Raw genomic sequence first — 57,671 nt, 5'->3', positions numbered from 1 at the left:
CAAGTGATATCGGTCCAGGTACAGCAGCTCACCCTGATCGGTGTCGACCAGTTTCAGCGGCCGCAACGGTCCATTCGGGCTGCCGACCACCAGTGGACTCACCCTCAGTGCTCGCAGCACGTCGTCGAGCTCCGGCCACGGAAGCGCGCTCGGATCGACGTCCGAGTCCTCGTCGACGGTGACGTCCCGCAGTCGTCGCAGATCCAGGCACACAGAGCCCGATCGCACCGAACGCACGGTCAGAGCAGTGGCGAGCAGTACGTTCTCCGACGGCTCTCCGGCCAGGGCACCGAGGCGCAGCGCCACGTGCACGTCGGATGCCGACAGCACACCCACATCGTTGAAGGTGCGCAGGATTCCACTGCCGCGCAGCGCAATCGAGACGCCGGTCATCGAGTCACCTTCCCAGCGAGCAGGTCCGACAGCTCGATCACCAGTGCGGCCGGCGGATCCCAGTCGAACACCCCACACCCGGCGGGGGTCTGCGGTCCGACCATGCCTCGCACGAACAGGTATCGGATTCCGCCGAGGTGCAGTTGCGGGTCGTAATTCGATTGACGCCAGCGCAGATATCGATGCAGCGCAACGGCATACAAAATGGCCTGCAGCGGATAGTGCGATCGGATCATTTCCTCGGCCATCTTCTCGCGCGTGAAGTTGCCGGTGGTCAGATCGCCTCTGGCGATTCGATTCGTCTTGTAGTCCACCACGACGTACCGCGGTCCTGCCACGCGCAGAACCGAGTCGATACTTCCGGTGAGAAAGCCGCGAAGTGGTGTCGACTCGAGACCGTCGAGCAGATCCGCGTAGGACGCCAGCACGTCCGTCGGATCGAGGTGATGACGCAACAGGCGCGCCACGGACTTCAACGTGACTGTGTTCGCCACCGGATCGTCTCCGCCGGCCAAAGGCAGCTCGAAGTCGAGCTCGGCCAGATGGTCGGACGGCGCTACCTCGGCCAGCGTCCCGAATCCCAACGGTGTCTGCATCACCGGTAGCAGGGCTTGGGCCAACGCCGCCGGATCGACCTCCGCCATCCGCGACGCCACCGCCGCAGCGCAGCGACGTTCGAGTTCCGCAAGCAGATCGGGTGCGGACGTGTCGACGTGTTCGAGTGCCTCGTGGACGAGCGTTCCGAACGCCGCGCCGGCAGGCATGCCGTTCATCGGTGACGCGATTCCGTCCAGCTGTTCGTCGAGATGCTCACTTACCGGGTATTCGCTGCCCACGGCCGTGTCGGCGGGCTCGTCCGTCTTCTCGGGATGCTCGGTCTCGCTGGTCACCCCCACCTCGGGCTGGGCGGGCGCAGCGTCGTGAGCGTGAGCTGTCAACGCGGAGTACGACGTTCGACGCCACAGCAGGTCGAGGGTTCGATCGAATCGTGCGGCAGCGACGTCGAGTTGCGGTTGCTCGGGACGAATCCAGTGTGCGGTGGACGGCTCGCCGGGCCCCACCGGTTCGACCGAGATGAGGTCGGCTGCCGACCCGACCCAGGATTGGAGCCGGTTCGCCGTCGTCGCGTCGTCGAGAACCTTGTACGACGGCTCCGGCAGAGCAATTCCGGGGATGCGTCCGAACAGCATGCGGTGCAGCGAGGACGTCGCGGTGTTTCGGCCCGGGGCCCACCACAGCACGATCCGACTCTCGGCGCGGGTGAGACCGACGTAGAGCAGTCGCAGTTCCTCGCCTGCTTCCTCCTGGTCGTTGAGGATCTTCCTGGCCGCGTAGCCCGTTCCGGACGGTCCGCCGACGTCTCGGATTCGCGTGCCGTTCTCGTGCAGCAACAGCGTCGACGGCTTGCTGAAGTACAACGTGTCCCACGCGTAGGGCAGGTAGACGACCGGGAATTCGAGCCCTTTGCTGCCGTGTGTCGTCATGATCTGCACTGCGGCGGAATCACTGTCGAGTCGACGACTGCGGTCGGTCGACCCGCCCGCTGCCGGTTCCTTGATTCGGTCGGTCAGCCAGCGAGTGAGGGCGGTGATTCCGTAGGACTCGGATACCGCGGCGCGATTGAGCAATTGGGCGATGTGCCGCAGGTCGGTCATCGTGCGTTCACCGGCTTCGACCGCGAGCAACCGGGCGTCGAGTCCGGACTGGGCCGACACCCGCTCGAAGACTGCAGCGAACCCGGCCTCGTCGAACAGCACCGAATACTCACGCAGCCGGCTGCTGACCTGGGACAGCGCATCCTCGGCCCCGGAGTCGAGTTGTGCAGCGGTCCACCCGAGCAGCGGAGTCAGGGCGGCCAGACGTACGCGATCGGTGCGATGGGGTTGCTCGATCGCCTGCAGCAACCACAGCCAGTGTCGGGCACTCTCGGTACCGAACACACTGGTGCTGCTCGACACGACGGAAGGCACCCCGACCGCGTCGAGTGCGTCCCGAATCAACGCCACCTGCTTGGTCGTTCGGGTCAACACCGCAATGTCACGCGGTTCGATCGCCCGGTGGCCGTCGGGTCGCTCGAGCTCGGCATGTCCGGACAACAGCTCGACGATGTCCGCCGCAACGTCTGCCGCAACCCTGGATCGGAGTCGGTCGACTGCCGGAAAGCCCTGCCGCAGTGGACCAGCGCCGGTTCGCGGTAGGAAACGCAGCCGCAGGGGAGGATGTCCGACCATGCGCGAGAGAGGGTTTCGCGCTTCGACTGGGTGCACCACGATGTCGTCGTGACCGAGGGCTGCGCCGCCGTACAGATGGTGCAGGGCGTCGAGCAGCCCCGAATCACTACGCCAGTTGGCGGTGAGCTCGTAGAGGTGGTCCGCGGTCTGCACGGCGTCGAGGTAACTCAGTACCTCGGCTCCGCGAAACGCGTAGATGGCCTGCTTCGGATCGCCGACGAGGATGAGCGTCGTGGAGCCGTGAAACGCCCGCCGCAGAATGTCCCACTGCATGGGGTCGGTGTCCTGGAACTCGTCGATCAACACGACGCGGAATCGATCTCGCACTCGCGCACAGGCAGCCTCACCGTGGACGGGGTCCGACAACACCGAATGCAGAAGTCCCAGAAGATCGTTGTAATCGCGCACACCGAGTAGGCGTTTGCGACGTTCGATCTCCCGGCGCGCTTCCCGGGCGAACCGCACACGCAGTGCCGGCTCGCGATTGTCGTCGTCCGAGTCCTCGGTGTCGGGATACAGAATCGACTGCTGGTCACCCACGGCCGACAACGCCAACTGCTGGGCATCCCGCCTGCTGAATGCCGGTGCCTCGTCGTCACCGCTGAACATCTGCAGATACAGATCGTCCACGACCTGTTCGAGTAGGTCCGAGACGGATTCGACGAACGTCGATTCCGGTTCGCGCTCGCCTGCGATGCCGAGTCCGTCGAGCATGCGCTGACAGAAACTGTGAGTGGTGACGATGGTTCCGGCGTCGAAGTCCGACAAGGCCCTACGCAACCGTCGACGCCGCCGGTCGACTTCTGCGTCGTCGACTGCGGCCAGAAATGCCACGAGTGGATCCCGAGATGCGCGAGCGGTGTCCGGGTCGGCCAGGTCCCGGGCGATCGACGCAAACCTGCTTCGGGTGCGATCACGGAGTTCCTGGGTCGCGGCTCGACTGAACGTCACCAGAAGCAGGTCCGAGATCTCGGCGATCCCTTCGGCGATGTAGCGCGCGGCCAACCCCACGATCGCGTACGTCTTGCCGGTCCCGGCGCTGGCTTCGAGGACGGTCGTTCCGGTCGGCATCGGACCGAGCAGGTCGAATCCGCGGGCGGCGGTCATGCGTTCCCCATGTTCTCGGCGATCAGCAACGGATCCCACAGCTTTCGAGCGAGAATCCCGAAGCGGCTCTTCTCGTTCGAGGGCTCGGTCTCGTCGGCGAGCGGGGCTGCAGCGAGCAATGCCTGGAACGACAAGGCCGAACCGTGGACGTACCGTAACGATCGATCGGTGCCGTCGCCGAAGTCGCCCCGCCAAGCCCACGTGGCCGAGTCGTAGCCGTCCTCGATGGACCCGCCACCGAACCGCTTCTCTGCGTATGCCGATGCGGTACCGGTCGATATCGGCAGCGGCGACGTCATTCCACGATCACGCAAGTCCACCAGATCTTTCAGTACGGCAACGGGATCCCGCGGGGCGCTCAGCCGAGAGCGACGAGGCGGGCGCATTCCGCTCGCGCGGCCGATGGTGACGGCGCTCCAGTCCCCTGCCTCCGATGCCGCTACCGCCAGCAACCGCACCCACGCGGCCAGCCGGTGCTTGGCGGCCAGCCGCGAGTACGACGAACGTGCCAGCGTGCGGCCGTGGATTCCGGTGACGGTGCCGGTCAGGCGGCGGCCGTCGCCGAGATCGACCGCGACGTCGATCGTCTCGGCCGGACCCTCGTGGAAGGGAGCGGCCGCGTCGGCGATGATTCCGACGATCTGCCGGATGTCGGACATCTCACGGCGACCCTGATGAAACGGCGGGAGGGTGCCGCGCCGCCACTCGGCGTCGGCGAATTCTCCGATGTCCCCACCTGCGAGCACTGCAGCGAGCATCCGATCACCGATGTTCCACCGGGACAACGGATCCAGCTCGATGTCCAGGCTGTCCGCCAGGTCGTCCTCTAGCTCGGGAACGCGAAAGCCGAGTCGTTGCCGCAAGAAGGCCTGCACCGGGTTCTCGACGAAGGCGATGAGTTCGGCGAGTTCGACGTCCCCGCGATCGGCCGGAGGAAGCGCGTCGGGCAGAAACGGTGGTACTGGATCGGGCGTCCGCTGCTGGGAGACGGCTCCGGCCAGGGCCACCGTGTCGAAGCTGAACGGGTGCTCGGCTTCGAAATTGTGTGGATCGAAGGGCTGCAGCGGATGCCGATGTTCGACGCTTCCGCCCGCGGTCACCTCGAGCACGTCCATCAACTCACGCAGCGGGATCGCGGGCGGCTTGGCCGACCCGTCGACGGGGTCTGCTCCGGTGTAGAACAACAGCAGTTTCTCCTCGGCCGACATCACCGCGTCCAGGAGCAGTTGCCGATCCTCGCTGCGAGTGTCTCGTTCGCCGACGGCCGGATCGCGGGCGAGGATGTCGTCTCCGTCGATACTGCCCACTCGGGGGAACACCTCGTCGTCGAGCCCGAGCAGCACCACCACTCGGTGCGGCACCGAGCGCATCGGCACCATGGTGCACACGGTCAGCTCGCCGGTTCGAAAGTTCGCTCGGGTGGGTCGGCCGGCCAGTCTTCCGGCCAGCATGGCACGCACGTCCGCGAGCCGTAGCTCGGCGGTGCCGCCGTGTTCGGTGGCGTCGGAGATCTCGCGATGTGCTTGTGCCAGTTGCCATTCGTCGGCCGTTGGCACGTCGGCGAGGAGATCGAGGGCGCGCCCCAGCTGCCGCGTCCACTCGGTCACCGATGCCGGACCGGAAAGTGCCCGGAGCACCGAGGCGAGCCGGTCCACCAGCTCGGCGAAGCGGCCGGCGAGGGTGATGTCGTTGCTGTCGACATCGTCGAGAGGCAGCGCCAGGTCGAGGTACTCGTTCCGAGTCTCGTCCGCGGCCACTCCCAGCAAGATCCGATCGAGCGCCGACTTGAAGGTGTTCTGGCGAAAACCGTTCAGGCCATACGCTTCTCGCTGCCGAACTGTCAAACCCCAGCGGGCACCTGAGCTCGTCACCCACTCGCGCAGTCGCTCCAGATCGTCGTCGGTGAACGAGAACTTCTCCCGCACCGGACCACTGGCGGCGAAGTCCAACAGCTCGCTCGCCGTCACCCGCCCCTCCGAGAAATCCAGCACCGTGGCGATGACGTCGAGGACGGGGTTGGTACGACGCAGGCCCCGATCGGCCAGCCGCACCCGTAGCCGGTGCCCCGGATGAACCAGCGCCGTCTGCCCGAAGTTCGCGCGGATCAGCGGCGCGTAGGTCTCGACATCCGGGCACATCACCAGCACGTCGCGTGGTTCGAGCGTCGGGTCGGAAGTGAACAGATGCAGCAACGATTCGCGCAGAACTTCCACCTGGCGAGCCGGTCCATGACACGCGTGAATCTGCACCGATCCGTCGGCGAACGTAGTGCCGTCCTCGAATTCGGGAGTAGGAGACGAATCCGCGGTGATGTCCGACTGAATTCGACCGAGCAGAGTGTTCGCTGCTTGCGGCCCCTCGTGATGCACGGTGTGCGTCGCCACCGACGCGATGGTGGCCTGGAGTTCTCGCACGTCTCGCGACAGGCCGGCCAGCAGCGGGTGCTCGACGGCCAGAGCTGTCGTGTCGTCTCGTCGGCGCGTCACCGCCGGGATCTCGGCGAGGGTGTGCCACATCGACGGGCTGGGATGCGGAACCCAGATGTGCACGTCGCGAGCCTGCGACAGCGCACTCAATATCTCGAGCTGATCGGTTGTCAGCCGGGTCGGACCGAACACCGACAACCTGCTCGGTAGGTCCACCGACTCCGGTGCATCTCGGAGTCGTGCGCAGGTCTGCGGCAGGCGCTCGGCTGGGCTCGGGCTGCCGATTCGCTCGCGCAGCGCGGCCCACACTCGCGGTTGCCACAGCAGGTCCTCGTCGAGATCGCCACCGTGGCCGTCGGTGAAGCGCCCGTCGAACCAGTCGCGCAGCATCTGGGGACGCTGAGACCCGTACGTGCGGAACAGTTCTGCCACATGCGACGCCGTCGACCAGCGGCGTCCCACCCGATGATCCTCGGAATCTGCACCGAGATGCTTGAACAGCACCGACGCCCAGGCTTCCGTGCGACAGTCGTCGATCACCTCCAGCGCGGTCCAGAGAACCCGGCCCGGAGCCCAGGGATCGTCGTCGGGGTCGATGTCGTCGACCGCAGCAATGGCGCGCGAGACCAACCGCGTCGGGCTCGGGAAGTCGATGTTGGCTGCGATGCCGTCGCCATCCGAACCGCCCAGTGTGCTCGACAGTCGCTGTGTGAGCCACCGCTCGACGCCCTTCGCCGGGACCGACACGATCTCGGGCACGAACGGATCGTCCAACGGCACGGACAGGATGTCGGCCAGTGCAGCCGCGAGCGTTCCAGCGCGTTCGGCGCGATGAAGCGTCAACACCGTCGCTGTCCCCTGCCTGCTCGTATCGGTACCCGATTTCGGGCTCGTGACGACCCTACTCGAGCCACCGACAGATTCTGTGCGACGAGTCGAGCCGTCGATGCCGCTCGTATCGGTCTCCGATCCCGACGGCAGTTCTATTACTTTGATAGGCGGTTTTCACGAGCACTACCGATCGAGCGGTTGCCGTTCTCGCACGGGATGTAACGACGTACCCCGTCGGTACGACATGGTGAACGGAAATGCGACCGACCGGTTCGAATAGAACGAGACGGTTGCTTCCGGTCTCGCGGGTGACATCTCGGCCGCGACATCGACACCTCTCGCGATCCGAACGGACCCCTCGACATGACCAGCGCCTACCCGCCGCCCTTTCAGCGACCGGCACCCGAGGCTCGAGCGCCTCGCCGCCCCCTGTTCGGGAAGGTATTCGCTTGGGCCGCGATTGTTTTCGGTGCTTTCTTTCTGATCGGGGCAGTGGTCTCGTTCGAGTTCGGCGCGCTGCTCGTCGGCGCCTTGCTGGTCGGCAGCGGAGTCGTGTACCTGCGCTCGTCACCCGCGCGGGGCCGCAAGGTCTGGGCGGTACCTGCCATCGCCGTCCTCCCCGCCCTGTTCGTGATGGGACTGACCACCACGACCGAACCCGAGACCACGACCGCCATCGCACCGGTCGCGGCCGTGCCCGCGTTGCCGACGGTCACGAAGACCACCGCGCCGCCGTCGACAACCACACCGGTCCCGACCACCACCACCGCAGCCCCGACGACCGAAGCAGTCGCCGCCGTCGTCGAGATACCGACGACAACGGAATACATCCCGCTGCCCGAGCCCGCGTACATCCCCGAGCCCGTCTACACGCCGGAGCCGGTGTACACACCCGAGCCCGTCTACACCGCTCCCGCGCCGTTGGCCGCAGTGCCTTCTGCCGTCTCGTACGCCAATTGCGATGCGGTCCGTGCAGCGGGTGCAGCCCCGATCTACGCCGGGGATCCGGGATACAGCACCAAGCTGGACCGCGACGAAGATGGCGTCGGCTGCGAGAACTGACCGCAGTCAACCCACCAACCGCCGCGTCAGGTTCGCGGCTTCGCGGGAGTAGGCGATCAGCATGACGAGGTCGACCGACGGCCGGGCAGCTTTCACTGCCACGACCTGTTGGGTGACTGCGTCGTGCATCGGCCATCCGTAGGACCCGCCGGAGATCAAGGGAAAAGCGATGGACTTCAGGTTCATCGACGCTGCCAGAGCAAGACTTCGGGCATAGCAGAGTCGCAGCAGCTCAGATCTGTCCTCGTGCGGGGAGAAGCGCGGGCCGACGGTGTGAATGACGCAGCCGGCGCGGAGTCTGCCCGCGGTGGTGGCGACGGCTGCGCCGACGTCGAGGCCGTGCGGCAGGGTGGTGGCCCGCAGCGCCTTGCACTCCGCGAGGATCGTCGGCCCACCGGCTCGATGGATCGCACCGTCCACTCCCCCGCCGCCGAGCAATCGTGCGTTGGCGGCATTGACGATCGCATCTGCGGCAACGTCGGTGATGTCGCCCTGGACGACGTCGATGATTGTCATGAAATCTCCTTCGCTGCAATGATGTTCGTGGTGATTCGATCGAGGTCGTCGGCGCGCAGCCCTGGGTAACCGTGGACGATGTCGCGCCATTCGCGCGGCACCGCCGATGCGCCCCAACGCGCTCCGAGGAGTCCTCCCGCTATGGCTGCCGTGGTGTCGGTGTCGCCGCCGGCGCGGACGCACAGTTCGAGAGCGGCAGGCAGAGGCCGGTCCGAGTCGGCGGACCGATGGATCGCCCACCACGCCGTCTGCAGAGCGTGGACGACCCAGCCGTTGTTCGGGAAATCGGACGGCTGCCCCTCCTGCGCCTGATCGAGCAGGGGCTGCCAGAACTCGCGGACGGCGGCGGCGGCGGCGGCCAGAAATTCACGCACCCCGCCGTATGTACCGCGAAGAACCGCGTATCGAATTGCGTACGTCCACAATTGGCATGCCTCACCGGCATGCGGGTCGGAATGGGTGAGGGCACTGATCCGCGCAGCAGCAGCTCGACATCCGGCCGCATCGTCGAGGTAGGCCAAGGCGACGGGTGCGGTACGCATGAGCGATCCGTTGCCGCCGGTTCTACCCGACAGTGACGCTGCCGCCGCGGTCATCTCGGCACCGCTGAGTGTGGTCTGCGCGAGCACGGAGCGCGTTTGATTTCCTACGTCCGGAGGGTTCTGGGCAAACCACGCGCGAAAATTCTCAGCGATGTCGTCGATGTCTCCGCCCTGTTCGAGAGCACGCGCGACGCAGAGCGCCATCGAGGTGTCGTCGGTCCATTCCCCCGGGGCCCAATCGAATGCGCCGCCGCCGACCATGGCGATCGTCGTCTCGGGTGAGGGGTATCCGAACTCGTAGCCCGCGCCCAAGGCGTCACCCACTGCCGTTCCGAGGAGAACGCCCCGCGCTCGGTCGTGCTGAATGTCCGACAACTGCATACCTACCCCTTAGATCGATGTTGATCTAAATATAGATCATTACTGCGCTAAGCTGCAACGCATGACCTGGCGAGACCGAGACGGCAACGCGCTGACCGACTACCCGCGCCCCTCCGTGGCAGTCGACGTGGCGGTACTGACCGTCCGCGAACAGCAGTTACACGTCGTCGTGGTGCCGTCGGAGCGCGGCCCCGCGCTACCGGGCACCTTTCTGCGACCGTCGGAGACTCTCGCCGACGCGGCAGACCGCGCGTTGAGGACGAAGGCCGACTTGATCGATCTCACTTTTCACCAGCTGAGGATGTTCGACGATCCCGACCGCGACGACCGCGGCTGGGTCCTGTCGATGGCGCACGGCGCAGCAATCTCGGCTCGATCATTGGCTCCCACAACCGAATCGATGCCGATAGACGACTCCGCACCGGTGGAGACACTGGCCTTCGACCACGGCACCATGGTGACCGAGGCAGTCCTCGACCTCCGTGATCGCTACGCGCGTGAGGTCGATCCCGCACTGTTGACGGACGCGGAGTTCACCCTTCTCGAACTCCGCGAGCTGTACGAGATCGTGTTCGATCGCGCTCTGCCGAAAGACACGTTCCGACGTCACGTCATAGGGTCACTCGAAGGGACAGGCACAACCTCGACCGCAGGCGGCGGCCGCCCCGCAGAGCTGTATCGTCGCGCCTCGAATCCAGCTCTTCCTGCATCTGTGGGCTCGTTCCTACTTCGCTGAGGGCACGGATCGACGAAACCGGACATGCCTACCGATAAGCTGGCAGTCATGGGATCGAAGCGGCCTGCCAACCGCGGACAGAAACGTGCAGAAAAGACCAAGGCCCGGCAACGGCGTCACCAGCAATCCCGACCGGCCCCCACCGGTGCCGTCACCGAACGCATCGCCGATCTGATCGACGGTTTCGTCGAATGGCTCGACGAGAGCGAGATGTCGGAACAATCGGAGGCGATCTCTCGACTCGTGTCGTCGACACTGACCCAACTGGCCGGAGCCCGTAACGGCTTCTCTCCCAGTGCCTGGCTGCCCGCCGATGCACACCTGCTGGTGGACGCCGCGGAACGCATCCTGCAGGACGAGTCCGACACGGCCGAGGACACCGCGGTCAATCTGGTACTCACGTCACTGCAGTACTTGACCTTCCTCGACGAGACCGATCTCTGGGACGGCACTCCCGAGGACTACTCGCACTGCATGGAAGATCTCTCGGACTTCCTCCAAGGCGACGAGCCGGACATGCTCGACGCCGACGACATCGATCTGCCCGACGTCTCGCTGGCCCAGGAACTCGCCGCGATCTCCGCGTTGCCGCTGCTACCCGCCCTCGACGACATCGTCGCGCGCGTGGCCGACGGGTTGGCGGTGGGCGAGGACGCCGACCTGCAGCGCGCGGTCGGCTCCACCCCGCTCGATCCCGCCCGGCTCGAGGTGGGTGCCGCGGTCGACTACTGGTCGACGGCCATCGCGACCGAATTGATTCGCATCGACGGTGACACCGCCAGGCCGGGCGACAATGCGCATTCGCTGGCCGGCCGAGGCGCGGAGACGGTGCACGAGCTGGTCGCCGAACACGTTCGCGTCCAGCTGTCGGGAGATGCCGACGACCCCGATGTGTCACGTTCGCTGGCGAACACTTTCGCGGTACAGACGCTGCTCGCCGCCATGACGGACGAGCTCCCCATCAACAACGAGGGCGAGGACTACGCCGAACTCGAAGGTGAGGATCTGCGCACGGCGCAGTTGATCGACCACCGCGTCCGATCCCTCATCGAGCAGGGCATCCTTGTCAAGATCGAAGAAGTACTCGCCGTTCCGCACGCGTTGCGTCCGGCAGTGCTCGACGGTGTCGCCGAGGCCCTGCCGTTCGGTGTGATCGACGAGGAGTCTCAGCACGACCCGCTCCACAGCTCGGTCGAGGATTCAGCGTCGTCGTGACGGCCCCCGCGAACACCGAGACCGTGTCGGTGGTCGCCGCTAGCGTCACCGACTGTGCGTTACGCCAACGCGATCTGGGTAAGGAGCCGACATGAGCGATTCACTCGAGTTCGACTTCGACGTCGACGCTGCCTGGATGCAGTTCCAGCGCAGACTCGGCGACTACGTCAGCGCGATGCGCGACGGCGATGCGCTGGTGATCGAGTCGCGATACGACAGCACCGACGGCGTGCCCGACACCGCAGCCTGCGTGCAGTTCTACGCCTGGGATCTCGATATGGTCCGCTGCGAGATCCCGGCGAACGAGCACCTGCATCACAGCCGTGCCATCACCGAAGAGCAGCGGGAAGCGCTCAGCGCGTTGGGGTTTCGCATGTCGGTCGATTCCGAACCGACCGCACCGCACGTGGACCGGAATCGATCCTGGTCCGACGATCTGGCCAAGACGACCGTTGCGGTGTTCCGTGACATCTGGGGTCTCCCGCATCCGTCGTTCCTGAGCTCGCGCGCCACCGGCCGATACGACGTACCGAGTTTCGACGTCGCCACCCCCGAGCCCGGCATCACTGTCGTTCCGATGTGCGTACAGCCCAAGGGCAAGGAACACCTGCAGCAACTGGTCGATCGAGCGCTCGAGCCGTGGTTCGGTTTCCCGCCGGATCACGACCCCGACGGCGACATCCCCCTGCGGTTCGTCAACGGCACCGCATACGTGTCGGTCAAGCCCACCGAACCTGTGGTCGAGATCAATTCGACGCTGGTGCACGCCGTGTCGGGACGAACCCGCGCAGCCGAGTTGTTGGTCGATCTCAATTTGCAGCTGCCCGATGTGATGCTGCACCTGGTCCAGGACTGCATCGTCGCCCAGGTGCGGGTGAGCGGCTCCCCCTTCGTCGCCGATCACTTGCTGTGGGCAGTGCGGATGCTCAGTCACGTATGGGAGCAGGTCGACGAGAAATTCGCCGAGGATTTCGGTGGAGCGCTCGGCGAACCGACGCCGCCCCCGATCGAGGCCGAGGACTTTCCGGACGGTCTGCTCGAATTGGTCGATCTGATAGCCGAATCCACGGAGCCACTCGATCTCGACACCGTCCTCGAACGTTGTGACTCCGATCGCGATGTCGTCGCCTCCTACCTGCGCATCAGCGCCGAGCAGGAGGCGTCGTGGCGTGGCATGGCGGTCGCTGCCGATCTCGGGGACGAGCACTGCGACGTCGGCGAGGCAGACCGCGAAGCCGGCAAATGGGGTCGCGCCGTGGCTGCGCTGCGCGAGGTACTGCGCAGCACACCCGAACAGGTCACGCCGGTGGTCGATCCGTCGGCGATCCAGTTGCAACTGTTCGAGACCGACGAGGTGGCCGAGGTATCCGACGAACGTTCGGACGAACAGTAGAGGGAAAACGAGCACGGTTTTCCAGCGCGCTTCCCTTTCGTGTTAACTGGGGTTACATTAACTCCATGTTCGCACCTCGTTTGGAGAAGCCATGACACTGACGACAGGCACCGTGTCCGTTTCGGTCGATACCGACACCGCGGACGAGCAGCAGTACATCGAGACACTCACCCTGTTGTCCGAGGGTTCTGTTCACAAGCACTTCGACCCGTACGTGGATATCGACTGGGAGTCCGAGAAGTTCGCGGTGCCCGCGAACGATGTTCGCTGGGTACTGCCCGCGAAGACGGACCCGATCGGTGGCCACGCCTGGTACCGAGCACTGCCGCTCGAGAAGCAGATCGAGATCGGCATGTGGCGTCAGGCCAATGTCGCCAAGGTCGGTCTTCAGTTCGAGAACATTCTGATCCGCGGCATGATGCAGTACGTGTTCTCGCTGCCCAACGGCTCGGCCGAGGCACGCTACTGCACCCACGAATCCATCGAAGAGTGCAACCACACCCTGATGTTCCAGGAGATGGTCAACCGCGTCGATTCCGATGCTCCCGGCATGAGTCGCCCGATGAAGATGCTGTCGCCGTTCATCCCCCTGTTCGCCACTTTGTTGCCCGAGTTGTTCTTCGTCGGCGTTCTCGCGGGAGAGGAGCCCATCGACCACATTCAGAAGTCGGTCCTGCGGTCCGGTGAAGAGATCCATCCGATCATGCAGAGTGTCATGGCAATTCACGTCGCCGAGGAAGCGCGGCACATCTCGTTCGCACACCAGTTGCTGCGTCGCCGCGTCCCCAAGATGTCCAAGTCCGGACGGTTCTTGCTCTCGCTGGCCTTCCCGATCACGATGCGCATTCTGTGCGATGTCATCGTCATTCCGCCGAAGAAGTTCTGGACGAAGTTCGACATCCCGAAGCAGGTGAAGAAGGACCTGTTCTGGGGCACTCCGGAGTCGCAGCACGCACTGCAGGACTACTTCGGAGACGTCCGCATGCTGGCCAACGACACCGGAATGATGAATCGCGCCGCTCGCCTGATGTGGAAGCTGTGCGGAATCGACGGCAAAGCGTCCCGTTTCCGCAGCGAACCCGACCGCAGTTCCAGCCAGTTCGCCGCATAGCGCCAGCCCCAGCCGTCAGGAAACCTCATGCCCCACGTCGTCACCCAGTCATGTTGCAGCGACGCATCGTGCGTCTACGCGTGTCCTGTCAACTGCATCCATCCCACTCCCGACGAGCCGGACTTCCTGACGGCGGAGATGTTGCACATCGACCCGCAGTCGTGTGTCGACTGCGGCGCATGCGTCTCGGCCTGCCCGGTCGATGCCATTGTGCCGCAGGCGAAACTGACAGAGGCACAACTGCCGTTCCTGACGATCAATGCGGATTTCTACAAACAGGAGCGCCCGCCTCGGCCCATCCTGGCACCGGTCACGCCTGCTGCGTCGGTCTCGCGGGATCGTCAGCCGCTGCGAGTCGCGATCGTCGGATCGGGCCCATCGGCGATGTACGCCGCGGACGAGCTGCTCACGCAGCCGGGGGTGAGCGTCGACGTCTACGACCGACTCCCACAACCACACGGCCTCGCTCGACTCGGCGTCGCACCCGATCATCAGAAGACGCGTCAGGTATCTCGCCTGTTCGAAACCATCTCTGCACAAGAGGGATTCACGTACCACCTCGGCGTGGAGGTCGGCAAGGACGTCACGCACGACGAGTTGATGGACACCCACCACGCCGTCATCTACGCGGTCGGGGCTTCATCGGATCGTGAGCTCCGTATTCCCGGTGCCGAATTGCCCGGGCGCAGTTCGGCAACCGACTTCGTCGCCTGGTACAACGGCCACCCCGACCACGCACATCGCACATTCGATCTCTCGCACGAGCGCGCGGTGGTCGTCGGCAACGGCAACGTTGCCCTCGACGTCGCCCGCATTCTGACGATGAATCCGGATGCCCTCGCTCGGACCGACATCGCTCCGCACGCGTTGGACGCATTGCGCCACAGCTCCATTCGCGAGGTGGTCGTCGTCGGTCGCCGCGGCGTGGCGCAGTCCGCCTTCACCGTTCCCGAGTTTGCCGGGCTGCTGACCGTCCCCGATATCGACCTGGCCATCGACCGCAGCGAACTCGCGCTCGATCCAGTCACCGTCCGACTCGCAAGCACCGACGACCTTCCCCACGCCGTGGCGCAGAAGCTGCAGTTGCTTCGCCACGTCGACGAATCCCCCGAACACAGCGACGGCCGCAGGCGAATCACCCTGCGCTATCTTCTCTCCCCCACCCGCATCCTCGGCACCGATCGAGTGACGGGCGTCGAGTTCGAGCGGATGGGCCTGTCCGCCGACAGCGAGGACGTGGTTCGCAGCGTCCCGACCGGCGACGTGGACGTCGTCGAGGCCGGGCTTGTCCTCACCTCCATCGGCTACCGCGGCGTCGCGCTCCCCGGAGTTCCGTTCGACGATCGTGCCGGCATCATTCCCAACAACGGCGGGCGCGTCCTGGAGGAAGTAGGTGGGTCGACGGCGATCGGCACGTACGTCACCGGCTGGATCAAGCGTGGCCCCTCGGGATTCATCGGCACCAACAAATCTTGCGCGCAGGAAACCGTCGGACACCTGGTCGACGACTTCAACGCCGGTCGCCTGACGGACCCGATCGAGTTGCCCAGCACGTGGCCGGCCGACTCGAGTCGAAGCCCACTGCGACGCTCCAAAGCACTGCTCTCGACGCTGCGCCGCTCCTGACCGATCGCTCTTCCCGGTTGGGATCAATGTGCCTTTCGGTCACTCCGAGTGCAACAACGTCGCATTCATCCGGACGGCCTCGAGGTTGAAGCGTCTACTATCGGGGTAACTACAGTCATCGGTCACCGACTCACGGCGGGCCAACACCTCGAGGAGCACGAGATGCCGGCCCTGCGACGCATCTTCACCAGAACCGCTGTCCCAATTGTCGGTATTGCCATGGCGTTGGTATGCGCGGCACCGGCCCAGGCTTTGCCGACACCCGGCGACCTCTCCGATGTCTCGGCACGGACGTCGTTGTCGTACGAACATCTCCCGACAGGGACCTATGTGGGCAGCGCTGAGGACAATTCGGCGCGCCCGGGACTGTCGACGGTCAAGCTCTACATGGCCGATTACGTCGTCCGCTTCGGCGATGGTTCGCCGAGAGACCTCGACCTCGCCGCGCGGATGATCCAGGTCAGCGACGACAGTGCCGCATCGACGCTCGACAACAAGTACCCCCAGGCCATATCGGCGACCGCCGCGGAGTACGGACTCACCTCTACCTCGCGGGGAGGTTTCTGGGGCAGCTCGTCCACGAGCACAGCCGACACCGTGCGATTCTTGGCGGCGAAGAAGCGCACCGATCCCGCAAGCCCGGTCCTCTCCTGGATGAACACCGCGGCTCCTGTGGCACGCGACGGAATGGTTCAGGACTGGGGCACCCAGCAGTTGGCCGGCGTGACGGGGAGCAAGTGGGGATGGGCCGACGACCGGTCGAGTGTTGTCGCGTCAGCGTCGATCGGCGATGATTTCGTCGTCGCCTCCAACACGTACGGACCGAGCAGCACCAACACCGACGACGTCTTGGGCGCGCTCGGCGGAATCGAATTGACGGCACCGCCCGCCGCCGTCTCTGTTCCGAACCTTCCCGTGATCCCCGGTCTGCCGTCGGTCGAGGAACTGCTGCAGATGCTTGCCCCTCGCTGACACGTTCGAAAAGTTTGTCGGACCCCTCCCCTACTCTGCGTCTCACCGAACAGTTCGGTGACCACACCGGGGGACGTGGAGGGGACGACGATGAGTCGTATCGATTTGGACAGCTTTTTCAAGTACACGCGGGCGACCAGCGCGTGGCAGGATGCCGATCCGAGCGAATTGCTCGACAGCGGAATCGGATTCGCCCAACTCGGATCAGTGGGGAAAGACAGGGTCCGGCTGGTAGCGGAACGCTTGGCCGCTCTGGATGCGCAACAGAGTCGTTCGGTGCACGATCGCGCGGCGCGAACACTCGACGATGCTCTCGACACGGCGTTCGAGAACGGTTGGCAGCCCGCCGAACTCGTCCATGTCACGCTTCAGTGCGCCGGAGGCGATGGCACAGTGGTCATGGTCGAGGCCATCGGAGCACACACGGCGCGAAGCTCGGCCGAGCGCCTCGCTCCGGATTCATGGCGTGATCAGCTCTCCGAGCTGCACGTCGACTCCGCCGGGGGCGCGACCGCAGAGAGACTTCAGCGGTGGCGTTCGTACAACCGACGATCGTCGGCGCAGTCCTGGTACACCCTTTTGCTCGTACTCGGTTGTTCGACATGGCTGTTGCCCCTCGAGAAGCTCCTTCCCCCTCCGGCCCGGTGGACCTCACAGTCGGCAGCGACCGGCCCCCGGCGAGCCACGGACTCGAAGATGCTCGGCAGAATCCGAGGGCTGCTGGCCAAGGCCGAGTCGACGCAATTTCCCGCTGAGGCCGAGGCGTTATCGGCCAAAGCCCAGGATTTGATGACGCGCTACGCGATCGACAGCGCGCTTCTCGATGTGGGAAACCCTCGCAGCCTGATCGACGATGTCGTCACGCGACGCATCATGGTGAGCAATCCGTACTCCAAAGCCAAACTGCTTCTGCTGCACTGCGTATGCCATGCAAATGGTGCCAGGACACTGTGGAAGAAGAAGTACTTGTTGGCCAGCATCATCGGCATGCCTGTCGATCTCGATCTGTGCGAGCTCCTCTACACCTCGCTACTCGTGCAATCGACGCGCGCACTCGACGAGGTGGCCGATTCGCCGGCAGCGCGGACCCGAAGTTTCCGCAACGCTTTCTTGATCGCCTACGCCCACCGTATCGGGGAACGACTGACCGAAGCACGGGACCGCGCCACCGCGGCCGCCACTCGACAACACGGCTCTGCGCTGGTGCCCATCATGGCGGAACGAACCGACGCAGTCGACCGAGCATTCGCGGCCCGGCATCCGAAGACGAGAACGATCAGGTTCAGCAGCGACAATGCAGCGGGATCGCATGCCGGCCGTGCCGCCGCCGAACGCGCGGACCTTACCGGTGGGCGCGAACGTATCGACAAATCCGATCTGGCCTCCTAGTGCGCGCTACATTGGCTGGCATGACAGGTCTGGATACTCCGCTGACGCCCCTTCGCTTTCTCGAACGCGCAGCGGAGGTCCACCCTCACAAGACCGCCGTGGTGGACGGGCCGAGGACTTTCACCTACGAGCAGTTCGCTGCCGGCGTCACCCGGCTCGCGCACGCACTGCGCGCGTCGGGTGTCGGCCACGGAGATCGGGTGGCCTACATCGCGTCCAACTCTGCGGAGCTGTTGTTCGCGCACTACGCGGTTCCACTGGCCGGTGCCGTTCTGGTCGCAATCAACACCAGACTGTCGCCCGCCGAGGTTCGCTTCATCTGCGATCACTCCGGTTCGGTTCTGCTGGTGGGTGATTCGGAGCTGCTGTCCGGGCTCGGAACAGATCCGATCGCCGATTCGGTCCGTGAGATCGTCGAGACACCCGCCCCCGACGGCACGTACGCAACGCTGCCGCACGCCACTCGATACGATGCCTTCCTCGAGCGAGGCTCCGACGATCCACTGGAGTGGGAGGTCGACGACGAGACGTCGACCATCACGATCAACTACACCTCGGGCACCACCGGTCGACCCAAGGGCGTGATGTACACCCACCGCGGTGCCTATCTCAATTCGCTCGGAGAACTGCACCACCAGGGATTCGGCATCAACACCCGATACCTGTGGACACTGCCGATGTTCCACTGCAACGGATGGTGCACCACCTGGGCGGTCACGGCCGCGTCGGGCACGCACGTGTGCCTCCGCGGAGTGCGCGGAGACGCTATCTGGTCGGCCATCGACAACGGTGTCGACCACCTTGCCGGCGCGCCTACGGTGCTGACCACTCTTGCCACTGCCGCAGAGGCGCATTCGCTCGACAGACCCCTGACCATCGTCACGGCGGGCGCTCCACCGAGTCCGACGATCATCAGCAAGATCCGAGCGCTGGGAGCGACGCTCGTACACGTGTACGGCCTCACCGAGACGTACGGTCCGTACTCGGTGTGCGAGGCGAAACAGGAATGGCTCGAATTGGACGCCGACGACCAGGCTCAGCGCTTGGCTCGACAGGGAGTCGGCATGCTCACTGCCGACCGTTTGCGCGTGGTGCGAGACAAGCCGGATGCAGGCGGAACGTTGATCGACGTCGAACCCGACGGCGTCGAAATGGGTGAGATCGTCATGCGCGGCAACAACGTCATGAAGGGGTACTACGACGACGCAGCCGGTACGACGCAGGCCTTCGCGGGCGGCTGGTTCCATTCCGGAGACCTCGGGGTGATGCATCCCGACGGCTACGTTCAGCTGCTCGATCGCGCCAAGGACGTCGTCATTTCCGGCGGCGAGAACATCTCGACGATCGAGGTCGAACAGGCACTTGCCAGCCACCCAGCCGTCGCCGATGTGGCGGTCATCGGAGTGCCGGACGACAAATGGGGAGAGCGACCGAAGGCATTCGTGGTGCTGGTGCCGGGTGCGGACGCCTCCGAGGCAGACCTCGTGTCGCACGTGAAATCGGCTATCGCGTCGTACAAAGCCCCGCGCGCAGTCGAATTCATCGTCGAGTTGCCGAAGACATCGACCGGCAAGATCCGAAAGAAGGAGCTGCGCGACGCCGAGTGGGGCACGTCCACGTCGAAGATCAACGGGTAGCCCGGAAGGTCAGGCCATCTGCACACCGGCGATTTCGGTGACGCCGCCCTTGCCATCGAACGACAACTGCCGAAAGGCCACCTTCTCGACGAAGAACCTGTCGTGACTCACCAGAATCACTGCACCGGGAAACGCCATCAACGCGCGTTCGAGGACCTGAGTGCTCTGCAGGTCGAGGTGGTTGGTGGGCTCGTCGAGCACGATGACGCCTGCGCCGAACAGTAGACACTGAGCCAGGGCAACGCGCGCCTTCTGGCCGCCGGACAGAACTCCGATCTTCGACTTGAGATCCAGCTCGGAGAACTGCAGCAGCGTCAGGAAGCGGTGCACTTCCTTCTTCGTTGCCGTGAGTGCGAGACTGCCCGGCATTGCGTTGACCGAATGCGACACGGTGTCGTCGAGATCGAGATCGGCCAGCACCTGGTTGTAGTAGATGAACGACGGAGCCTTGGTCTTCCATTTGATCTTGCCGTCGTCCGGTTGCTCGGCACCGACGAGGATATCCACCAGAGTGGTCTTTCCACATCCGTTGGGTCCGGTGATGGCAATGCGGTCGCCGCGGTGCACGGTGAACGAGATGTTCTCGAAAAGTCGTTGCTCGCCATAGCTTTTGGAGATTCCACTGATCTCGGCCAGGTTGTCGTGCACGTGCAGTCCGCCGTAGATCGCAGTGACCACCGTGTCGACGGGGCGCGGACTCTTGCTCTTCTTGATGTTCGCCAGCCGACGCTTGAGCACCCCGCTGGGGTTCTTCACGGCTTCCTTGCGATCGCTGATCGCTTCCTGCTCGTAGGCCAGCAATTGTTGTTCGTTGCTGAACTCACGTTCGAGGTTCTTGAGCCTGAACTGCTTCTGCTGAACGTATTCCGAATAGCTTCCGTCGTACGTCTGCAGGTGATGGTTCTCGATTTCGACGATGCTGGTGACGACCTGCTCGAGAAACGCGCGGTCGTGCGAGACGACGAGGAGCGCACCGCGGAAGTCGCGTAGCCACCGTTCGAGCCAGGCGATTCCGGCAACGTCGAGGAAGTTGGTCGGCTCGTCGAGCAGCAGAACGTCCGGGGCCTCGATCAGAATCTTGGCCAGCGCTGCGCGGTTGCGCCAACCACCGGACAGGCGATCGACGGGGAGCTCACGTCGTTCGGCGTTGAATCCGAGCATCGACAGCACAGTGTCGATCTGCTGGTGGTAGGTCCAACCGCCGCTGTTCTCCATGGCGTCGAGCAGTTCGGCTTGCCGATCGACGAGCTTGTACATCTGCTTCTCGTCGAGATCACCGCCGAGTGCTGCCTCGACTTCGGCCAACTCGACCTCGATCGCGTGGACAGCGACGAACAGCGATTCGAGCTCCGCTTGGATGCTGCGATCGCCGTCGAGTTCCGAGAATTGCGAGAAGTACCCGATTCGTGCACCCTCGGTGACATCGACGGTTCCGGAATCGGGCGTCTCACGCCCGAGAAGAAGCTGCAGCAGGGTGGTCTTGCCTGTGCCGTTGCGGCCGATCAGACCGATGCGATCGCCGTCAGCGAGACGAAAGAACACCTCTCGCAACATCACCTTCTGGTCGTATCCCTTGGCGACGTCGTTCAAGCGGATCCAGCTCAAGCGTTCACTTCTCCTGAAAAAACGGGTCCGCTGAGTCGTCGAACCGGGCCAGCTCACTGTAGCCGGGCTGGAGCCGTCGCCGTCCCTGTCGTCCGCCTGATCGGCTCCTCTGCTTCGAATGACCGACGCCGATCGGAGGCACATATCCAGAACCGAGGGGCTGATCCACACCTCGCCGTCGGGCACACTCATCGGTCGGTGATGCTCGCGAGCGAATCGACAGGCGGGGAGACCACCACGGGATCGCGGCCGGACCACAAATCCAGCACGGCCTTGGGACGCGCCAACAACTCTCGCGCGTAATTCCGCACCACCGCAAGGGTATTGCAGTCGATGCACTCCGCCGTGACCCCATCGACGTCGAGGTCCATGTCCTCGCACAACGCTACTGCTCGCGATACATGAAGGGGTTGACTGATGATCAGTCCGCGTTCGACCCCGAAGGTCTCTTTCGCCCGTGCGCAGGTGTCGTAGGTGTCGATGCCGTGATCGTCTCCGATGATCACCGCAGGATCGATTCCGTGCTCGATCAGATAGTCGGTCATCGCTTGAATCTCGTTCCCCGAGTTACCGTCTGCATCACCGGAAACCAGAATTGCCTTGATCTTCCCGGCCGCCATCAACGCAATCGCAGTGTCGAGACGTCCGGAGAGAAATCGCATCGGCTTGCCGTCGCGCACCTGCGCACCGAGGACGATGGCCACCGGTGCGTCCGGCGCATCCTCGACGTCGTAGACCTTCCCCGCCGTCGCGTATGCCACCCAACCGGCCGATGCCAGAACGACGGCAACCAGAGCTGCGACCAATGCGCAGAAGGCACGAACGAGTCGCCCGGCCAATCCTCGGGGCTTCGATACGGTACTCATGATCTCGTTTCGTCGGTGGGAAGAAACCTCAAGCTAACCCACGAATACGAAGTCCGAGCGTCGCCGAGGCGCACCCATACCGATTCCACAGTGATCCCTCAGAGCCCGCCCCTGCTTGATTGCACTGTTCGGACACGGAGTACCGTTCGATCAGTGAATCCGCTGCTGACCTCTCGACGCTATGTCGACTTGCGTCTGCAAGCCAGCGCTACCTGTTGACGGTTCTCTAGACCGCATCCCCTCCGCTCGGCCGATCGGCCGGCGAGCATTTCTGTCGTCCATCCTCGGCGACCCCTCTCCTTTTCGAAAGGCATATCCATGTCTGCGCCCAGCGCTACCCGAACGCGCCGTGTCCCTACCTGGGCAACCGCGTTCGGTCCACAGATCGTTGCCGGTCTCGTCCTCGGTGTCGTATTGGGACTCATCGCCCGGTCTATGCCCGATGCTGCAGACGGCAACGAGAACTGGTTGGTCGGCACTCTGTCGACGATCGGTTCGAGCTACGTCAAGCTGCTCACCGTCGCGGTGATCCCGCTGGTGTTCACCGCAATCGTCAGTTCGATCGCCAACCTGCGCGAGGTCACCAACGCTGCCCGTCTGGCGATTCAGACGCTGTGGTGGTTCGCCATCACGGCATTCATCGCCGTCATCATCGGCATCGTGATCGGATTGGTCGCGCAGCCCGGTTCGCGTACCAGCGCAGGTGCCGATTCGGCGGGCGATCCGTCGAGTGTCGGGTCGTGGTGGTCGTTCCTCACCGGACTGGTACCGAACAACTTTCTCGCACTCGGCGCGAAGACCACTGTCGCCGAGAGCGGCACCGCAACCACATCATTGAGCTTCAACATCTTGCAGTTGCTGGTGATTGCCGCTGCCATCGGTATCGCAGCGCTCAAGGTCGGCAAGAAGGCCGAGCCGTTCCTCGCGTTCAACGCGTCGCTGTTGGCCATCGTGCAGAAGGTTCTGTGGTGGATCATTCGCCTCGCGCCGATCGGCACCGCCGCACTCATCGGCAACGCGGTGGCGACCTACGGCTGGGATGCCATCGGCTCGCTCGGCGTCTTCACCGTGTCGACCTACGTCGGTCTGGCTGTGGTGTTCTTCGTGGTGTACCCGGTGATCGTTCGCGCACATGGACTTTCGGTGCGCAACTTCTACTCGGGAGTGTGGCCTGCCACCCAGCTGGGCTTCGTCTCGCGTTCGTCGATCGGAACCCTGCCACTCACCGAACGCGTCACCGAACGCAACCTCGGAGTCCCGCGGGAGTACGCGTCGTTCGCTGTTCCCCTCGGGGCAACCACCAAGATGGACGGTTGCGCGGCAATCTATCCCGCGATTGCGGCACTGTTCGTCGCTCAGTTCTACGGCATCGATCTCACCATCACCGACTACCTGCTGATCATCGTGGTCTCCGTGATCGGTTCGGCCGCAACGGCAGGAACAACAGGTGCGACGGTGATGCTCACCCTCACGTTGTCGACACTCGGATTGCCGTTGGCCGGCGTGGGTCTGCTGCTCGCGGTAGAGCCGATCGTGGACATGGGTCGCACCGCAGTCAACGTCACCGGTCAGGCATTGGTGCCGACCATCGTCGCCAAGCGCGAGGGAATTCTCGACCTCGAGCGCTACAACGCTCCGCGGAACGGCGATCCCTTCGTCGACGAGGAAGCGGGAGTGGAACTGGCCCGCTAGCAGCGTGTTTCGAACGATCGATCCCGACGACCGTGCAACTGGGTCGTCGGGATTTTTCGTCTATCTCGGCGGGGACAGCGCCTCTACGGTGGCGGCAGTCGCGGTATCCGTGGCCTCGACACTGGCGAAATAGTGTTGAAAGAACTCCCGCATAGTCTTGATGATCTCGATCTGCCGTGTAATCGCGAAGCGGGCGGAGCCCTCCTCCCCAACTGCCAAACGATGAAACTTTGCCCCGAGCATCTGGGCTGACGGCAGCTCACCGAATGCTTCGGGCGACGACAGCCCGACGGTCATCTCGAACATTTTGTCCAGTTCTTCGAGATAGTCAGAGCACGCCTTATCGCAGGCCACCGCCACATCGACTTCGACGCGAAGTTCGCCAGCGCTGGCCTGATCGCGCAACGATCGCCAATACGCGAGGTTGTCTGTCAGACCGAAAGTCGAATCAGTCACTGCGGCACGCCTTTCATTTCGGCAAGTAAGACTGAAGGTCCTCGGCATGCTTGGCGAGTTCGGAACAGGGGTCGCCCAGCAAGTCTTTCGAACCAATTTTGTGGAGGATGAAAATGATCAGATTGCCGCCTGCGTCGAGTGCGACACTGCAGCCCTCCGGTGGCATGCCGTCCCCAGGGATGTTGTGCTGCACGGCCGCGCGAGGTCCCACTTGGACTGGAACCTGTCCTACGTTCTGAGGACTGCTCAAGTACTGATCGAGCGAGTTGATCGAGGACTGAACAAGGAAGAAGTACCAAGGGTTATCGGAGGGCCCATCCCACGCACAGTTCTTCCAGCCGGGGTACGTCGTGATGCCCGCGAAGTCCGGTCGCTCGGTGCTGACGTCCAATCCACTTGCGGTCACGGCAGATTTGGGGATGGTGCAGGGGTCGAATGGCTCCGGGCCGGCTGCCACCGTCGTCGATTCCGGCGAAGAGGATTCACTGGCGGCGGGTGTTCCCTGCGTCGATCCCGTGCAACCCGCCAACACCAGGGCCGAAGCACACACCGCCGCGAACCGCCGCCCACCCATTACCCGCATTCGTTCAACCTCTCGACACAGACGTCACTGAGAGGTTGGACGCGAGGGGCACCCGATCGGTTCCCTATACGCGCTGCGAGGCCTTGATCTTCTGCGACTCGACCGCGTGAACACTCCTACGCTCCGCCGCCCACACCCACAGGGCCAGCGATATCAGCGCGACCACTTCGGCGACGACGAGCACTCGCTCCACGTAACCGAGGGTGACCACCCGGTACCAGGGTCGCGGGCCGGTGGCACCGGCGACCAGTGCGTAAACGATGGGCAGCAACGTCACGACCGACAGCATGCTCAGTCCCAGAGTGATCCGGGCCCGAGCCGCCCACACGGCGTCACGAATCCAAGGACAGGAGAAGAGAAAGACGGCTACCGGGATGCTGACGAACGCCACAGCCGCACCGAGTCGGTGAATCGTCCCGCCGACGCTCAGCGACGCGTCGTTGGACCAATCCTGTTTCGGCACCGCGACGACGGCCACGAGTCCCACGGTCCACAGAGTCAGGCAGATCGACGCGGCCGATGTGGGCCGAGTGAGTCGATGCCGAAGTGCGGCCGCAAGAGTGAGTGCCGAACCGAAGGCGAGCAGGACGACCCCGATCGAGAACACCCATTGCTGCGCACCGAGTCCGTATTCGCTGATCGTGCGGCGCAAGTGCGAGGGCGTCTGCAAAGCGGTGTACAGATCGAGAACCAGCACCACCAGCGCACCCAACACGATCAACAGAGCGCCGATCCTGGCCGGTCGAATCTGCACGTTGTCTCCACCCTCCGGGACGACGTCGATCGCCGTCCACACTCCATGTTGCCCGAAGAACCGATCTACATCCCTTGACCGAGGCTGTAGCGTCGAATAACGTACAACCACATGGTTGTAGATCAGCTGGATGACGCCGGCATCGATCGCCTTTTCCAGGCATTCGCCGACACGACGCGTCGCGACATCGTCGCGAAGGTCACTGTCGGCGAGCAGTCGGTCTCGGAGTTGGCTTCTCACTACGCCATGAGTTTCGCCGCCGTACAGAAACACGTCGCAGTTCTCGAACGCGCTGCGGTGATCACGAAACACAGGCGCGGCAGGGAGCAGATCGTGCGAGTTCGATTGGACACCATCGCCCGAGCCCGAGCCTTGCTCGACGGATACGAAGAGATCTGGCGAGATCGCGTCGGGCGGATCGACGAACTTCTTTCCCAGGACGAGAAAGGCTGAATCATGCCGTTCATCAGCTCACACAAGGATGCAGAGAATTTGACCATGACCGTGGTCGCGGAGTTCGATGCGAAAGTCGAACGCGTCTGGCAGATCTGGGAGGATCCACGCAAGCTCGAACGGTGGTGGGGTCCGCCGACATGGCCTGCGAAATTCGTCTCCCACGACTTCGTTTCGGGCGGCAAGGCGTCGTACTACATGTCCGGGCCCGACGGCGAAAAGGCCGCCGGCTGGTGGCTTTTCAACGATATTTCAGCTCCGACCACGTTGTCCTTCGACGACGGGTTCGCCGATGACTCCGGCAACCCGTCGTCGACGCTGCCCGTCACGCACGCCGTGGTAACTCTCGAGGACGTCGACGGCAGAACGCGCATGACCATCCGGTCTCGATTCGACAGCCTGAGCCAGCTCGAAGAACTCGTCGCGATGGGCATGGAGGAGGGCATGGCGTCGGCGATCGGTCAGATCGACGCCATCGTCGCGGAGTGATCGTTGTGCGTGGAACCTCGACCCCTGCTACGAGTTTCCGCGCACCTGCGGCGCAGCCGCTCTACTCGGGAACGGAGCTGACGGTGAACGGCTCGACGGGCTCTCCCCCACGCTTGTCGAACTGACTGTTGACCACGAGCAGTCGATCGTCCACTGCCGCAACGGTTGTCGGGTAGGCGAACGATGCGTCGGTGATTTCGCCGGTGACCGCGCCGGTTCTGCCGTCGTCATCGAGGTCGACCTTGGCGATGAGCCCGTCACGATTGCGGACGACGTACAAGGTGTCGTCGTCCATTTCGAGGCCGTCGCCGTTGGTCAGGGTCGCGCCGCCGAGGTCCACCTGCGTGACCTCTTTCGAGGTCTTGTCGATCCGATAGAGGTTGCCGGTACTGGACTGCACGACGATCAACGCCGATTCGTCGTCGTTCTCGACGATGCCGTTCGCGTTGAAGCCCTCCCCGTACGCGAACGGAGTGCCGTCGAAGCTCACGAACGTCTCCAACGGAGCGTCCTGCGTTCCGGCCGTCATCTGCTCGACGGGAATGCGGTACAACGCCGGGCTGCGTGAGTCCGTGATGTAGGCATCACCGTTGTCGGCTATGGCGACGTCGTTGAGGAATGTCGCATCGGTGCCGAGACCGTTGGTGAACGTGCCGATCAGATCGCCGGAATCGGCGTCGTACACCCATACCTTGCCGGTGGCCCCACCGGCGATCACCAAGTAGTCGGGGCGATCGTCGTCGTCGGTCACGTCGAGTCCGGCAGCCGCGGTGCGTCCGTCCGCGCCGCCGGGCAGGAACACCGAGACATCCGGGGAGCCGACGGTTCCGCGGAACACCGCGCCATCGGATGTCGACGTCACATAGAACGTGTCGTCCGCGGCCGTGATGCCCTCGGGGAACACTCCACTGCCGGGCAGGTTGTAGACCGTCGCCGAGCTCGAACTCGGTGATGTCGACGCCGGCGCGGACGAATTGCTCGTCGTGGCCGGTGCCGGATCGGGCGAGTCCGAGGACCCGCAGGCACTCAGAAACAGTGTGGCGACGGCAACAGCGGGGGCTACTCGGGAGACTCGGTTCACACCATCGAGTGTTCCATATGTCTCAATCTCCGAGCATTTCGCCTGGTGAGCAGATTTCAGGCCCATCAGTTTCGTACTGTCGTAGTCATGAGTGCCTCCTCCTCCCTTGCCGCAGCCGACAGCGACCTCGGAGGGATCGCCGGATGGGCAGTGAGTCTGATGGAGGCCATCGGTGGCCCCGGCGCAGGAATTGCGGTGGCCGCCGAGAACTTCTTCCCGCCGCTGCCGAGCGAGATCATCCTGCCGCTGGCGGGGTTCACCGCATCCCAGGGCGGTATGACTCTGCTGAGTGCGCTGTTCTGGACGACGGCCGGATCGGTACTCGGCGCACTGGTTCTGTACTGGCTCGGCGTCAAACTCGGGCGCGACCGGATGTACGCCATCGTCGATCGGATGCCGTTCGTCGGAACCGACGATCTGACCAAGGCCGAGGATTGGTTCGCCCGCCACGGACGGTCGGCGGTGTTCTTCGGCCGCATGATCCCGATGGTCCGTTCGGGCATATCCATCCCGGCCGGAGTCTCACGGATGCCGGTTCTGCAATTTCTGCTCTACACCACCCTCGGCAGCCTGATCTGGAACTCGATCTTCGTGCTCGCCGGCTACTTCCTCGGCGAGAACTGGCACTACGTGGAGAACTATGCGTCGGTGTTCCAGTACGTCGTCATCGGCATCGTGGTCGCGCTGATCGGCTGGTTCGTGGTCAAGAAGGTGCGGTCCCGCCGCGTCGAGGTGCAGTGACTGCTCACAGATCGTCGATATCGATGAACCCGTCCTGCAGAGCACGCACCAGCAACGTTGCTTTGGTCGGTGCCGTTCGTCCCACTGCCGTGTACTTCGCTCTGATGCGAGTCAGGTGTGTGTTGACGGTTCCCATCGAGAGATAGAGCGAGCGCGATGCCTCCGCTTTGGAATCCGAGATGAGCCATGCGGTGAGAACCTCGATTTCACGAGCGCTGAGCCGTGGGTCGGGGGCATCGCCGATGCGGATGTCGAGCACTGTCATGAAGATCCTCGATTTCGGGCGTCACCGCTGTCCCGGTGGCGCTGACACGGCCAATGACACAGCACTCGCTCCGCTGCGTCACTCCGAGGAATGACCGAGGTTGCTCTCACTCGAGAGTGAACACTGTCACCTGCGCCGTCACGGTCGGCCCCACCTCGGTAAAGTCCGCCACTATGACCGATCTCGACGCGACCGCCGCCCACTTCGTCGAGGCGGGTGTCACATTGTTGGTCACCCATCCGCAGAAGATTCTCGAACGCGGATTACGTATCGAAGACGTCGTTCACGAGGCCGACTCGTCGACAGCAACGTTCTTCCGCAAGTTCAGCACCAAATCCGACTTCCTCGCCACGGTCGTCGAACATCTGTCTCGAAATCCTCCACCCACCGACGTTCACGAGACTGTTCGCATCCAGATGACGGACAGCGGTGCATCGATTCGCGCGACGGTGACTGCGCTCGTTGCGCGCTACTTCCCGGCGGTCATCGACCGGAGGAGCATCACCGAGTCTCTTCTCGATCTTGTCTTCAGCGGGCCGACTTCCGGGGCCCTCGCCGGAAGCTACCGCGTTCGAGACGATGCCGTACTGGAGGCATTCGAGGCACTGTTCGATCCCGACGGTGGAGCCTTTCGCCGTCCCTTCACGGCCCGATCGTTCGCCATGACTGTCAATGCTGTCGTCGACGGCTTTCGCATCCGCAGTCAGGTGGACGCCTCTTCTGTATCGGCCGATGTGATGCCCGACGCGGTGCTGGCCTTCCTCGGGGCCGTCGTCGACACGTCCGGACATCATCAGCACCTCGACGACGTCGTGCGGGATGTCGGAACACCGGTCGAGGAGCGGCCGCTTCCTCGCGATCCGCGTGCCGCGATCGTCACCGCGGCGCGCGACGAGTTCGGTAAGCGTGGGTACTTCATGACGCGTATGGACGACGTCGCCGATATCGCCGGAGTGCCGAGGGCAGCGTGCAAGACTCTGTTTCCGACCAAGCCGTCCGTCATCGTTGCGGCACTGCAGAGCCGGGTCGATCGTCTTCGTGAGTCGGTGGCCGACGACCGACTGCTCGGCCTCGACGAGCTCACGATTCTGCAGAATCACATGCTGCGGTGCGCGCAACTCGCCTCCGACGAACTCGAATTCATGGACGCTCTCCTCGTCGCCGTCGCACACGACACTTACGGCGAACCGGAGGGACTGATCTCGATCAAGGAAAAGCTCAACCTGCCGGCAATCATCGCACCGGTCATCGCACGAGGGCAGGACACCGGCATCTTCCGAAAGAGCTCGAGCCCAGTCGATCTCGCGGCAGGCATCACCAACACGCTGCTGATGCGGTGTTTCACCCGACGACAGAACAGCCCGCAGGACAACGCGACGTTCGTCGGTGAACTCCTCCTCGACGGACTCATTGCGCGCTGAGCATCGACCGCGTGCCATCGGGTCCCGCTGGATTCCGTCGGCGAACCGGTCGGGCGCAGTGAGGATCTCGTCTGCCTGCCACACCCACCTCGATTAGCAAAACGAATGGTATGAATATTGCGCGACGTTCGTCGCAATGGTGACGAACGGAGCGAGGGCCATGGACGAGGACACGCAGCCCACCGAACGCAATCATTCTGCGCTGCTGACCACACTCGTCCTGACGTCGATCGTGGCACTCGGCGTGGTCGCAGCGGGATTGACCGCTCCAGCCGAAGAGCCCGAATTGACTTCCCTTCCAACAACATCGGCGACTCCCGTTCCGGAGCCCCCGCAACCTGAGTACGTGGTGGTCACCCCGGAAGTCGACATGTCGGCGAGCATCCCGGGGTGCGATACCGTCGAGCCTCCGAGCGAACCCTCGTACTTCGGCATCACCACGATGGGCGACGAGTCGTACGACAATCCAGCCGCCCCCTGGTACGACGGACCCAGAGCTCACCTCATGTCCGAGGCGTTGATGGCAGCGCTTCCCGCCGAGATCTCATCGACAAGGTCCTTGTACTTCGGCCCGATACCCGCGTCGGACGAATCTCAGGATTTCGTCCTCGACTCGGCGCATGCATCCGCCCCACTGGCCGCGGGTGGCGGGTCCGACTATCTCAGTGTTTCTGTCGGCCCGGCAGACTCGGCCGAACCACCACCGTGTGTGGCAGGACAAGTGGACGAGCGACTGAATCTTTCGGACGGAACGGTGCTGGACGCCGACGATACGTGGCGCGAAACCAACGGTCAGCGGTCCTACTCCCGGACGGCCACCGCGTATACCCCGGACAACACTGTCGTCTCTGCCTCCGTCTCGGGCGGGAACGACCCGGACACGTTGACACTGACGCTCGACGACTTGGTCCGAATAGCCACCGATCCTGCGCTCAGAATCACTGCTCCCGTCCCTGACGGAACACCTGGCAATGTCACCGACTGCTACGGCGGCTGGGACGACTCACCGACGGCGTCGTTCTCCCGCGATGAGACTCGAACGCTCAACGACGCCTTACGCCGAGCCGACGTGGCAGCACTGGCACCGACTCCACCCCTCGGCGCACTGCACACCAGTGAATTCGGTTCCGGGCTCTGTCAGACGGTGAACAGCACTGCCGGGAAACTTACGATCAGCGTTACTCGGGCCACTCCTGACATCGAATCCGATTCGACGACAATGGCGGAACCCCAGCTTCTGTCACCGAACGAGTACGGGACGGGGGCCTCGGTCTCCGTCGTCACGCCGTCAGGGCTCGAGATCGCGGTGTCGACGGACCGACCGATGGCGGATCCAGCATTGCTCGACAACCTGGCGAACACACCAGGATTGGACCTTCCATGACGCGATGGAACGAGACGACGAAATTGGTCGTTGCGGCGGTCGTCACGACGCTGTCGGTCGGTGCTGCGGTAGCCGTTGTTGCGCAGGACCGATCGACGACCATCAAGAAGATCACCGACTCCTCGGACGAAGCGCCAGGGTTGGCGTGGGCCGTCGACGCGGCGGACATGGGGCTCGAAGGAGCTACCTTCGCCTCTCCACGCACCGGTTCCATGTATGCATGGGGTCTCGGTTCGATCGTGATCGGCGGTACAGCTCTCACACTGGCCGTGGTGTCCTCGGAATCCGGCAACGACGAGGCAGTAATGGTCGGAATCGACACCACGGACGGCACGGTTCTGTGGAAGACCCCGGCCCCGGACCTAGCGGCGTGCGCCGACGAGCCGCTCGATGGACAGCTGGTCTGCCACCAGCCCACCTGGGGTGAGACTCCCGGCTACGTCACCTTCGATCCGGCTACCGGCGAATCGCGAAACTACCCTACTGATCTCGATCTTTTCGCCGTCACCGTCGCAAACGATCGCGTGTACACGACATCGGGCGACCTCGAGGGTAACGATGTTCTGCTGCACCGCGGAACGCTGGAGAATCCGAGCGCAGAGTGGGCGGTTCCGCTGCACGCGTGGGCCGGTTGGGAAGACGACTACGCCACCGCACTGAAGGTCGGTGACGACATCGGAACCTTCGACGTCGGGGGCGGTTTCTCCACGTTCGACGCCGCGACCGGCCGACAACTCTGGAAGACGGACAGCCTCGAGGATTGCCTCGGAGCCGTGGGACGCACCGCAGGCGACCTGGCCATTGCAGCGGTGCAAGATTGCGAAGGTACGAGTTCGAATCGAAAGGGTCGGTCGCCTTCCGTCTGGACGGCACGGTCCTCGCACGGTCGGACAGTCCTGTCGTACAACAGCCTTCGCTGGACGAGCCCACCGACACGTCGATCCCGATCGTTCTCGGCGATACGGCCTTCGATCGCACCACAGGTGAGCAACTGTGGCGCGACGACGCCTTGTCCTATGACTTTCCCGGAGACGAACTCAACGAGCCCCGCACGTACGCCACTCTGAAGTACGTCATCGGCCACGTCGGGTTGCTGCAGGCATCCAACGGCACCACAGCGCTCGATCTGCGAAACGGCGAGCATCTGTGGCAGGCCGGGCTGAACGGCAGCATCATCGGGCGCGACGGTGATCTGGTGCTGACCTCGGCCGGCACGGATCTGTCGGCGGTCGACGTGACCACCGGTGAGACCGGGTGGACTGCGTCGACGTCGATGATGTTTCCTGACGACGAATCGATGAGCTTCGAGATGCTGGTCGACGCCGCCGATGGCAGCTATCTGGTGCAGTCGGGCACCAAACTGGCGATGCTGCAACCACTCCCCTGAATCAGTCCTTCGGAACGCGGTACCGGCCACCTTTGACGACGAACACCACGTATCCCAGAATGGCCAGCACGAACAGCGCCGTCGGTACCGCGAGAACCCAGACGCTGACGGAGTCGCCTGTGGTCGCGCCCGCAACGCCGGTGATCCAGGCGAAGAGCAATGCCGTTGCCGCGCCGATCCAGTCGAGATCCTCGGCCATCTTCCGGTTCAGCTCCGGTCGATTCTCGGCGGCAGTCCAGTACTCGTGCATCCTTCGACTCGGCAGATTCACCATGGACGCCGGAACCTTGGGCAACCACCAACCGATGCTCGCGAACAGCCCGATCGTCGCAAATCCGATGCCGCCCATCGTGAGCAGGAAGGACAGCTTGGACTCCATGCGATCGACCTGACCGGATCCGTCGAAGTGCGCGGGAACTCGATCCCCCGCGGTGACGGCGACCCAGATCAGAGCAGCGATGAACACCAGAGTTGACAGCAGCAGGGCCGCACGCGAAAGCTTCATCGAAGTCCACATTAGTGCCTCCGGCATCGGTGTGGTGCCGTGGCTCCGGGTCGCTCCGCTCCGGCGCTACGGAAGGCAATTGTCCGCACCACTGCCGGAGGCACCGATGCCCAACAACGAGTTCGGGGACTTCCAGACCCCGATCGAGTTGGCACGTGCGTTGGTGAGCACCCTGCCTCGAAGGGCGTGGACCCGCGTCCTCGAACCCACGTGCGGTGTCGGGAACTTCCTGTCTGCCATCGGGGAGCGCCATCCCGATGCAGAACGTGTCGGAATCGAGGTGCAACCCGAGTACGCCACGGCAGCATCGACATTCGGCAGAGTGATCACTGCCTCGATTTTCGATTTCGACCTTGCACGCGACATCGCATGGACATCCGCGCCCGGCCCTACTCTCGTCATCGGCAACCCACCATGGGTGACCAATTCTCAGCTCTCGGTTCTGGGCTCCAGCAACAGACCGGCTCGTGCGAACACCGAGAACGCGCGCGGAATCGATGCGATCACCGGAAGCTCCAATTTCGACATCGCAGAATTCATTTGGATCAAGTTGCTCACCGAGTTCGCAGATCGCCCGGTCACCGTTGCGATGATCTGCAAGACCCAGGTAGCGCGAAACATCCTGTTGCACTGCGCTCGGCACGGCCTTCCGATCACCGGTTCGAGTCTGCGCCCCATCGACGCCAAGAAGTGGTTCGACGCCGGAGTGGATGCCTGTTGGTTCGTGGTCGAACTCGGAACCGGCGCAACCGACCACACCGCGCAGGTGTATCCGAGCATGGATGCACTGCACCCCAGCACCAGAATCGGAGTGGTAGACGGACAGCTCGTCGCGGATGTCGACGCCTACGAGCGAAGCAAGCAGTTCGATGGCATCAGTTCACTGATGTGGCGGCAGGGCATCAAACACGACGCGTCTGCCGTCATGGAACTGACCGAGAACGACGGTCCACGAACCAAACTCGGAGCCTCGGTGGACGTCGAGAGCGAGTTCCTGTTTCCGCTGTTCAAGTGCACCGATGTCTACCGCGGCAAGCTCACCGAGGTGTCGCGGTGGATGGTCGTGCCGCAGTCGCATACCGGTGACGACACCTCGCAGTTGGCGGACAGCGCGCCGAAGCTGTGGAAGTACCTGACCGACAACGCGACAGCTCTCGACGGCCGAAAGTCGTCGATCTACCGAAGTCGCGCCCGGTTTTGCATCTTCGGTGTCGGACCGTACACGTTTTCTCCGTACAAGATCGCGATCTCCGGGTTCCACAAGGTTCCGCAGTTCAGGCTGGTCGGCCCCTACGACGGCAGACCTGCGGTGTTCGACGATGCCACCTATCTCCTGCCGTTCGAGGACCCAGCGGCGTGCGCGGTCGCCCATGCACTGTTGACCGGCCAGGAGGCCACGGATCTCATTGCTGCACTGGCATTCTGGGACAGCAAACGACCTGTGACGAAGAAGCTGTTGCAACGCATCGACCTGCACGCGATCGCCTGCGCGACCGACCCCGGAGCGCTCCGAGAGCGCGCTTCCGATGTTGCGGCCAGGCACGGTTTACTGTTGGGGGCAGCATCGCTCACTCGCGCGGTGGATTTCGCGAGGGAACGGCCACAATGAATTCAGATGCTCCTCAACGACAGCCTGTTCCCGAGCTGGCTCTACTCCTCATCGGCGGATCCATGTTCTTTGTGGCCACAGTCGTCGAGTCGGATGCGTTGTTCATTGCGTCGATTCTCCTGTGCGTATTCGCCGGTTTCGCAGCCTTGATCTCGACGTGGTTGTCCCGTCAGAGCCGGCGAACCATCGCGCTTGCCACCGTTGTGGGAGTGGTTCTCACCGGCGTCGGATCGGTGTACCTGGTGAAGGACGCATCGGAGCCCGTCATCTTTTCACTCGGTTTTCTCACTTACCCTGGCGGCAGTCTCGCACTGTCCGGAGTCATCAACCTGGTGTCTCGCGGGCTCCGTCGCCACGCCGGCTAGTTTCCACCGCGTGGCGGCCCGTGCCACGTTCGCCGAGCTACGTCGCCAGCGAATCATTCCGTGAGGGAGCCACCCTGCGTACCGCCCGAGTGGGCCGGATAGTTTGAATCGGCACGAACGACGATAGAGACCTACGGGAGAACAATGCATCCGTTCGACACAGCAGTCGCCCTCGAGACCGTCGGCGACGGCACGTATCGCGGCAGGACATCGGCGCCGTACAACAACATGGTCGGCCCGTTCGGTGGCATCACTGCTGCGACGTTCATCCGAGCCATCGAACGGCATCCGGAATGCCTCGGATCGCCGGTCTCGCTGACGGTCAACTTCGCCGGTCCGGTGGCCGAGGGCGAGTTCGAGATCTCGGCGCGCGCCGTGCGAACCAACCGGAGCAATCAGCACTGGTACCTCGAACTCGTCCAGGACGGTGCCGTCGCCACCACGGCTACGGCGGTGTTCGGAACCAGGCGCGAGACGTGGGACAACACCGAGGCCGTCGCACCGGCCGTCACCTCCCCCGCCGAGACGCCCCGAGGCAACTTTCCCGACGCGATCGCCTGGGCGCAGAACTACGAGATGCGTTTCGTTGCAGGCGCTCTGAACGACCAGGAATCACCGGACTCGACCGAGACACTGTGGATCCGCGACACGCCGCCGCGTCCGGTGGACTTCGCTGCGCTGACCTCGCTCAGCGATGTGTTCTACCCCAGGATCTTTCAGCGCCTCGGTCGCTACGTGCCGGCCGGCACCATCTCGCTGACGACCCACTACTTCGCGACGCCCGAAGATCTCGAGCAGCACTCCGACGGGTACGTCCTCGGCACCGCACGAGCACGCCGGTTCCATCAGGGCTATTTCGATCAGACGGCCGAACTGTGGACCGAAGGTGGAACGTTGCTGGCCACGAGCCACCAAGTGGTGTACTACAAGGTCTGACCCACTCCGACCTCTGTCTCGGGTTCGGTCGACGCCGTTCTGGGTAGCGTGAACCCATGACGCATCCCTCGACGCACCTCGACATCGTCGCCGCTCCCGGTGTGTTCGCCGATCTCGCGACGGCGCAGGAATTGGTCGCCAGGGCGCTGTCGGCCCGAGGACTGACGGGCGGAATCGTCGACACCGCATCCGGTTCCGACGAGGTGATCGTCGTTCCCGGTGACGGGATCCCGATCGACACGGCGTCGTACGGTGGTGTCGTTCGAGTCGATCTGGGCCAGAGCACACCGGACAGATCACCGGGCATCCGCACTCACATTCGCGGCCGCGGACTCGACGGTCTGCGATTCGCGATCGACAGCGTGTACTTCCACCGCTTCCACCCCGGAACGATCCTGCACTACGGGGATCACCCCGAGCAACGCGTCGAACAGCGGTTACCCGAGGGCGATGGCCCGTTTCTCGTCGCCGTGCTGATCCACGGTGGCTATTGGCGTTCGCGATGGGAATTCGACCTGATGGACGCAATGGCCGTGGATCTGACCGCGCGGGGTTACGCCACGTGGAACGTCGAATATCGTCGCCCCGACGAACACGGGTGGGATGCGATGACCGGCGACGTCGCAGCCGCTCTGGCGGCGCTCGAGACCGCACCCGGCAATCTCGACCTGAACCGAACAATAGTGATGGGGCACTCGGCGGGCGGTCAACTCGCTCTGCGCCTCGCAGCCGATTCGGCTGGAAAGGCCGTAATCCCGGCTCTCGCAGTGAGTCTGGCCGGTGTCCTCGATCTACGGGTCGGCGATGAGCGCTGGCTCGGTGAGGGTGCGGTGTCGAATGCGATCGGTGCGCGATTCGCCGGCGCGCAGGAGACGTACGAGGCATCGTCTCCGATTTCGAGGCTTCCGCTCGGAGTTCCGCAACTGGTGGTGTGCGCGGTATCGGACGATCCCAACCTGCTCGAGATCAGTCGGGCGTACTACGCCGCCGCGTCGGCGGGCTCGGATTCGGTCGTCTCGGTCGAAGGGCCCGGGGGCCACTTCGCGGTCATCGACCCCGCGTCGGAGATCTACCAGGACATGGTTCGCGAGGTCGACGCCCGAATCCGAGGTACCCGAGACCACGCGTCCGAGTAAGTCCGTATCGTGCATGGTGTGACACGCAACACAACGACGTGTATGCCGAGACTTCAGGAGCGAGATCGATGAAGAGCACCATGCAGGACACCCCACTGTCCATCGGCCAGCTGGTTCGATTCGGGACGTCCATTCACTCCTCGGCCGAGATCACAACCTGGACCGACAGCGGTCCCACCACGGTGACTTTCGGGGAGTTGGGCAGGCGGGCAGCGCAACTGGCGCACGGTCTGCGGTCTATCGGCATCGACGACGATCAGCGCGTCGGAACGTTCATGTGGAACAACGCCCCGCACATGGAGGCGTACATGGCGATTCCTGCGATGGGCGCGGTGCTGCACACACTGAACATTCGACTCTTTCCCGAGCAGCTCACCTACATCGTCAACCATGCCGAGGACCAGGTGATCATCGCCGACGCGAGTCTGCTCCCTCTGCTGACACCTCTGTTGCCGACGTTCGAGACCGTGCGGCATCTCGTCGTCGTCGGCGTCGATCCGACGCAGGTCACTGCACCCGACGGTATCGAGGTGGTGGGTTACGAGGACCTACTCGCGGGCAAGCCGGAGGAGTTCGACTGGCCCGAGCTCGACGAACGATCAGCTGCCGCAATGTGTTACACCTCGGGCACCACCGGCGACCCCAAGGGAGTCGTGTATTCGCATCGCTCCATCTACCTGCATTCGATGCAGGCCTGTATGACCGACGCGATGGCGATCGCACAGTCCGACAAGGTCTTGGCCATCGTGCCGATGTTCCACGCGATGTCGTGGGGGTTGCCCTATGCAGCGCTGATGGTCGGCGCATCGTTGATCATGCCCGACAGGTTTCTGCAGCCGGCACCGCTGGCGGAGATGATGTCGACACTGCGACCGACGGCTGCGGCGGCCGTTCCGACCATCTGGCAGGCGCTGCTCGCTCATCTGGACGAGCACCCGGCCGATCTGTCGAGTCTGCGTGACGTGGTGGTCGGCGGTGCCGCGTGTCCACCGAGTTTGATGCGGGCGTTCCACGAGAAGTACGGGGTGCACATCTCGCAGGCCTGGGGCATGACCGAGACATCGCCTCTGGGCACGTCCGGCAAGCCCGATGCCGGACTGTCGCCCGAGGACGAGTTCGACTTGCGTTGCACGCAGGGCAGATTCGTCGCCGGAGTGCGAGCCCGGCTCGTCGGCGATGCCGGTGAGGTATTGCCGTGGGACGGTAAGACCGTCGGTGAACTCGAAGTCCGTGGCCCCTGGATCACCGGCAGCTACTACCGCGCCGACGCAGACGACAAGTTCGACGACGGCTGGCTGCGGACCGGTGACGTGGGCACCATCTCCGAGGGCGGCTACCTGCGGCTGACCGATCGCTCCAAGGACATCATCAAGTCCGGTGGCGAATGGATCTCGTCGGTGGAGCTCGAGAACCAGGTGATGGGGCATCCGGCAGTTCGCGAGGCCGCGGTGATCGGGGTGCCCGATCCGAAGTGGGACGAGCGGCCCCTGGTGGCCGTAGTCGTCCGCGAGGGCGCATCGGTGACAGCCGAAGAACTCAAGGAGTTCCTCGACAGCCGCGTCGCGCATTGGCAGCTGCCGGAGCGATGGACCTTCATCGACGAGGTCCCGAAAACCAGCGTCGGCAAATACGACAAGAAGCGACTGCGTAGCTCGCATGCCGACGGGGCATTGAACGTCATCGAGTTGGTCTGATCCGGTCGGCGAGTTACACGTCCCTCACACGACCTACGAATACCAGTAATGGTCTACCCCTAACGTCGTAACCGACAGCGACGACAGGGAGCCACCGACAGTGTTGATCAACCGTTGTGCAGCGGCACTGGCGGTGACCTCGGCCGTTCTCCACCTGAGAATGGGGATCGGCAGCGCGATCGGTGTTGTGGTCGCCGCCATGGCCGTGGTGTGCCTGCTGTGTGCTGCCGATCTGTGGCGGTCGACGAACAATCGCCCGTGGGTTGTCATGGCGGCGGCGAGCGCCGTGATGCTGCTTGCGCACGCATCCGGTCCTACGGGACATCATCAGGCCGTCGTGACCGACAGGGTCAGCGACGTGTCGGCGGCCTCGATCGTCGCGGTCGTCGAACTCACGCTCGCCGCCGTCGTCGTGTTCCTTCGCACGCGCCGCATTCCGCCAGAACTTCTCCACTACCCACTGCAGGAGCCCCGATGACCGATACCTTTGCGCCCGTTGTAGTTCACCCCCTCGAACCGCTGACCCCGCAGGAGATTTCGAGGACGTCGGCGATAGTCGTTCGCGAGCGGAGTCTGACCTCCGCTGCGCGCTTCGTCTACATCGAGCTGCTGGAGCCGACCAAAGCCGCTCTGCAGCAATCGGATACGGACCGTCGAGCATTCGTCGTCCTGCGTGATCGTGACGCCCATGCCACCTTCGAGGCAGTGGTCTCGCTCACCCGTGACGCCCTGCTCAGTTACACCGAGATCGCCGATGCCCAGCCACCCATCACGTTGGAGGAATTCCTTCGCTGCGAGGACGTCATCAAGGCCGACCCGCGCTGGCAGGAGGCGATGATTGCACGCGGCGTCACCGATTTCTCGCTGGCGATGGTGGACAAGTGGGCCAGCGGCCACACCATGGAGGGTGACAATCCCGGTGGTCGACGCCTCGCCCGCCCGCTGACGTTCGTACGAAGCGAAGCGCAGGAGAACGGATATGCGCGGCCCGTCGAGAACCTCGTCGTCACAGTCGATATGGACACGATGGAGGTGGTCGACGTCGCAGACACCGGAGTGGTGCCCATCCCACAGACTCCCGGCAACTACCTACCCGGATTCTACGAACGCCCCGGGAATGTCCCGGAGTTCCCCCACCAACGCGCACCGATGAAGAAGATCGACATCACCCAACCCGACGGTCCGTCGTTCACGGTGGACGGCCACTACGTCGAGTGGGCGAATTGGCGCTTGCGCGTCGGCTTCACGCCCCGTGAGGGGTTGGTGCTGCACGACGTCGGTTACGTCGATCGCGGAACTCTGCGGCCGATCATCCATCGCGCGTCGCTGTCGGAAATGTACGTGCCCTACGGCGATCCCGGTGACAGCCAGTGGAACAAGAACGTGTTCGACGAGGGCGAGTACGGTTTGGGCGTTCTCGCCAATTCGCTTCAGCTGGGCTGTGATTGCCTCGGTGAAATTCACTACTTCGACGCGTACGTCAACGATCAGGACGGTCAGCCGATCGAACTTCCGAATGCGATCTGCATGCACGAGGAGGACTTCGGCATCGGTTGGAAACATACCGACTTCCGCGACAACGTTGGCCAGGTCCGACGCAACCGTCGGCTCGTGGTGTCGTTCTTCGCCACCGTGGGCAACTACGACTACGGCTTCTACTGGCATCTGTATCTCGACGGGTCCATCGAATTCGAGATCAAGCTGACCGGCATCATCTCCACCGGCGCGATCGAGCCGGGCAGGATTCCCGAGTTCGGCACCCTCGTCGCGCCCGGTCTTTACGGGCCGCATCACCAACACTTCTTCAGCGTTCGCCTGGACATGAACGTGGACGGGCCACGCAACAATCTCTACGAACTCGAAGCCGAGGCCGTTCCCGCTGGGCCGGACAATCCTCACGGAAACGCGTGGCGGCAGACCAAGCGTCATCTCGTCACCGAATCGCAGGCGCAGCGCGTCGCCGATCCACTCCGGGCTCGTTCCTGGTTGATAGCCAACGCGGACAGGAAGAACAAGCTCGGTGGGCACATCGGGTACAAGATCGAGCCGTCCGGTGCGGTCGCTCTGCCTCTGGCACAGCCTGGTTCGCAGCAGGCTCGCCGAGGCGGGTTCGCCACCAAGCACCTGTGGGCGACGCCGTACGCAGAACGGGAACGCTATGCAGCAGGTGAGTACGTGGCCCAGAATCCCGGCTTCGACGGCCTGGTGGCATACACCGCGCAGGATCGCTCACTCGAAGACGCAGACCTGGTCATCTGGCCCACGATCGCCGCGCACCACGTGGTGCGCCCCGAGGATTGGCCGGTCATGCCGGTCAGCCATGTGAGTCTGCACCTCAAGCCCACGGGATTCTTCGACGGCAATCCGATGCTGGATCTGGCACCGGAGACGCCGAAGCTCGCTGGGCACTGCTGCACCGAGTAGCCAGCCACGTCCAGGCCCGGGGACTACGGTCTCCGGGCCCGCTTTTTACGTCGACGTCTCCGTGACCGATGCACTCACCAGCGACGAGGTGCGCACACTCAATCGCGTTCGGTCGGCGCGGAACAGGTCCACCGAATATTCGACGGGTCGTTCGGACTGGTCGTATCCGATGCGTTCGAGCTTCAGGATGGGTGTTCCCTCGGGTTGCCGGAGCAGCGTGCCCGCAGGCGCACTGATCGTCGCCAATTCGATGGATTCGTCTGCCATACAGACCGATACGCCGAGCCTGGTACGCAACGCCTCGTACACCGAGTTCAACGGGGTCTCCAGAACTCGGCCACAGATGCTGTCGCTGAGGTACATCTGCTCCAGCGACAGCGTGTCCCCGTCCGCGAAGCGCAGCCGCAGCAACGAAACCACCGGTCCGTCTCCCAGTACCTGCGCCGCCTCCGGGCTCGGCTCGGCGATCCGCGCCGAGATGACCTTGGTCCCGTCGCGAAATCCCTGTTCGTGCAGCATCTGCGGGACGCCCTTGACGGTGTTGAGGCTCCGCAGCAGTCGCCGGCTCTGACAGAGGGACTGCGCACTTTCCGGTGACGACGAACCCGGTGTCACCGAGGTCAGGAACGCACCGCCGGCTCTCCCCTTCGTCCGTCGGATGACGCCGTCGCGTTCGAGAAGATCCAGTGCTTTGCGCAGCGTCGTCCGTGACGTGCCGAGTCGCTCGGCCAGTTCGCGTTCGGGAGGCAACCGAGCGACGGACCGCGATTCGAGCTCGGCAGCCAACCGAAGAAGCGCCGCGTGCGTCTGCTCCATCAACAGCACCGAATCACCTCGATTCACTCGTCACGACTGCAGAAGCCCATTCAATCTTCAATCAGGCCCGAGCAACACCCCTCGACCTGGGCATTAACGCACGATTAACACGGCGGGTGTCCTATGACCCGCAACCAGGTCACGCGTTACACGACGTTCACGTATCGACGAGAAAACCAGAAATGGTCTACGCCCATCGTTGCACTTACCCGAGAACGCAACATCTACCGAAGGGTGCAACACCGTGGAGGATTCCAGGTCGGCACGCGCCGCTCTCGGCGTGGAGCTCGCCCGCTCGGCGGGCGAGATCGCTCGTCGCTGGTTCGACACCTCAGCCCTCACCGTCGAACAGAAACAGGACGGTTCCCCTGTTACACAAGCGGATCGCGATATCGAGACGCACATCAGAGCCGGCGTCGCCGAACACTTCCCCACCGACGGCTTTCTCGGGGAGGAGTTCGGTGAAACCAGCGGCACCTCCGACTACCGATGGATCGTCGACCCGATCGACGGCACCAAGTCGTTCGTGCACGGAGTTCCGCTGTACGCCAACCTGATTGCGCTAGAAGAAGGCGAGCAGATCGTCTTCGGCGTCATCAACCTACCCAGCGCAGACATCCTCATGCACGCCGAGCGCGGTAAAGGGTGCTGGAAAAACGGTGAGCAGGTACATGTTTCGACCAGGACAGATCTGGACGGTGCCTATGTGATGGCAACCTGGCTCGAGGACTGGCACCCGGATACCATCGTCGACCTCCACGCCACGGGTGCCGTGCTGAGGACCTGGGGCGACGCCTACGGCTACATGATGGTCGCGAGCGGCCAGGCCGACGCAGTGGTCGACTACACGACGCAGATCTACGATCTCGCCCCCATGCCGGTGATCATCGAGGAAGCCGGCGGCACGTTCACCTCGCTCGACGGAGCGCGAGACTTCGACAAAGGCAACGGGATTGCGACCAACGGCGCAATTCACGACTCGGTTCTCAAAATAGTCAACCAAGGATGACGCACATGAAAGAGTACATTCGCGGCCTGAGCCGAAAGAGCATCATGACGTTCTTCGGCGGTATCTACGCTCTCGCTCTGCTCTTCGCACTGTTCCCCCCGCTGTACATGTGGGGCAGTGGCATTCGCTACGAGATTCTCGGCATTCCGTTCGCCATCATGTACTGGCTGATCAACGGAGTCGTTCTCGGACTCACACTCTGGGGTCTCTACATCGTCGAGGACATCCGCGGCGAACTCGACGAGGATCTTCTCCCCGCTACCGCACCGCTGACTGGAGAATGACATGTTGATCATGCTGGGAATGCTCGGCGTCTTCTACGCCGTCGTCATCTTCATCCTCTACACCACCCAACAGAAGACCTCCCCCACGTTCGACGAGTACTCGGTGGGCGGTCGCAGCTACGGTCCCTGGTACGTCGCGATGAGCTACGTCAACTCGTGGTGGCCCGGCTCTGTGTTCATCGCGTTCTTCGGACTCGCCAGCGGCGCAGGAGTATTCGGACTGTACGGTCTCGCGTACTCCAGCCTCGGTGTCGCCATGATGTACTTCATGGCCACCCGCGCCTGGCGCTGGGGAGCGAAGTACAACCTCCGTTCACAACCCGACCTGCTGGGCCTGCGCTTCAACTCGCGCGCCACCAAGATCGTCGCCAGCGTCATCGGCATCGTCTCGCTCTTTCCCTGGGTGGTACTCGGCATGCAGGCACTCGGCGAGGTCTTCCAGATCGCCAGTGCCGGAGCATGGTCGGTCACCACGTGCCTGTTCGTCGGCCTGGCCGTCATCGTCATCCGCCAGTACTGGACCGTCAAGATGGGCATGCGCGGCCTGATCATGACCGACATGTTCCAAGGTCTGGTCGCCTACGTCTTCTCTGCGGCACTGTGCCTGATTCTGCTCTCCGGTGTCGCCGGCGGTCCGATCAGCTTCTCGACCCTCGGAGACGTCGCCGACGAGTACCTGCGCGTTCCCGGCGACGGCGACTCCTACGGCCCGTTCTACCTCTTCGCGCTCATCTTCACCGGTGTCGTCGGATCGCTGTGCTGGCCGACGAGCTTCCAGCGCATCTACACCGCATCCAGTGTTCGCGCAGTCAAGTCCGGCACCATCCGCACCGTGCTGATCTCCGGCGTCTTCTACTCCCTGCTCATGCTCGTCGGCATCGCCGGCACGGTCATTCCCGCCGTCGCCGACTCGCCGCAGACCGGCTGGTTCACCATTGCCGAAAGCTACGGCGGGACGTGGCTTCTGGGGCTCGCCGCCACCATGGTGTTCGCCGCGTCCATGGGCCATATCGACGGCAGCGTGCAGGTCTGCGGACTGCAGATCGCCAACGACATCGTCAACTCCGACAAGCGCAAGCTCACCGACAGCCAGCTCACCAAGGTGGCCAAGACGAGCATGCTCGCGTTCATGGCAGCGGCGGCCATCGTTGCCTACGCCACCTTCAACATGACGCGCCTGCAACTCCTCGCGCAGATCTCGTACCAAGGCGTTGTGCAGCTTGCCATTCCACTGTTCCTCGGCATCTTCTGGCGAGGCGGCAACGGCAAGGGCGCAGTCGCCGGAATGATCTCCGGCTTCACCGTCGCACTGGTGCTCACCGCCATCTTCCCGGACGACATCGCCGGACTGGGCAGCCTCACCGGTGGCGTCGTCGGCATGGCCGTCAACCTGGCCGTGTTCCTCGTCGTCTCCAAGGCCACCGGAACCACGGCCGAGGAGAAGGCCCGCGTCGACGAGATGTTCGAGGTCGGTAAGCGTCCCACCCGCACGGCACCGGTCGACCTGTCCTTCGAGGATCAGATCGAAGAACTGGCCACCAACCCCGCACCGGAAAAGATCTGACCGTGACATTTCTCGACGACTTCACCGCTATGTCGCAGTTCGGTGCCACCGCCGCCGGTGGTGTGCACCGCGAGGCAGCAACCGCCGACGACGGTCGAACCAGGCGGTTCCTCGCCGACTGGTTCGACCGGCACGGCTTCACCACCACTGTCGACGCGGTGGGAAACATGTACGGCACCGTGGAATTTGCGCCAGGCGCACCGTACGTCCTCGTCGGTTCGCATCTCGACAGTCAGCCGACCGCCGGGAAGTACGACGGGGCCTACGGGGTCCTCGCCGCAGCCCACGCTGCGTACGAGGTCGCCGAGTGTGTCGAACGTGGCTCGATCGCACCACAATTCAACCTTGCGGTGGTGAACTGGTTCAACGAGGAAGGCTCCCGCTTCTCGCCCAGTCTGATGGGAAGCGGGGTCTTCATCGGCAAGTTCGAGGCCGACGACATCCTGAAGGTCACCGACCGTAGTGGTGTCAGCGTGCGGGATGCTTTGTCCAATATCGGTTTCCACGGCAATGATTCCGCTCCCGAGGCCGCCTCCTACGCCGAGATCCACATCGAACAGGGTCCCATCCTCGAGAGCACAGGCACGACGATCGGCATCGTCACCGCCAACTGGGCCGCGCGGAAGTACTCGATCACCGTGCACGGCGAGCAGTCGCACACCGGCGCAACTCATATGGCCCTGCGTCACGACGCGTTGGTCGGCGCATCCCGCATCGTGCTCGCTGCCCGCGATCTCACGACTCAGTTTCCGGAACAGGCGCTGCTGGCCTCGGTCGGCGAGTTCGACGTCGAACCCAATTCCCCGATCGTCGTGCCGTCGAAGGTCACCATGGCCATCGACATCCGGTCCTCCGATCCCGAGATTCTCGAGCAGGCCCACGAGAAGATCCTTGCAGCAATCGATTCCGTGAACGCCGACGGGGAGGTGCGCGTCAGCATCGACACGTCGGCGCTGCGGCCGTCCACGAGCTACCAGATCGAGGGCGTCGAACTCGCCGAGGAAGCCGCCGAGGCCCTCGGATTGTCGTGTCGACGGATGCTCACCATGGCCGGCCACGACTCGGTGAATCTCAAGGACGTCGTTCCGACGGTGATGCTGTTCGTCCCCAGCGTCGACGGCATCTCGCACAGCGAGAAGGAGCTGACCCACGACACCGACCTACTCGACGGCGTGAAGATGCTCGCCGAAACGGTCGCGCGCATGGTGCGCGGCGATATCGGGGTCGGCCTGCCCGTCGAACTCGCCGGCACGAAAGGCACTCGATGAATCCCATCTTGACGAAGACGATCGCCGAGATTCGCGAGGCGTTCGGCAGCGGTGAGACCACTCCCCTGCACCTGCTCGATGCCACGCTGGAGCATCTAGCGGCCATCGACCCCGTGATCAATGCGATGGCGTACGTGGATGAATCGGGTGCGCGTGCGGCAGCTCAGGCCGCGACCGATCGACTCGTATCCGGTCGTGCCCGAGGCGATCTGGACGGCATTCCAGTGACGATCAAGGACAGCATCCATGCGATCGGGATGCCGTGGCGACACGGCGTCGCCGCGAATGCGGACCTGCCGATGTCGACCGTCGACTCACCACCGGCTGCCCGGCTCAAAGAAGCCGGTGCAGTCATCATCGGAAAGACGACCATGCCCGACATGGGGATGATGGCAGCCGGCGTCAGCTCGCTGTACGGAATCACCCGTAATCCCTGGGACCTGTCCCGTAACACCGGCGGGTCCAGTGCCGGCGCAGGTGCGTCGTTGGCGTCGGGCATCGGTTTCGGTTCTGTCGGTTCCGATATCGCCGGGTCGGTGCGGTTGCCCGCGGGACACTGCGGGCTCGTCGCATTGAAGCCGACGCAGGGCCGCATTCCGCATACCGCTCCGTCGACCATGCGATCGGCCGGTCCGATGGCGCGCACCGTCGACGATCTCATCGATCTCTACGGTGTCATCTCGAGGCCCGATCCACGGGACACGTGGAGCCTGCCCTACGAGGACACCACCGACATACGCGCAGGCCTGGCTCCTGCCGGACTCCGCATCGGCGTCATGCTGGACATGGGCTACGGTCCCTCCGTTTCCGACGACGTACAGGCCGTGGTGCTTTCTGCAGCAATGCAACTGAGTGCAGCGGGTGCCGTGGTCGCCGAAATGCCGCCGGTCTTCGGCGCAGATCCGTACCCGGCATTGGATCGCCTGTTCCAGGTTCGTGCGACCACGGAGTGGGAGGCCATTCCCGAGAATCGTCGATCGCAGGTACTGCCCGCGGTCGCGGACTGGGCCACGGCGGCGGCAGGGTATTCGGCGGCTCGGTTCTCGCGCGACACCGATGCGGTGATGCGCTCGCAGGAGATTATTCGGGCGCAGACGGCCGAGTTCGACTTCGTCATCTCGCCGGTCATTCCGACGGTGGGTTTCGGGGCCGAAGAGGTTGGCCTCGACCCGGCACAACCGTTGGGCCACTGCAGTTTCACTGCGTGGTTCAACCAGACCGCACAGCCTGCCTCGGCACTCTGCTTCGGCTTCAGCGCACACATGCCCGTCGGGATCCAGGTCGTCGGACCGCGGTTCGCAGATCAGGCGGTGCTACGGCTGACGAAGTGGCTCGAGGGTGCACGTGAGATCGAGATGAATTGGCCGACGGCTGTGGCCGCTGACACGATCGGAGCGCTGGGATGACCGTGCGACAGACATTGAGCGAGTTGGGTATCTGGGCCTCGGGCGAATTGACGCTGGAATCCGGAACCACGATGGCGAGCCCCAGCTGGTGGGGTGCTGACTCCGAGCGTTATTCGGCGCGGGCCGAGGTTGCGGACTCCGGTGCGGGCTCGGCCGCGTACGTGAAGGTGATGGAACCGCATGCCCGCGACTACATCGATATCGCAGCAACGTTCTCCGCTGCAACCGCGGCCGGTGACGCGGGCGTCGGCCCCGCTGTCTTCTTCTCCGACGCAGCGTCCGGTGTGCTGGTGATGGAGGATTTCACCGGACTCTGTTCGACCGCAACGCTCGATCTGTTCGACGAGGATGCGAACGTCGAGAAGCTCGTGGCACTGCGGACCTCCGTTCACCGGCTCAGCGGAATCACCAGACGTGCGTCGGTGTTCGAGGACCTTGCCCATGTGCGGGGCCTGGTCGAGCGGGTCGGCGGCGCATTACCGGCCGACTTCGACTGGATGCTGCGCACTCTCGGACCAGCCGAAGCGCGGATCGAGAGTGCCGGCGTCGACGCGGTGCCATGCCACGGCGACGGCAATGTCTCCAACGTCCTGGTACTCGACGACGGCAGCATGCGGCTCGTCGACTGGGACGTTGCGGCGCTGATGGATCCGCTGCAGGACATCGGTACGTTGCTCGCCGAGATCCGCCCGTTCGACACCGACGCACGTGAGGTGTTCGAGATGATGTGGGGGTCGTTCGACAGTGCGCTGTTCGATCGCGCCCGTATCTACGGCATCGCCGACTGCCTGCGGTGGGCCCTCATCGGCTCGTATGCGGACGCGATGAGGCCGGGGACGCACGAATACTCGAAGTTCTCCGACTGGCAGTTCCTGAGGGCGCGCGCTGGACTGCGCGACCCCCATTTCGACGACCGAGTACGGAACATCTGAGGTGGCCATGAACGAGATCGCACTGGGATCCGCCCACACCGAACCCGAGCGGCAGGTGGAGAAAGCCCTCGCCGCCGTTGCGGAGTGGGAGGGACTGAACATCACCTATGCCCCGGTACCCGGAGGGTTGATGAACAGCAATTGGCGCATCACCGTCGAAGGGAAGCCCAAGCGCTACTTCATGAAACTCCCCGGAGCCGGAACGGATTCGTTCATCGACCGGTCGCTGGCCAACGAAGCGGCCCGTCGCGCAGGCGCTTTGGACATCGGACCCGAGGTAGTGCTGTTCGATCCGGTGACCGGCGTGGAGGTGATCGAGTTCCTCGAAGGCTATCGTGCGTGCACCAACGGTGACCTCAAGCGACCCGAGATTCCCCTCGGCATGATCGATCTGTATCGCGTGCTGCACTCGGGAAGCAAGCTCAGCATCACGAAGACTATTTTCGACATGATCGACGAACACCTCGATCAGGTTGCCGAACTCGGCGTGCGGTTGCCGCGCGACGCCGAGGTGATCCTCGCGGAATACGGGCAGGCGAAGAACGCGATGCTGGCGTCCGGTCTGGATCTGGTCGCGTGTCACAACGACCCGATGCCAGGAAACATCCTCATCGGCGACGGCCTGCCGATGAAATTGGTGGACTACGAGTTCGCGTCGAACAACGACCGCGCGTACGAGCTGGCCGTGATGATCACCGAGATGTTCTACGGCGAGCAGCAGACGATGGAGTTGATCGAGGAGTTCTACGGCAAAGCCGAGTGGTCGATGATCTCCCGGGTGCAGGTGTGTAGCGCACTCGCCGACGTCAAATGGGGACTGTGGGGTTGCATGAACCACAAGCTCAGCACTGCATGGGATTTCGACTACCACAAGTACGGAACCTGGAAGCTTGCCCGCGCGAGGATGAAGATGGCGGATCCGCGTTGGGCGTTCTGGCTGCAGGGGTTGTGAGGTGACCACACTCGATCGCGTCGGAGCCCTGAGCGTCAACGGTTTCGATGCATCCTCGGCCGTGGGGCTCAGCACCCGCACGCTCGATCTGGTCGAGCGCCGAAGGCGGGTACTCGGGCCTGCCTATCACCTGATGTACGAGACTCCGCTCGAGTTGGTACGAGGCGAGGGTGTGTATGTGTACGACGCCGATGGCACGCGATACCTCGACATGTACAACAACGTTGCCAGCGTGGGGCATTGCCATCCCCGGGTGGTCGAGGCCGTCACCCGGCAAATGTCGTTGATCAACACGCACACGCGGTACCTGCACGAAGCGGTGATCAACTACGCCGAGGATCTGGTCGGCACCTTCCCCGACCGGTTGGACACCGCGATGTTCACGTGCACCGGATCCGAGGCCAACGACCTCGCTCTCCGCATCGCACGGCACGCGACCGGACGCCAGGGCATCATCGTCACCGAAAGTGCCTATCACGGTGGGACTGTGGATGTGGCGGCATGTTCGCCGTCGATGGGTCCGACCTCCGTCCGCAACGCTCCGTGGTTGCGGACGGTTCCGGCACCGGATGCGTACCGGGTCGAGGGCGATCTGGGGACGTGGTTCGCCGAACAGGTGCAGGCGCAGATCGACGACCTGGCCGCGTCCGGGATCGGCATCGCGGCTCTGATGATCGACTCGATCTTCGCCTCCGATGGGATCTTGCCGGAGCCCACACCCTTCCTGAAGCCCGCGGCAGATGTCGTTCACGCCGCGGGTGGAATGTTGATCGCCGACGAGGTGCAGCCGGGATTCGGCCGGCTGGGCGCATCGATGTGGGGCTTCGAGCGGCACGGGTTGCTGCCCGACATCGTCACGATGGGCAAACCGATGGGCAATGGCATGCCCATCGCCGGACTGGTGATGCAGAGTTCACTGGCCGAGCAGTTCGGACGAGACCTGCGCTATTTCAACACTTTCGGTGGCAATCCGGTGACCATCGCTGCGGCGCAAGCCGTGCTGGACGTGATCCGAGACGAGGACCTGGTGTCAAACTCCGCCGCCATGGGTGAGCGCATGCTGGCGGGCCTGCGCACGGTCGCTGATCGCGTCGATTCCATCGGGGACGTCCGGGGTGCGGGGTTGTTCGTCGGAGTCGAATTCATCGGCCCTGCAGGTGAACCGGATCCGGCCGAGGCACTACGCGTGGTCAACGCGATGAAGAAACGCGGGGTGTTGATCTCGGCCACCGGCATGTACGGAAACACCCTGAAGATCAGACCGCCGTTGACCATCGAGGCGGCAGACGTCGACTACTTCCTCGAACAGTTCGCGACAGTCCTGGCCTGACGGGTGGGGCTACCTTCACCGGGCTGCTCGGTGCGCTGAACGGCGCGTGACGGGGACTCGTCGGACCTCGTTGCTCGCGAGACCCAGTAGAGCGTTGTGGCAGATTGCTACACTGGCGGTACTGCTGCGGCGATAGGACATCACATGGGCACCACCTCGTCTCTACGTATCGACGACGAACTCTACGATGCGGCAAAAGTGGCCGGATCTGCTGCAAGCCGAAGTGCCGCCCAACAGATTGCCCACTGGGCATTGATCGGCCGTGAGATGGAGCTTTCACATCGAGTCTCGGCACGCGATATTGCCGATGTGCTCGCAGGTAAGGCGCTCTATGACGACCTGACGCCGCACAGGCAGGCCGTCGTTCGCGCGGAGTGGACAGAACAGATCGAATCGGTGACGGAGTCGCTCGACTTCGAGAGTGAATTCACTGCAGAAGGTCGCTCGTACGTCGAGTCGGACGAGGACGGCAACGTCGAGTGGAGCAACCATCGATAGAGCGCGCTCCCGAGACAGCCCATCGTGACAACACCGATTTCGGACCCGGTACTTCATCTACTCGCTGGACCCAATGGTGCCGGCAAGAGCACGTTCAACGCGCGCGTACTGTCACCCGTCACGCATCTTCCGTTCGTCAATGCCGACGAGATCGCGCACGATCGATGGCCCGGCGACGAGTCTGCGCACGCCTACGATGCGTCGAAAGTTGCTGCCGAGCTGCGTGCGGAATTCCTCTCGGCACGATCGTCGTTCGTCACCGAGACCGTCTTCTCGCACGAGTCCAAGGTCGAACTGGTCCAGTCTGCCGTCAGTGCAGGCTATTTGGTGACGCTGCACGTCATCACAATTCCCGTCGAAACGGCTGTGGCCCGAGTAAAAAACCGTGTCGATCAAGGCGGTCATTCGGTCCCGGAGGCGAAAATTCGCGAACGTTACGACCGGTTGTGGCCTCTCCTTCGCTCTGCGGTCGAGATGGTGGATCGCGCTCAGGTGTACGACAATTCATCAGCGCGACGCCCATTCCGCACGATTGCGCGGTTCGATCGCGGTCACCTCGTAGGACAGGCCGAATGGCCCAGCTGGTTGCCACCGGCCCTGCGTTCGTAACCTCCCTGTCCCGCTGATCGCATTCTGCACATCTCGCCTGAATAGGAACGATCGAGAGACGGTTGGCATATCAGCCTGCGATCGACTGCACCGGACCCAACGAAGTCAGTGTTCTTTGGGCAACGCGTTCGAGCTGACGCCGCGTCGCGCCGTCCCGGGCACGCTGGGACATGCCTGACAGGATCCTGTTCTTGGCTACTCGTCGACTTCCACGCCGTATCTGACGGCCAGTTCAGCCAATCCGTCGTCATAACCTTGGCCGATAGGTCGAAAGCGCCATCCACTCCCTCGGCGGTAGATCTCGGCCAACAGCATCGACTGTTCTGTCGTGGCTGCGTCGAGCACGGCCGTGGCGACCGTCGAATCGACTCCATCGAGCGATACAGAGACTGCACCGACGTCGCCAAACGTCTTGTTGCCGTCTATGGCTGCGGCGATGACGATGCGCGCGCATTCCTCGGGAACGAGCGTCAGGTCGATCCGGACACCCTGCTCACTGTCACCGTCGATCGACATCGAGACGGCACCGTCCGAGGTAGCCGGAGCGTTGTAGAACACGAAATCCTCGTCACTGGAGACCAACTCGTCGTCGTTGACCAGGAATGCGACGACGTCGACGCCTACCTGCTCGGACTCGTCGGCCCGCCACGAACTGTTCAAAGTCAGCATGGTGAGGCTTGGATCCAGATCGACAACACCACCACGTGGCACCAGCGGGGCGATTCGGGACCGCCGCGCCGGAAGCGGAGCAGGCACCTCGATCTTCAGCTCACGGTCTATCGCCGCCGGTGTCAGCAACGTGAGATCCCGTTCTTTCACTTTCGGCATCCGGGGATCTCCATCGCCGCCGTCCAGAATCAGGATGTCGGTCACGCCAGCGCTGAGATTCACAGCCGGTGTCGCACCGAGTTGAATCAGGCGGGAACGCATCAGCACAGAATCGGCATGCGAACCACCCATGACCAAGACCCTTCTCGTCTGCCAGGGCTTGGCGACTGGATCGAGCTGCTGCACGGGTGGCTTCGGCTGGACCTGCGGCCGAATACCTTTGGGCGTTCCTGGTTGCACATCCCGTAGCAGGTCGAGCAGTTCGGACTCCGAGATTATCCGAAGTCCATGAGCCCGAGCTCGCTCGACCTTTCTGCTTTCGGTCGTGGGATCCGAGCACACCACCACACTGGTGAATCGGCTGACGGAGTTCATCACGTCCAAGCCAGCTTCGGTGACTCGAGCGGCCAGACGCAACCGCGGAATGCGCGTATCGCCGCTGATCACGACTCGCATGCCTTGAATCAGACCGCCGTCCCCAGCAAGAGGACCGGGGTTCTCCCACGTGCAATGCGTTCGAGGCACGGTGTCCGGATACAGCGTCAGGCGCTCGGTGCACGTGACGACGGGAAGGGGAAGTTCGAGCGACCTGGCCAGTCGAGCACTGTGAGTGAAAACCTGCACCAGCACGCGGGCATCGTCGTAGGCGTCGTGCGCATTGGACTGCAGCACTTTCCAGTGCGCGGCCAAGGTGGATAGCTTGTGGTTGGGAGTGTCGAGTTGTAGTCGCCTCGACAATGCCACGGTGCACAACCGTTGCTTCGTCGGCATGTCGATGCCCGCACGCATCGATTCGAGCTTCAGGAAGCCGTGGTCGAAACTTGCGTTGTGCGCGACCATGGTTCGACCGTCGAGCAGATCCATGAGCTGCGGGGCGATCATGTCGAACGTCGGTGCACCGGCAAGCCGTTCGGGCGTCAGTTTGTGGATGTGCACCGGACCGGGATCGCAGCCCGGGTTGACCAGTGTCGACAGTTCGCGTCCGACGCGTCCGTCCTCGTCGACCGTCATAGCGGCCACGCTGAGCACCCGATCACGGGATGCCTTCAGACCCGAGGTCTCGACATCGACGACGACCCACTCGTCGCGTCCGGTCTTGACTGCATTCCCCACGGAGGTTCCACCTTCGACGCCAACGGACAGTGGTGGTCACTATGCCTCACGGGTCACCGGCAATACGGCGAATGCCGAACACGGGTCGATCTATTCGCACTGTGGGCCAGTGATGTAGCCCTGCTCGCAGCCGTACTGAGTTTGGATATCCCCGCTGGTCGGTTCTTCACCGCACAACACTCCGCACCGCTCGTAGCCATTCACGACGCCATCGCCGTTTCGATCCTCGGATTCGTTGTACGGATACCCTGCATCGGGTACCGGCGCTGTCGCCGCGCATCTCGGGTCGTTCACCACGTACGACCCATCGGTGAAGACCGCGGTGCCGCCGTAATCGCAATATCTCAATTCAGGCGGTGCCGGCGGGACATATGTATCGCACTCGGCTTCGTACCCTGTCGTGCCGTCCGAGTACAGGGCGGTGCCTGACTGATACAGATCCAAGTCACCGCACTCGTAGGCGATGGGTTGGGGCTGAGGAACAGGCGGCGGCTCAGGTGCCGCCGTCACGTCCACGTTGGAGGTAGGTGACGCCGACACCGTAACGCTCGAACTGCTCGTCACAGGAACAGTTTCGCTCGGTGTCTCGTTGGGGCTGCTCGAGCAGCCGACGCAGACCAGCGCCACTGCGGTGATTGCAATGAAAGTTCTCGTGGACATGCCAACTCCGAGCTGGTCGAGACTGCATGGACCCGTCCCCGGTACAGGCAATGTCGATTCAGTATCGCAATGAACTGACCACCGACACGGGCGATTCGACATTCGGATATGCCGTTATGCCTTCGTTCACAGGCATAACAGGGCTCAGTCCTATAAAAGAGGGGCGTATTGTCGCCTATGCATGTAGTCGCAAGCATAAGGAGCGAATATGGCCCATCCGCGACGACGAAGTCGGAGATATCCGAGTGAGGTGGCGGCCACCTTCGTCGCACGTCGGCTTCAGTTACGCCTCACTCAAGCAGAGTTGGCATTGCTCGCCGACGTGGGTCGGTCGACGATCCAAGCTCTCGAAGGCGGCAAAGACTCGATCCAACTCGATGGTGCGATCGCCATCGCGAATGCGCTGGGCTGTGACCTTACTTTGCGGGCTCGATCCGGAACGCCTGTGCCACCTCTGGATTCGCGTTGACCAAGCCTCAATGCCCGACCGGCCAGGCGGACTGCAACCCCGCGTGGCCGTAGAGCTCAGCCATGGATCCCGAATCGGTTCTCGGCAAAAGGGTTCCGACCATCTCGTACGCTACGATTTCCGGATCCTGCGTACCCGAACTCGTGAATGACCTCGGACAGTTCGGTCATCCGCGCTGTTCACCGAAGCTCATCAGTCTCCTTGCTGCTGCATCGGTTCCAATTTCGACTCGGACCTCCGGGTTGTCGATATAGAAGCGAATCCACCGTTCCAGCGCCATCGGGTGGACATCGAAGCGTCTGCAGTCGAGTTCGATGTACTTACCTTTCGGCATAATTTCGATTCTCCAGAGCAAGGTTGTGAAGCGCCGGTTCATCTTCGCCATTTCGTCGACCCTCACCAGAACCAACGGGTACGACTCCACGACCACAGCGGTGTCTCTTACGTCCACCCACGGTACCTGGATGTCGAATGCCCAGCCGCGGTGGCGAATACCGTCATCCGAGAGCTTGAGGTAGCCGTTGCGAATACTGCGCAACAGGATTGGAATCAGGAACGAGGCCATGGACAATCCCATCGCAGCAAGAACCCATCCCACCCCACCCGAGGTGAAACCCATCGCGATCACGCAGATCGACAGAGAGCTGACTATCACGACGAGCAACCTCAAGCCCAGCGGGTTGTAGCGCACAGTCGAGCCCTGCACCCAACGGCGGACGTCAGAGCCTGTCTTGATCGACGGGACGTTGGTCCACGCGAAAGCCATTGTGCTGATGCAGAACACAGCAAATCCGAATGTCGACAGCGCAGAGGCGATCATTCCCTCCACGACACTCACCACGCACAAGTACAGAGCAATCAGCGCCGCAACCCCGAAGATCGCGCTTCGAGCGATCATCGACCCCGACGATGCCACCCAGCGCCGCACTTCACTGGGCCGCACGTCAGAAGATCGCATCCCACGCCCCTGTCGCCAGTTCTCCGATTGCCGACCCAGTGTCGGCAACTGCCGCAGCACCATCACCGATGGCGGCGCCGACGCGGCCCGATCGCCGCCCCACAGCATCAGACGCAGCAGGGATCGCGCCGGTTCCATAGTCTCGGGCTGTTTTCTGGTCCAGTAGCACTCGCCAGATATTTGTTTCAGTCCCACACCGTAAGCCCGCCGCCCGCCACACTGACTGCCTTGAAGCCCTCCGGCGCTGCAACGGTCCACGCTTCGAAATCAGGGGCGAAGGGAACTACCAAGCTTGCACGGTCGGCGAACTCCATTAGCAAGCCGCCATCATCGGATGCACACGCGTACGCGACCAGTCTGCCGATAAGACGCTGGACAGTGCTGTCTTCGGATAGCAGCGTGTGCGGCAGACCTCGGAACACCACGGTCCCAGGCTCAGTGACTCGAAAATTCGACTCGATGCGAATTTCGCAATCACGATCTGTACGCAACGTGAGGGAGAACCCGAATTCCATGGACACAATCGTGTGCCGTACGAGAGGAAGCTCCACACGCGTCCACCCTTCCGGAATCGGGCGACAGTCATTGCCGCTCCTGACTGTCAGACGCAGCAGCGATCTCCGCGGTTCCACTGACAAGCCGACCCGTCGAGGGCCTGGTGGACGGCGTCAGCGAGACAGCGTCTGCAAGGTCGCCTCGCCCGCGCGGTACCCCGCCTCGAACAACCATGGCCACTCGGAGAAATCCTCGGGGTCGACGACCACCGTCTCGACACCACCGTTCCCACGCCGCTTGGGCATGTTCTCGGGATGGGACGGGAACCGATCCTTCAGGTACGCGGGTTCGAGACTCTGCCGAAAGATCAGCCACGTCCGAGGCGTGAATCCCACTGCTTCAGCACGTTTCGCGAGGTCGATCCAGGCTTCGGCATTTGCGTAACCGCCTTCGAGTACCAACCTCCGAGTCTCGAGCATCGGAAACACGCCGTACCAGATCGGCGGGTAACTCAGGAGCGTCTGGCACCAGGTACGACGGCGTTCGTGCGGAATGGGTTCCCACTTCGCCTGTGCTGCTTGGAGTTCGTCGCTACCGGACATTGTTCACCTCATTCTGGAGGTGCAACCCTCCATCGACTTGCGCGCCTGCGATTGCGGGACGCGCCGGTTCTTCCCCTGGGGCACCCTGTCGATGGAGACGGGGTTGCCGGACAGCCGGCCAGGTACCTACGGCTGTCACTCTTGAACCTTCTTCGACAATAGCCGAGGGTTACGGCTTGGACAATCATTGCGTTCGGCTGAGCAGCTCAACCCATTTCGCACTTCAAGAGTCCCCGGCTCAGAGCCCAGTCAACGACTGCGCCCCGAAAAAGGAGTCCGACCAAAGCAGCGAGACCTCCAGTAGAACCATGCTGTCCGTGCGCTACGCTCGGCCTTACTGGGGCTCAATGTATTTCAGCCGCAATCAAGCCTTCAGCTCGATTACCGATTCGACAAGCAGCGCAGTACCTACGTAGACGCACAGCGGCACCGATCACACCTGGATGTGAAAGTCACTCGCCCAG

General features: G+C 63.4%; 54 protein-coding genes and 1 riboswitch (2 of these 55 only partly in view). Of the genes, 35 read left to right on the top strand and 19 right to left on the bottom strand.

What is annotated here, in order from left to right; genetic code table 11:
• The 3 genes in view from recD to recC are tightly spaced (each overlapping or abutting the next) and all read right to left on the bottom strand, a layout consistent with a single transcriptional unit that may run on beyond the window.
• On the bottom strand, positions 1-393 hold the start of the coding sequence (recD, locus tag AB0362_RS19735; protein WP_317810800.1) for an exodeoxyribonuclease V subunit alpha. The gene continues 1,470 nt to the left of window position 1, outside the view; only the first 393 of its 1,863 coding nucleotides appear in the window; its start codon is at positions 391-393; the stop codon falls past the left edge of the window.
• Positions 390-3,731: a UvrD-helicase domain-containing protein gene (locus AB0362_RS19730; RefSeq protein WP_317810801.1), complete on the bottom strand. Its 3,342-nt coding sequence runs from the start codon at positions 3,729-3,731 to the stop codon at positions 390-392. The genes recD and AB0362_RS19730 overlap by 4 nt, the downstream gene beginning before the upstream one ends.
• Complete coding sequence (recC, locus tag AB0362_RS19725; RefSeq protein ID WP_317810802.1) at positions 3,728-7,003, bottom strand: exodeoxyribonuclease V subunit gamma; 3,276 nt, start codon at positions 7,001-7,003, stop codon at positions 3,728-3,730. Before recC ends, AB0362_RS19730 begins: the two co-directional genes overlap by 4 nt.
• Positions 7,004-7,351: 348 nt before the next feature.
• On the opposite strand from recC, the gene AB0362_RS19720 reads away from it, so the two are divergent.
• A complete protein-coding gene (locus tag AB0362_RS19720; protein ID WP_317810803.1) occupies positions 7,352-8,050 on the top strand; it encodes an excalibur calcium-binding domain-containing protein in 699 nt (232 codons plus the stop codon).
• Positions 8,051-8,056: 6 nt separating this feature from the next.
• Here AB0362_RS19720 and AB0362_RS19715 read toward each other — a convergent pair whose 3' ends face one another.
• Positions 8,057-8,566 carry an O-acetyl-ADP-ribose deacetylase gene (locus tag AB0362_RS19715; protein ID WP_300521584.1) on the bottom strand — a complete coding sequence of 170 codons (510 nt, stop codon included), beginning with the start codon at positions 8,564-8,566 and terminating at the stop codon, positions 8,057-8,059.
• Positions 8,563-9,489 (bottom strand): ADP-ribosylglycohydrolase family protein, encoded by a 927-nt coding sequence (locus tag AB0362_RS19710; RefSeq protein ID WP_317810804.1) that lies wholly within the window; start codon positions 9,487-9,489, stop codon positions 8,563-8,565. The genes AB0362_RS19715 and AB0362_RS19710 overlap by 4 nt, the downstream gene beginning before the upstream one ends.
• A gap of 61 nt (positions 9,490-9,550) precedes the next feature.
• On the opposite strand from AB0362_RS19710, the gene AB0362_RS19705 reads away from it, so the two are divergent.
• The 8 genes from AB0362_RS19705 to AB0362_RS19670 all read left to right on the top strand — a co-directional run bounded on the left by AB0362_RS19705 (position 9,551) and on the right by AB0362_RS19670 (position 19,568).
• Positions 9,551-10,225, top strand: a complete 675-nt coding sequence (locus AB0362_RS19705; RefSeq protein ID WP_317810805.1) for an NUDIX hydrolase — start codon at positions 9,551-9,553, stop codon at positions 10,223-10,225.
• Positions 10,226-10,273: 48 nt separating this feature from the next.
• Entirely contained in the window at positions 10,274-11,440 is a 1,167-nt protein-coding gene (locus tag AB0362_RS19700; RefSeq protein ID WP_300521592.1) for a hypothetical protein, read from the top strand.
• Between the two features lie 91 nt (positions 11,441-11,531).
• The gene (locus AB0362_RS19695; RefSeq protein WP_317810806.1) at positions 11,532-12,833 is read left to right on the top strand and encodes a hypothetical protein; all 1,302 of its coding nucleotides are present in this window, start codon (positions 11,532-11,534) and stop codon (positions 12,831-12,833) included.
• 91 nt (positions 12,834-12,924) lie between these two features.
• Positions 12,925-13,944, top strand: a complete 1,020-nt coding sequence (locus tag AB0362_RS19690; protein ID WP_317810807.1) for a diiron oxygenase — start codon at positions 12,925-12,927, stop codon at positions 13,942-13,944.
• A gap of 27 nt (positions 13,945-13,971) precedes the next feature.
• Positions 13,972-15,570 carry an FAD-dependent oxidoreductase gene (locus AB0362_RS19685; protein ID WP_317810808.1) on the top strand — a complete coding sequence of 533 codons (1,599 nt, stop codon included), beginning with the start codon at positions 13,972-13,974 and terminating at the stop codon, positions 15,568-15,570.
• Between the two features lie 162 nt (positions 15,571-15,732).
• On the top strand, positions 15,733-16,542 hold the full coding sequence (locus AB0362_RS19680; RefSeq protein ID WP_269595441.1) for a hypothetical protein: 810 nt from the start codon (positions 15,733-15,735) through the stop codon (positions 16,540-16,542).
• 90 nt (positions 16,543-16,632) lie between these two features.
• Complete coding sequence (locus AB0362_RS19675; RefSeq protein ID WP_317810809.1) at positions 16,633-17,931, top strand: DUF2786 domain-containing protein; 1,299 nt, start codon at positions 16,633-16,635, stop codon at positions 17,929-17,931.
• A gap of 20 nt (positions 17,932-17,951) precedes the next feature.
• A complete protein-coding gene (locus AB0362_RS19670) occupies positions 17,952-19,568 on the top strand; it encodes an AMP-binding protein (protein ID WP_317810810.1) in 1,617 nt (538 codons plus the stop codon).
• Between the two features lie 9 nt (positions 19,569-19,577).
• On the opposite strand, the gene AB0362_RS19665 is transcribed toward AB0362_RS19670, so the two are convergent.
• Together AB0362_RS19665 and AB0362_RS19660 are read right to left on the bottom strand one after the other, a co-directional pair.
• Positions 19,578-21,173 carry an ABC-F family ATP-binding cassette domain-containing protein gene (locus AB0362_RS19665; protein WP_317810811.1) on the bottom strand — a complete coding sequence of 532 codons (1,596 nt, stop codon included), beginning with the start codon at positions 21,171-21,173 and terminating at the stop codon, positions 19,578-19,580.
• Positions 21,174-21,361: 188 nt separating this feature from the next.
• Positions 21,362-22,039 (bottom strand): ElyC/SanA/YdcF family protein, encoded by a 678-nt coding sequence (locus AB0362_RS19660; RefSeq protein ID WP_317810812.1) that lies wholly within the window; start codon positions 22,037-22,039, stop codon positions 21,362-21,364.
• A 318-nt stretch (positions 22,040-22,357) separates the two neighbouring features.
• Between AB0362_RS19660 and AB0362_RS19655 the strand changes: the two genes are divergently transcribed.
• A complete protein-coding gene (locus AB0362_RS19655; protein ID WP_317810813.1) occupies positions 22,358-23,731 on the top strand; it encodes a dicarboxylate/amino acid:cation symporter in 1,374 nt (457 codons plus the stop codon).
• 60 nt (positions 23,732-23,791) lie between these two features.
• On the opposite strand, the gene AB0362_RS19650 is transcribed toward AB0362_RS19655, so the two are convergent.
• From AB0362_RS19650 to AB0362_RS19640, 3 genes are all read right to left on the bottom strand, one after another.
• Complete coding sequence (locus AB0362_RS19650; RefSeq protein WP_317810814.1) at positions 23,792-24,187, bottom strand: hypothetical protein; 396 nt, start codon at positions 24,185-24,187, stop codon at positions 23,792-23,794.
• Between the two features lie 13 nt (positions 24,188-24,200).
• The gene (locus tag AB0362_RS19645; RefSeq protein ID WP_366236057.1) at positions 24,201-24,761 is read right to left on the bottom strand and encodes a DUF3558 domain-containing protein; all 561 of its coding nucleotides are present in this window, start codon (positions 24,759-24,761) and stop codon (positions 24,201-24,203) included.
• 73 nt (positions 24,762-24,834) lie between these two features.
• Entirely contained in the window at positions 24,835-25,524 is a 690-nt protein-coding gene (locus tag AB0362_RS19640) for a DUF998 domain-containing protein (RefSeq protein ID WP_317810816.1), read from the bottom strand.
• 111 nt (positions 25,525-25,635) lie between these two features.
• Here AB0362_RS19640 and AB0362_RS19635 point away from each other — a divergent pair, with 111 nt between their 5' ends.
• Together AB0362_RS19635 and AB0362_RS19630 are read left to right on the top strand one after the other, a co-directional pair.
• Complete coding sequence (locus tag AB0362_RS19635; protein WP_068050928.1) at positions 25,636-25,977, top strand: helix-turn-helix domain-containing protein; 342 nt, start codon at positions 25,636-25,638, stop codon at positions 25,975-25,977.
• Between the two features lie 45 nt (positions 25,978-26,022).
• Positions 26,023-26,466: an SRPBCC domain-containing protein gene (locus tag AB0362_RS19630; RefSeq protein ID WP_317810817.1), complete on the top strand. Its 444-nt coding sequence runs from the start codon at positions 26,023-26,025 to the stop codon at positions 26,464-26,466.
• 61 nt (positions 26,467-26,527) lie between these two features.
• Here the strand turns inward: AB0362_RS19630 and AB0362_RS19625 are convergent, their stop codons facing one another.
• Complete coding sequence (locus tag AB0362_RS19625) at positions 26,528-27,547, bottom strand: superoxide dismutase (RefSeq protein WP_317810818.1); 1,020 nt, start codon at positions 27,545-27,547, stop codon at positions 26,528-26,530.
• A gap of 87 nt (positions 27,548-27,634) precedes the next feature.
• On the opposite strand from AB0362_RS19625, the gene AB0362_RS19620 reads away from it, so the two are divergent.
• Positions 27,635-28,288, top strand: a complete 654-nt coding sequence (locus AB0362_RS19620) for a DedA family protein (RefSeq protein ID WP_068046954.1) — start codon at positions 27,635-27,637, stop codon at positions 28,286-28,288.
• Between the two features lie 4 nt (positions 28,289-28,292).
• Here the strand turns inward: AB0362_RS19620 and AB0362_RS19615 are convergent, their stop codons facing one another.
• Complete coding sequence (locus AB0362_RS19615; protein ID WP_068046957.1) at positions 28,293-28,553, bottom strand: LuxR C-terminal-related transcriptional regulator; 261 nt, start codon at positions 28,551-28,553, stop codon at positions 28,293-28,295.
• A 173-nt stretch (positions 28,554-28,726) separates the two neighbouring features.
• Between AB0362_RS19615 and AB0362_RS19610 the strand changes: the two genes are divergently transcribed.
• From AB0362_RS19610 to AB0362_RS19595, 4 genes are all read left to right on the top strand, one after another.
• Complete coding sequence (locus AB0362_RS19610; RefSeq protein ID WP_317810819.1) at positions 28,727-29,974, top strand: TetR family transcriptional regulator C-terminal domain-containing protein; 1,248 nt, start codon at positions 28,727-28,729, stop codon at positions 29,972-29,974.
• Between the two features lie 160 nt (positions 29,975-30,134).
• The gene (locus AB0362_RS19605; RefSeq protein WP_269595424.1) at positions 30,135-31,358 is read left to right on the top strand and encodes a hypothetical protein; all 1,224 of its coding nucleotides are present in this window, start codon (positions 30,135-30,137) and stop codon (positions 31,356-31,358) included.
• Positions 31,355-32,425: a hypothetical protein gene (locus AB0362_RS19600; protein WP_269595423.1), complete on the top strand. Its 1,071-nt coding sequence runs from the start codon at positions 31,355-31,357 to the stop codon at positions 32,423-32,425. Before AB0362_RS19605 ends, AB0362_RS19600 begins: the two co-directional genes overlap by 4 nt.
• Positions 32,368-32,745 (top strand): PQQ-binding-like beta-propeller repeat protein, encoded by a 378-nt coding sequence (locus AB0362_RS19595; protein WP_269595422.1) that lies wholly within the window; start codon positions 32,368-32,370, stop codon positions 32,743-32,745. The genes AB0362_RS19600 and AB0362_RS19595 overlap by 58 nt, the downstream gene beginning before the upstream one ends.
• A 1-nt stretch (position 32,746) precedes the next feature.
• Here AB0362_RS19595 and AB0362_RS19590 read toward each other — a convergent pair whose 3' ends face one another.
• Entirely contained in the window at positions 32,747-33,250 is a 504-nt protein-coding gene (locus tag AB0362_RS19590) for a DUF1648 domain-containing protein (protein ID WP_269595421.1), read from the bottom strand.
• 79 nt (positions 33,251-33,329) lie between these two features.
• Between AB0362_RS19590 and AB0362_RS19585 the strand changes: the two genes are divergently transcribed.
• From AB0362_RS19585 to AB0362_RS19555, 7 genes are all read left to right on the top strand, one after another.
• Positions 33,330-34,859, top strand: coding sequence for an SAM-dependent methyltransferase (locus AB0362_RS19585; RefSeq protein ID WP_317810820.1), 1,530 nt, complete (start codon positions 33,330-33,332; stop codon positions 34,857-34,859).
• Positions 34,856-35,224 (top strand): hypothetical protein, encoded by a 369-nt coding sequence (locus AB0362_RS19580; RefSeq protein WP_317810821.1) that lies wholly within the window; start codon positions 34,856-34,858, stop codon positions 35,222-35,224. The genes AB0362_RS19585 and AB0362_RS19580 overlap by 4 nt, the downstream gene beginning before the upstream one ends.
• A 144-nt stretch (positions 35,225-35,368) precedes the next feature.
• Positions 35,369-36,160, top strand: coding sequence for a thioesterase family protein (locus AB0362_RS19575; RefSeq protein WP_317810822.1), 792 nt, complete (start codon positions 35,369-35,371; stop codon positions 36,158-36,160).
• 56 nt (positions 36,161-36,216) lie between these two features.
• The gene (locus AB0362_RS19570) at positions 36,217-37,296 is read left to right on the top strand and encodes an alpha/beta hydrolase (RefSeq protein ID WP_317810823.1); all 1,080 of its coding nucleotides are present in this window, start codon (positions 36,217-36,219) and stop codon (positions 37,294-37,296) included.
• Between the two features lie 68 nt (positions 37,297-37,364).
• Positions 37,365-38,990, top strand: a complete 1,626-nt coding sequence (locus tag AB0362_RS19565; RefSeq protein ID WP_317810824.1) for a long-chain fatty acid--CoA ligase — start codon at positions 37,365-37,367, stop codon at positions 38,988-38,990.
• A 100-nt stretch (positions 38,991-39,090) separates the two neighbouring features.
• Positions 39,091-39,468 (top strand): hypothetical protein, encoded by a 378-nt coding sequence (locus tag AB0362_RS19560; RefSeq protein WP_317810825.1) that lies wholly within the window; start codon positions 39,091-39,093, stop codon positions 39,466-39,468.
• Positions 39,465-41,414 carry a primary-amine oxidase gene (locus AB0362_RS19555; RefSeq protein ID WP_317810826.1) on the top strand — a complete coding sequence of 650 codons (1,950 nt, stop codon included), beginning with the start codon at positions 39,465-39,467 and terminating at the stop codon, positions 41,412-41,414. The genes AB0362_RS19560 and AB0362_RS19555 overlap by 4 nt, the downstream gene beginning before the upstream one ends.
• 45 nt (positions 41,415-41,459) lie before the next feature.
• On the opposite strand, the gene AB0362_RS19550 is transcribed toward AB0362_RS19555, so the two are convergent.
• Entirely contained in the window at positions 41,460-42,257 is a 798-nt protein-coding gene (locus tag AB0362_RS19550; protein WP_366236054.1) for a GntR family transcriptional regulator, read from the bottom strand.
• Positions 42,258-42,474: 217 nt separating this feature from the next.
• Here AB0362_RS19550 and AB0362_RS19545 point away from each other — a divergent pair, with 217 nt between their 5' ends.
• The 10 genes from AB0362_RS19545 (at position 42,475) to AB0362_RS19500 (ending at position 52,082) form a co-directional block, all read left to right on the top strand.
• Complete coding sequence (locus AB0362_RS19545; RefSeq protein ID WP_269595406.1) at positions 42,475-43,239, top strand: inositol monophosphatase family protein; 765 nt, start codon at positions 42,475-42,477, stop codon at positions 43,237-43,239.
• Between the two features lie 5 nt (positions 43,240-43,244).
• The gene (locus AB0362_RS19540; RefSeq protein WP_094640059.1) at positions 43,245-43,523 is read left to right on the top strand and encodes a hypothetical protein; all 279 of its coding nucleotides are present in this window, start codon (positions 43,245-43,247) and stop codon (positions 43,521-43,523) included.
• Position 43,524: 1 nt separating this feature from the next.
• On the top strand, positions 43,525-45,087 hold the full coding sequence (locus AB0362_RS19535; RefSeq protein WP_317549412.1) for a sodium:solute symporter family protein: 1,563 nt from the start codon (positions 43,525-43,527) through the stop codon (positions 45,085-45,087).
• A 2-nt stretch (positions 45,088-45,089) separates the two neighbouring features.
• Entirely contained in the window at positions 45,090-46,355 is a 1,266-nt protein-coding gene (locus AB0362_RS19530) for a M20 family metallo-hydrolase (protein ID WP_317549411.1), read from the top strand.
• Positions 46,352-47,761, top strand: coding sequence for an amidase (locus AB0362_RS19525; protein WP_317549410.1), 1,410 nt, complete (start codon positions 46,352-46,354; stop codon positions 47,759-47,761). Before AB0362_RS19530 ends, AB0362_RS19525 begins: the two co-directional genes overlap by 4 nt.
• A complete protein-coding gene (locus AB0362_RS19520; RefSeq protein WP_317549409.1) occupies positions 47,758-48,693 on the top strand; it encodes a phosphotransferase in 936 nt (311 codons plus the stop codon). The genes AB0362_RS19525 and AB0362_RS19520 overlap by 4 nt, the downstream gene beginning before the upstream one ends.
• A 7-nt stretch (positions 48,694-48,700) precedes the next feature.
• Positions 48,701-49,645 (top strand): choline kinase family protein, encoded by a 945-nt coding sequence (locus AB0362_RS19515; protein ID WP_094741599.1) that lies wholly within the window; start codon positions 48,701-48,703, stop codon positions 49,643-49,645.
• Position 49,646: 1 nt separating this feature from the next.
• Positions 49,647-50,975 (top strand): aspartate aminotransferase family protein, encoded by a 1,329-nt coding sequence (locus AB0362_RS19510; RefSeq protein WP_317810827.1) that lies wholly within the window; start codon positions 49,647-49,649, stop codon positions 50,973-50,975.
• Between the two features lie 144 nt (positions 50,976-51,119).
• The gene (locus AB0362_RS19505; RefSeq protein ID WP_149407812.1) at positions 51,120-51,473 is read left to right on the top strand and encodes a hypothetical protein; all 354 of its coding nucleotides are present in this window, start codon (positions 51,120-51,122) and stop codon (positions 51,471-51,473) included.
• Positions 51,474-51,497: 24 nt separating this feature from the next.
• On the top strand, positions 51,498-52,082 hold the full coding sequence (locus tag AB0362_RS19500) for a zeta toxin family protein (protein WP_317785628.1): 585 nt from the start codon (positions 51,498-51,500) through the stop codon (positions 52,080-52,082).
• Positions 52,083-52,277: 195 nt separating this feature from the next.
• Here AB0362_RS19500 and AB0362_RS19495 read toward each other — a convergent pair whose 3' ends face one another.
• Complete coding sequence (locus AB0362_RS19495) at positions 52,278-54,023, bottom strand: TerD family protein (RefSeq protein WP_317810828.1); 1,746 nt, start codon at positions 54,021-54,023, stop codon at positions 52,278-52,280.
• Between the two features lie 868 nt (positions 54,024-54,891).
• Between AB0362_RS19495 and AB0362_RS19490 the strand changes: the two genes are divergently transcribed.
• Positions 54,892-55,152 carry a helix-turn-helix domain-containing protein gene (locus AB0362_RS19490; RefSeq protein ID WP_317810829.1) on the top strand — a complete coding sequence of 87 codons (261 nt, stop codon included), beginning with the start codon at positions 54,892-54,894 and terminating at the stop codon, positions 55,150-55,152.
• Between the two features lie 166 nt (positions 55,153-55,318).
• On the opposite strand, the gene AB0362_RS19485 is transcribed toward AB0362_RS19490, so the two are convergent.
• The 4 genes from AB0362_RS19485 to AB0362_RS19470 all read right to left on the bottom strand — a co-directional run.
• Complete coding sequence (locus AB0362_RS19485) at positions 55,319-56,368, bottom strand: hypothetical protein (RefSeq protein ID WP_317810830.1); 1,050 nt, start codon at positions 56,366-56,368, stop codon at positions 55,319-55,321.
• Positions 56,296-56,625: a DUF6188 family protein gene (locus tag AB0362_RS19480; protein ID WP_149407816.1), complete on the bottom strand. Its 330-nt coding sequence runs from the start codon at positions 56,623-56,625 to the stop codon at positions 56,296-56,298. Before AB0362_RS19480 ends, AB0362_RS19485 begins: the two co-directional genes overlap by 73 nt.
• 153 nt (positions 56,626-56,778) lie before the next feature.
• The gene (locus AB0362_RS19475; RefSeq protein WP_317534080.1) at positions 56,779-57,207 is read right to left on the bottom strand and encodes a mandelate racemase/muconate lactonizing protein; all 429 of its coding nucleotides are present in this window, start codon (positions 57,205-57,207) and stop codon (positions 56,779-56,781) included.
• A gap of 28 nt (positions 57,208-57,235) precedes the next feature.
• Positions 57,236-57,354, bottom strand: a riboswitch (SAM riboswitch).
• 305 nt (positions 57,355-57,659) lie between these two features.
• Positions 57,660-57,671 carry the 3' end of a hypothetical protein gene (locus AB0362_RS19470; protein WP_300520853.1) on the bottom strand. 234 nt of this gene lie beyond the right edge of the window, so only the last 12 of its 246 coding nucleotides appear in the window; its start codon lies beyond the right edge, outside the window; the stop codon is at positions 57,660-57,662.

Origin of the sequence: Rhodococcus sp. NPDC079359 (assembly GCF_040702585.1) — a bacterium.
Taxonomy (GTDB): Bacteria; Actinomycetota; Actinomycetes; order Mycobacteriales; family Mycobacteriaceae; genus Rhodococcoides.
The sequence above is the reverse complement of the archived record's forward strand: the minus strand, read 5'-3'. Positions and strand labels throughout refer to the sequence as shown.

Coding starts and splice junctions, on each gene's coding strand:
- AB0362_RS19600 (WP_269595423.1), top strand. CDS start 31,355: ATGACGCGATGGAACGAGACGACGAAATTGGTCGTTGCGGCGGTCGTC.
- AB0362_RS19635 (WP_068050928.1), top strand. CDS start 25,636: ATGGTTGTAGATCAGCTGGATGACGCCGGCATCGATCGCCTTTTCCAG.
- AB0362_RS19480 (WP_149407816.1), bottom strand. CDS start 56,625: ATGGAATTCGGGTTCTCCCTCACGTTGCGTACAGATCGTGATTGCGAA.
- AB0362_RS19700 (WP_300521592.1), top strand. CDS start 10,274: ATGGGATCGAAGCGGCCTGCCAACCGCGGACAGAAACGTGCAGAAAAG.
- AB0362_RS19520 (WP_317549409.1), top strand. CDS start 47,758: ATGACCGTGCGACAGACATTGAGCGAGTTGGGTATCTGGGCCTCGGGC.
- AB0362_RS19490 (WP_317810829.1), top strand. CDS start 54,892: ATGGCCCATCCGCGACGACGAAGTCGGAGATATCCGAGTGAGGTGGCG.
- AB0362_RS19715 (WP_300521584.1), bottom strand. CDS start 8,566: ATGACAATCATCGACGTCGTCCAGGGCGACATCACCGACGTTGCCGCA.
- AB0362_RS19615 (WP_068046957.1), bottom strand. CDS start 28,553: ATGACAGTGCTCGACATCCGCATCGGCGATGCCCCCGACCCACGGCTC.
- AB0362_RS19730 (WP_317810801.1), bottom strand. CDS start 3,731: ATGACCGCCGCCCGCGGATTCGACCTGCTCGGTCCGATGCCGACCGGA.
- AB0362_RS19590 (WP_269595421.1), bottom strand. CDS start 33,250: ATGAAGCTTTCGCGTGCGGCCCTGCTGCTGTCAACTCTGGTGTTCATC.
- AB0362_RS19680 (WP_269595441.1), top strand. CDS start 15,733: ATGCCGGCCCTGCGACGCATCTTCACCAGAACCGCTGTCCCAATTGTC.
- AB0362_RS19645 (WP_366236057.1), bottom strand. CDS start 24,761: ATGGGTGGGCGGCGGTTCGCGGCGGTGTGTGCTTCGGCCCTGGTGTTG.
- AB0362_RS19670 (WP_317810810.1), top strand. CDS start 17,952: ATGACAGGTCTGGATACTCCGCTGACGCCCCTTCGCTTTCTCGAACGC.
- AB0362_RS19570 (WP_317810823.1), top strand. CDS start 36,217: ATGACGCATCCCTCGACGCACCTCGACATCGTCGCCGCTCCCGGTGTG.
- AB0362_RS19535 (WP_317549412.1), top strand. CDS start 43,525: ATGTTGATCATGCTGGGAATGCTCGGCGTCTTCTACGCCGTCGTCATC.
- AB0362_RS19505 (WP_149407812.1), top strand. CDS start 51,120: ATGGGCACCACCTCGTCTCTACGTATCGACGACGAACTCTACGATGCG.
- AB0362_RS19620 (WP_068046954.1), top strand. CDS start 27,635: ATGAGTGCCTCCTCCTCCCTTGCCGCAGCCGACAGCGACCTCGGAGGG.
- AB0362_RS19575 (WP_317810822.1), top strand. CDS start 35,369: ATGCATCCGTTCGACACAGCAGTCGCCCTCGAGACCGTCGGCGACGGC.
- AB0362_RS19685 (WP_317810808.1), top strand. CDS start 13,972: ATGCCCCACGTCGTCACCCAGTCATGTTGCAGCGACGCATCGTGCGTC.
- AB0362_RS19655 (WP_317810813.1), top strand. CDS start 22,358: ATGTCTGCGCCCAGCGCTACCCGAACGCGCCGTGTCCCTACCTGGGCA.
- AB0362_RS19540 (WP_094640059.1), top strand. CDS start 43,245: ATGAAAGAGTACATTCGCGGCCTGAGCCGAAAGAGCATCATGACGTTC.
- AB0362_RS19630 (WP_317810817.1), top strand. CDS start 26,023: ATGACCGTGGTCGCGGAGTTCGATGCGAAAGTCGAACGCGTCTGGCAG.
- AB0362_RS19720 (WP_317810803.1), top strand. CDS start 7,352: ATGACCAGCGCCTACCCGCCGCCCTTTCAGCGACCGGCACCCGAGGCT.
- AB0362_RS19565 (WP_317810824.1), top strand. CDS start 37,365: ATGAAGAGCACCATGCAGGACACCCCACTGTCCATCGGCCAGCTGGTT.
- AB0362_RS19605 (WP_269595424.1), top strand. CDS start 30,135: ATGGACGAGGACACGCAGCCCACCGAACGCAATCATTCTGCGCTGCTG.
- AB0362_RS19515 (WP_094741599.1), top strand. CDS start 48,701: ATGAACGAGATCGCACTGGGATCCGCCCACACCGAACCCGAGCGGCAG.
- AB0362_RS19695 (WP_317810806.1), top strand. CDS start 11,532: ATGAGCGATTCACTCGAGTTCGACTTCGACGTCGACGCTGCCTGGATG.
- AB0362_RS19675 (WP_317810809.1), top strand. CDS start 16,633: ATGAGTCGTATCGATTTGGACAGCTTTTTCAAGTACACGCGGGCGACC.
- AB0362_RS19690 (WP_317810807.1), top strand. CDS start 12,925: ATGACACTGACGACAGGCACCGTGTCCGTTTCGGTCGATACCGACACC.
- AB0362_RS19610 (WP_317810819.1), top strand. CDS start 28,727: ATGACCGATCTCGACGCGACCGCCGCCCACTTCGTCGAGGCGGGTGTC.
- AB0362_RS19710 (WP_317810804.1), bottom strand. CDS start 9,489: ATGCAGTTGTCGGACATTCAGCACGACCGAGCGCGGGGCGTTCTCCTC.
- AB0362_RS19555 (WP_317810826.1), top strand. CDS start 39,465: ATGACCGATACCTTTGCGCCCGTTGTAGTTCACCCCCTCGAACCGCTG.
- AB0362_RS19705 (WP_317810805.1), top strand. CDS start 9,551: ATGACCTGGCGAGACCGAGACGGCAACGCGCTGACCGACTACCCGCGC.
- AB0362_RS19660 (WP_317810812.1), bottom strand. CDS start 22,039: ATGAGTACCGTATCGAAGCCCCGAGGATTGGCCGGGCGACTCGTTCGT.
- AB0362_RS19475 (WP_317534080.1), bottom strand. CDS start 57,207: ATGTCCGGTAGCGACGAACTCCAAGCAGCACAGGCGAAGTGGGAACCC.
- AB0362_RS19525 (WP_317549410.1), top strand. CDS start 46,352: ATGAATCCCATCTTGACGAAGACGATCGCCGAGATTCGCGAGGCGTTC.
- AB0362_RS19580 (WP_317810821.1), top strand. CDS start 34,856: ATGAATTCAGATGCTCCTCAACGACAGCCTGTTCCCGAGCTGGCTCTA.